Origin of the sequence: Shewanella carassii, assembly GCF_002777975.1 — a bacterium.
Classification (GTDB): domain Bacteria; phylum Pseudomonadota; class Gammaproteobacteria; order Enterobacterales; family Shewanellaceae; genus Shewanella; species Shewanella carassii.
In genome coordinates this window covers 173,015-226,391 of sequence record NZ_NGVS01000013.1, presented here as the reverse complement: position 1 = coordinate 226,391, position 53,377 = coordinate 173,015, and the positions used below count along the sequence as shown (strand labels likewise).

Here is a 53,377-nt window from a genome sequence, read left to right as displayed (position 1 = left end):
ACGTCTATGCTCGTAACTGCGCCCCGACAGTTCGTCTTCACCACACAAAAATGCCCTTCTCACGCAACGGTTAATCACGTGATAAAAAAGGCGTACTTTCAGCATCTATCAACTGGCGACGAGCTGTGGTCATAACCAACCTCGACTTAGCTTTGATGGGTATTTCAAAGCCTAGTCAAGGCTTGGTGAAACATCAAAAGATATGGCTGTCCTGTTTTTTGTCGTGCGACTTAAAGCGTCCTTCCCAGAATACGCCCTTGCAGCCATCTTCTCGATTGGCCTTGCGGGCGATATCTTCGTTTAAACAGCGCATAAACCAACTGATACTGCCAAGGCGTTTCTGCCAATCGCTAATCAGCGTATCCAACAGTATTCGCTCACCTTCTGAGAGACTATCGCCCTTGAGGAACTTTGCCGCCACAGGATTGCCGCTAAAGAGCAATGTCCAACGCTCGATGACTTCAAATGGTGACAACGATTGTTGCGCAGCAAGGTCGATTTTGAGCACCAAATGGTAGTGATTACTCATAACCGCATAAGCGCAAACGTCGATGCAGAATATTGACGACAACTGCCTGATTTTATCCACTATCCAGCCACGTCTATGCTCGTAACTGCGCCCCGACAGTTCGTCTTCACCACACAAAAATGCCCTTCGGACGCAGCGGTTAATCACGTGGTAAAAAGGCGTACTTTCAGCATCTATCAACTGGCGACGGGCTGTGGTCATAACCAACCTCGACTTAGCTTTGATGGGTATATCAAAGCCTAGTCAAGGCTTGGCGAAACATCAAAAAGATATGGCTGTCCTGTTTTCTTCAAGTGCAGATCGTCCTGGATCGGATGATGGCAATACGCGCAGGCTTAATAGAAAAATTGACCTTTTAACCTACAATGAATCTTGTGCTAACTCTTCGTCCCACTTGAAGTCAATATTAAAATCACCACTAGGTTTAAGTGAAAACAACGCCCTATTCCAAAGATTACTATTATCTTCAGTAGTTATTTCGTGTAACGCTTTAAAATCCTTGTACATTTGGTATTCAACGTCAAAATCCACTTCTTCTTCGGAGTCTGATCTCACATAAATACAATCAAATTCAGCAGTGTCATCAACGTATTCCACTTCGATTTTTACTAAATCCCAACTTTCCTGAATGGAATCTACAACAGCCTGAGCAATGCTCAAATAAATCTCATCTAAAGTCCTGTCCATTAGATATCACCCACCATGCCTATTCTCGAAAAATGTTTGTTTCTGCTTACCGTCAATCCAATATTTTACATCAAAGGCTGTTGGCCGCTTACTAGCACCTTCATATATTGGCTTAATGTCCACACTTACTTCTTTTCCAGATTTCAACGCATCAGCCCATTTGTTTTCCATTCTCTTCCACCTACCTCTATTCAAATTTGAGTTCATCGGAGAATAATTGATCTGCTCTCCCGGACCATCGAATATTGATGCCACCAAATGACCACCATCGTCCGTCTGCAAACCATCTTTGATGCCGTTAGCTTCAGCAGATTTTGTTTGTTGATGAGTATTTCGATCGCGCGTCTCTAGCTTTAGTTTTCCATGAACACGATTGACATTTCCGGCGCTGTCCGTTTGATAGGTATAGTTTCCGACTTTATAATCGGTATTTGGATCTAGCTGCTTATTGAGCGTTTTGTTCCAGCCTCCTTTTTGCCCAGGCTCTAACTCTATTACTTTCCTGTTTGGAACATCTCCACCCGCATTTTCCTGACTTTTCAAAGGAGTGTCAACATCACCCTTTGGCGTCTTGCTATTCAGTGGAGTCTGGTGTTTTCCGATATAAGTTTGAATTGCATGGTCGTTCCTAATCGCCTTTTGCGCCTTGGCGATATCTTCCAATACGCTGCTGGCCGGGCTGATAATCCGGCTGGCCCGTCTCTTGGTCACAACAAGAAACATCAGGATCATCCCAAAGATACTGCCAACCAGCGCCGCAAGCAGGACAAGAGACATCTCCAACATGCCATCCAAACTGACCCGGCTATGCATATAACCGACTATTTCGGCCAGCTTATCTTTGGGAAGGGCGTCGAGATAACGCAGTGGCAGTGATTGCAATAAGGCCCGGACATGCTCGTCTTTTAACAGCAAGATCAGCATTTCCATCGCCTCACCTGTGGCCTTCAAGCCATTTTCACTGCGGGCACGCCATTGGGCCAGTTTGGTCTCCAGAGCATCGACATCGCCTGTCATTATCGCCTCGAGCAACAAAGAAAGACTGATATCTGCTTCCTCAAGGAATGCCATCAAGCCATTGAAATCCAGCAAATCGTCCATAACACTGGCCGTACCCTGACGCAGCCCCTGCTTGTAAGCCAGGCCGGTCTGCAAGACTTGCTGCCAGATTTGCTGCTGGTTGAACTGCTCTCGCTGAGCCGTTAGCTCCGCCAGCTGTGCATCCACTTTTTGCCTGAAACTGTCACTGATTTGCTGAACATCCACCTGTGCGGCCAACTGTTCGCTTTTCTTGGCCATTTCCGCTGCCGCGGTGTCCAGCGACGCCGCCAACTGACGGTAGAGGCCGGGTAGCCTTTGCTCTGCACTTTGGCGCTCAGCCTCATCGCCGAAGATCACTGTGGCTTCCCCGTTGGGGCAATCTTCCATGCAGGCCCAGCCCTTGGCATTCAATACCCCGCTCTTTTGCGAACCATCACTGAATTCGACTCTATAGGGCACCTTACCTGCCGCCGTCTCCTCTTTGTCGTCGTAAACCAGTTCCAACTCCAACCTGCGTCTGGCTTGAGCGAACTTGGGACTGATTTTAGCCGTTGGCGCAGTGGTGGGCGCAATCTGAGTCAGGCTGGGATCCGGGCTGTAAACTGGTTCGATGGCCGGGGCCAGGCTGCCGGTGGATGTTTTAAAGTAAGCACTGCTTCCAGCCGAAGCCAAACGCGTTTGGATCTGATTAACGGCGTGAGGGGAAATACCGTCTTGAATGTTGGCGACCCAGTCGCCGGATTGATAACGAAATAGTGGCAAGATTGGTGCATCACTGAGAAGCACCCAGTTGCCATCGGTCAGTTCCCGCTTGAGCTGCTCAAGCGAGCGCCCGGACGGTGCCAAAGATACCAACTGTTCATTGCTCAAGCTTTGCCAGTTGGCCTCAATCTGCCCGGCATCACTGAGATGCAACTCAGCCATACTGACTACGCGGATCACGCCCATCTATGACTCTCCCTGTCTGCCCCAAGGTAATGAGGCTCCCTTGGTAAAACTCCTTGTTTCCTGTGGCGCTTTTTTGAGCGCGCTTGGATGGTACTGCAAGTACTGAAGAAATGCAGCTCAGTCACCTTGAAAACATTAGTTTTTCCCGATATTTTTCGGTTTGCTTGCCACAAAACAGTCCTTTTGAGGGCAACACCCCCTTCTAAACGACTATAAGCCTTTTAGGCCTGGTGTAAGCTCACAGCAAAGTGTTGCTGCTATAGCCTGAGACCGGGGTTCTGGGCTATCATCTGGCTCCATAAATTCAGCGTATTCCAAAGCAGTATTCATGATCACCATTTCCGATGCCCAGTTGATCCGTGGCACCAAGACCTTGCTTGACGAGGCCTCATTGACTATTTATCCCGGCCACAAGGTGGGATTAGTCGGCGCCAACGGTACGGGTAAGTCCTCGTTGTTGGCCCTGATTCTAGGGCAACTACACCTGGACAAAGGCGAGATCAGCGTGCCATCCCAGTGGCGCATCGCAACTGTTGCTCAGGAAACCCCGGCGCTGGACGTCTCGGCACTGGAATATGTGCTCGATGGCGATCGTGAGTTTCGCGAGCTCGAAACCCAACTGGCCAAGGCTGAAGCAGAGGATAATGGCCACAGGATAGCCGAACTGCACGGCAAGCTTGATGCCATCGGCGGCTACAGCATACGCGCCCGTGCCGGTACTCTGCTGGCAGGGCTTGGCTTTAGCGAGGCCCAGCAGAGCCATCCGGTGAAGAGCTTCTCCGGTGGCTGGCGGATGCGTCTCAATCTGGCGCAGGCACTGCTGTGTCGCTCAGAATTATTGCTGCTCGATGAGCCCACCAACCACCTAGATCTGGATACCATGTACTGGCTGGAAGGTTGGATTAAATCCTATCAAGGCACGCTGGTGCTGATCAGCCACGACCGTGACTTTATCGACGCCATAGTGGACGAAATCGTCCATGTTGAACACCAGAAACTTAACTTCTACAAGGGTAACTACAGCGCCTTTGAACACACTCGTGCCGAACGTATGGCCCAGCAACAGGTGGCCTATGAACGCCAGCAGCGAGAGCGGGCGCACATGCAGTCTTTTGTGGACCGCTTCCGTTACAAGGCCAGTAAGGCCAAACAGGCCCAAAGCCGCCTGAAGGCCCTGGAAAGGATGACTGAGTTGATGCCTTCCAAGGCCGACAGCCCTTTCTATATGGAATTTCGCGAGCCGGATGCGCTGCCCAACCCCTTGGTGAAGATGGAAGATGTGTCGGTCGGCTACGGCGACAAGGCTATTCTCAACAAGGTGCATCTCAATCTGGTACCCGGTGCCCGCATCGGTTTGTTGGGGCGCAACGGTGCCGGTAAGTCTACCCTGATTAAGTTGCTGTCTGAGCAGCTCTCGCCCATGCGCGGCCTGTACGAGCCTAATCCCGGGCTCAATATCGGCTACTTTGCCCAACATCAGATAGAGTTTCTGCAGCTGGATGATACCCCGCTGCAGCATCTGCAGCGCTTGGCACCCAATGCCCGCGAACAGGAGTTGAGAGACTTCCTCGGTGGTTTTGGGTTCCAGGGAGATATGGCACTTGCCCAAGTGCGTCCCTTCTCCGGTGGTGAAAAGGCCCGTCTGGTATTGGCGCTGCTGGTGTGGCAACGCCCCAATCTATTGCTGCTCGATGAACCCACCAACCACCTGGATTTGGAGATGCGCCACGCCTTGACCGTTGCGCTGCAGGGCTTTGAAGGCGCCATGGTGATAGTGTCCCACGACCGTCACCTGCTGAGACTCACCTGCAACGACTATTACCTGGTCGACGGCGGCGAAGTGCGGATGTTCGATGGCGATCTGGACGACTATCACCAGTGGTTGCTGGATGCCGCCAAGGCCGCAACGGCGAGTGTGTCCCAGGTTGACGAAGCCTCACCAGCCCAGGACAAGAAGCTGCAAAAGCGCCTGGAAGCTGAATTGAGACAAAAACTATCACCACTGAAGAAACGCCAGGCCAAACTGGAAGCCGAGCAGAGCCAGGCTACCGACAGATTGGCGGAGCTGGAAAATCTGCTGGCGAACACTGCTCTCTACGAGGCCGAGCAAAAGCCCAGACTGACGGAGATCCTCGCCGAGCGCACCCAACTTTCGCAGGCGCTGGAAGAAAGCGAAATGAACTGGTTGGAACTTCAGGAAGAGATAGACGCCATCGAAGCCGAATCGGGTCTTTAAACTGGATTCGGCCAAGCCGTTAAGTTAACCCAAAGGAGAACTCTGTGCCCCATACGAGTCTATTTACCCCCAATCTTTGGCAGGAGTGCGAAGCGCTATACCCCTCGCTGGAAAAGTTGCTGATAGAGCTACAGGACAAACATGGCCTGATAGTGAACCTGATCTTACTTGCACTGACACTGGACGATAAACGTGTCGCTCTCGACTGCGAGTCTTGGTCTCAATTGCATACCGATATAGCACAGTGGGAAAGCGGCATTCTGCACCCCTACCGCCGACTTAGACGGCTAGCCAAACCCAATCTGGAGCAAACAGAATACCAACAGATGCTGGATGTCGAACTCAAAATGGAACGTCGAGGTCAGCATTTAATACTGCATAAACTCAACGGTCTGCCTCGCAGCATCGCTGAAGACAAGCGACACAATCTCAGCACTTATCTGGCGCTATTCAACCTCAGCCCTCAGCAACACCCTGCACTGCTGGCTCCCGCTTGAGTCTCCGAGCCAATCGGCTGGCGTTCCGCGCCGTCAAACCATAGATGCTCAATTGAGGATTGGCCCCCAAACTGCTGGGAAATACAGAACCATCCATCACAGATAGATTGCTGTAGTAATGTGCCTGACCTTCACTGTTTACCCAGGATAATTGCCTGTCTTCGCCCATGGCGCAGCCGCCCATTACATGTGCCGAAGCCACTATGGTCTTCAGTGGCGCCAGCGGCATATTGGCTATAACCTGTTTGGCCTCTTGCCAAGAGGACAAAATTCCGGCGCCCTCATTGATAGGCATAACCTGCTCAGCACCGGCGGCAAACTGCAGCTCGGCCATGCTGGCAAAAGCCCTTCTGGCGGCGGCAAACAGGGCCGGCGTCAGAGGGTAATCCAGCGCAGTGCCTTTATCTGTCAACAGTACTTGGCCACCGGGCAATTCTGGCGAAAAGCCATCCCGGATCAGGGCTATGGTGACCTGCAGATGATTGAACCAGGACATCAGCTCGGCATGCTGTGGCCCATAGCCCAGGGTTTTGGAGGCAATAAGCACAGGATGCACCGGCGGTACCTCCAGCTTATATCCTGGTTGACCAGTAGCACCATCTTGCCAAACAAACTGATCCGAATATATCGACTGCGGTGCCCCGGAGTGGGCATTGATTGCCTCCCGAAAGCGGGCGCCACTGAGCACGGTTGGGTGTAAACAGGTCTGCTTGCCGAGGCGCTGATAGGGATCTGTCATTTGTGAACGCAGCAGTAATGCCGGAGTGTGGATTGCCCCGGCCGCCGCCACATAATGACGGGCACGGATCATCAACTTGACTCCAGTGGGCTTGTTATAGCCATCGAGCGCCTCGGCTCTGAGAGCAAAAACCCGCTCGCCATGATGCTCGAAGCGCTCGGCGCGAACATGGCTGTATAACTCAGCCCCAGCGTTCAGGGCAGCCGGTATGGTGGTGACCAGCATGGATTGCTTGGCATTCACCGGGCAGCCCATGCCGCAGTACCCCGTGTTCCAGCAGCCCAGCACATTGCGTTTGATAACTGTGTAGTCCCAGCCTAGCTCGACACAGCCATCCCTGAGAGCCTGGTTGTTGCGGTTGGGATCTATCGGCCAACGACTGATATTGAGCCTTTGCTCCATCTTGTCGAACCAGGGATCCAACTCGCTGCGGGACAAACCTTTAACCCCAAGGCTTTGCCAATAGTCCAGAGTGGCTTTTGGGGTGCGAATCGAAGTGGTCCAGTTGACTGTAGTGGAGCCGCCGACCGACTTGCCCTGGAAAATACCTATTCCCTTATCCAGGGTCTTCATCGCCGCCGCTTGCTGGTAGAGTTCTGGATAGGCGCGGCGCTCCTCCATGACAAAGTCAGAGGATGACTTGAGCGGCCCGGCCTCCAACAGCAAAACTCTGAGCCCCGCCTGAGTCAATATTTCAGCCGCCGTACCGCCGCCGGCACCTGTACCTATGATGACGACATCCGTCTCCAGTTCAAGATCCTCGGTCAAAGAGGCTCCATCTGTATGTTTCCAACCTGCGGCCAACCCGGCCAAAATGGGATCAACTATCGGCAAATGTGTCTCCTGTGGGGTATTAGAGGGCCAGTTTCGGCTTGCTGTAGTTAAGCCCGCCCCAATGCTCAGGGCAGGCGTAATAGCTCGCCATCAACAGTTCTCTGAGACCAAGATAGGCTTGTTGCAGCAGCGCCATCCAAGCGCTGCGCCAAGACTCCAGCATACCGACCAATTCATTGGGACTGCGCAACATCAGAGGCGTCATACTGCCGCTCAGCAAGAGTAAGCCAAAGCGGTTTTCCAGCATGTCGAGCAGCTGTTCCAGCTCCTGACGCTGGGCCTTAGGTAGCCATTTAAGGGTTTGATTGACCGCATCCAGAGTGCGATTGATGGCATCGACTCTATGCTTGCTAATCTCCGGCAATGCGCCTTCCAACAATACTGGGATCAAGGCGCCGAGCAGAAGGTCATGAGGCTTTTCCCGCTCACTCAAGCTGACGATCTCCTCATCTACATAGAGGCTGACGCCTAACGCCAGCGCCGTTGTTCCCCCCAAAGCCCACAGTAGAAACTGCCGTCTTTGCATGCCTGTCCTCCTGTCATTTCCCTGCACTCGGCTGTGCTGACATCTGTGTTACAATTCGGCCGATAACCAATTAACCACAGCAAAGCGCCCACGGCAATAGGCCATTTTGCATGCGAGATATCATGAGTAGCAGTTTTCGCCCGCCCTGGTGGGCCAAGAGCCCCCATTTTCAAACTATCATTCCAGTGCTGACCAAGGTGGCGGGGTTGCCGCTGCAACGTGAACGGTTGGAACTGGAAGATGGCGACTTTATCGACCTCGACTGGCTCAAAGCGCCTATCCCGGGTAAGCCCTTGTTGGTAATACTGCATGGGCTAGAGGGCAGCGCCGACTCCCACTATATCCGCCGCCTGCTGCGCGAGTGTCAGAAGCGGGGGCTGGCCGCCGTAGTGCACCATCACAGAGGCTGTTCGGGTGAAGACAATCGCCTGGCGCGCAGTTACCACAGCGGTGATACGGCCGATATCAGCCATAGCCTGCAAACCCTAAAGCAGCGCTATCCCCACTCGCCTCTGCTGGCGGTCGGTTACAGCCTCGGCGGCAATGTACTGGCCAAGTACCAGGGAGAATTTGCTGAGAAAAGCCTGCTCAGTCGCGCAGCCGTGGTATCGGCACCGCTGGCGCTGGCATCCTGCGCCAAGCGGCTGGAGAAAGGCTTCTCCAAGGTTTATCAAAGTTATCTCATCCGCCAACTGCAGCAAAAAATGCTGCTGAAACTCGAGCGGGGCAACAGCCAGTTGCCGCTGAATGGCGAAGCCATCAAACGGCTAAACACCTTTTATGATTTCGACCATCAGGTGACGGCACCACTGCACGGTTTCAACGGTGTCGATGACTATTACCAAAAGGCCAGCGCCTTGCCTTTATTGAGCAAGATAGCCAAGCCGACCCTGATTCTGCATGCCGCAGACGACCCGTTTATGACGGACGCCGTAATCCCTTCATTGGCGCATCTGCCCGCCTGCGTCGAGTATGAACTGCATGCCAATGGCGGCCATGTGGGCTTTATCGAGGGCGGCACACCATGGCGACCACGCTATTATCTGGAGCAGCGATTGCTGCGTTATCTAACGGAGTCAACTCATGCTGATACCCTATGAATCCCTGCTGCAACTGCCCAAGGACACCCTGGACAACCTGATTAAGGAATACCTGCTCTCTCAGGTAGAAGATGGCAGCTTCGATGCCTTGGGTGACGAAGCGTTGGAGCAGGCCATCGGCAAGTGCCGCCTGGCGCTCAAGAGCGGGCATTTGCTGGTCGAATTTGGTGAAGACGATGAGTCCATTGCGATCCGCTCCCGCGAGGAGATCATGCGCCGAACTCCACTTACCCATGATTGACCCGCCCCCCTGCATTCCTTTATAAGTAGTTAACCAAAGGTTAACCCACCGATCGTTAGCCCGTGGCTCAAGTTCTTTGAAATAGGTAGGAAAAATGTCTGCAAAACATCCAATTATCGCAGTGACAGGTTCATCGGGTGCCGGAACCACGACTACCACAACCGCCTTCAGTCACATCTTCAGGCAGCTGGGGATCAACGCGGCCATGGTAGAAGGGGACAGCTTTCACCACTATACCCGCGCCGAAATGGAAGTGATGATCCGCAAGGCCAAGGCCGAAAACCGCAACATCAGCTATTTTGGCCCTGAGGCCAATGATTTTGCCCGCTTGGAAAAGTGTTTTGCCGACTATGCCAGCACGGGACAAGGGGAAACCCGCTCCTACCTGCACACCTTCGATGAGGCCGTACCTTACAACCAGATGCCGGGTACCTTTACCCAATGGCGGCCGCTACCGGAAGACACGGATATGCTCTACTACGAGGGGCTGCACGGCGGTGTAGTGACCGGCGAAAGCAATGTTGCCCAACACGTGGATCTCTTGATTGGCATGGTACCCATAGTCAACCTGGAGTGGATCCAAAAGATCATCCGCGATACCTCTGAGCGCGGCCATACCCGTGAAAAAGTGATGGGCTCAATCGTGCGTTCGATGGACGACTATATCAATCACATGACGCCGCAATTCTCCCGCACTCATATCAATTTTCAGCGGGTCCCTACGGTAGATACCTCCAACCCCTTCAGTGCCAAGGATATTCCCAGTCTGGATGAAAGCTTTGTGGTGATCCGCTTTCGCGGCATCAACAATGTCGACTTCCCCTATTATTTGAAGATGATCCAGGGGGCTTTTATGTCCAGAATCAACACCCTGGTCGTACCGGGAGGCAAGATGTCACTGGCAATGGAACTCATTCTAACCCCGCTGATTAAGGATCTGATGGAGAAACGCCAAGCCCTGCTGGAGCAGGATATTGAATAGGCTGGATGCAGATAAATGTGGGCTTCATACTCGATTAAGTTTGATTTAAGTCTAAAGGGGTAAATTACAGCCATCGGGATTTCAGGCGAAATACTGATGGTTGACATACTCTTGGGGATAGATTCCCCCATCTTGATCTGTTTGTTCCCTCGAGTATGTCAACAACCTCATCGGCTTTAGACACCCCCAACTAAGATTCTATATCTCCCATTAATTGACGGTAGATTTGCCGCCGTAATTAATATAGATAAATAGCTTATTTATCTATAACTTAACCCAAAATTAGCGACTGATTGCCGTTGGCCAACCGTTCTCGCTTGTCATGCTTATCTCGTCAATAGTTCGGCGTCAGAATCTGTTAAAACCGCAGGCTCCTCGCTGAACCTACAGAGACTCAACTGGCAAGATATTGCGGCAAAATGTCAGCGGAATATGGCGTTCTAGCGACCCCTTCAACCTCTTACGACTACCCAATAAGTAAGGTAAGTTCTGAGATCGAAAACGGCTGGAAAGTAATTGTTTTATCGCAAAACAAAATACTTTCCAGCCGTTGCTATTTTCTGTTCCCGCTCATCGGTGAAGCCCTTCAAAAACCGACATCCCAGCGGTTTTATCTGGGCTTAGGATCAGGAAATGCGCTCTACCGAGCCACCAAGACCCTTGAACTTATCTTCGATATGTTCATAGCCCCGATCCAGATGATAGATACGGTCCACCACTGTGGTGCCTTCGGCCATCAGTCCGGCAATCACCAAACTGGCCGACGCCCGCAGATCGGTCGCCATCACCTGAGCACCATTGAGCCGCTCAATACCGTGAATGATACAGGTATTGCCTTCCAGCTCCATATTGGCGCCCATACGGTTCAACTCGGGCACATGCATAAAGCGGTTCTCAAAGATGGTTTCCGTGATAGTGCCTGTGCCTTCTGCCAGTGCATTGAGCACACAGAACTGCGCCTGCATATCGGTCGGGAAACCGGGATAAGGCAGAGTCTTGATATTGACTGACTTGGGACGCTTGCCCTTCATGTCCAGGGCTATCCAGTCGCTGCCGGTAAGGATTTCGGCGCCGGCATCTTCCAGCTTGGCCAGCACAGCCTCCAGCGAGCCGGGATCGGCATCCAGACAACGGATCCGGCCACGAGTCACAGCTGCAGCCACCAGGAACGAGCCTGTCTCAATTCTGTCCGGCATCACCCGATAACGGCAACCATTGAGCTTCTCCACCCCCTGGATCCGTATGGTGGCGGTTCCGGCGCCCTCAATCTTGGCCCCCATGGCGATAAGGCACTTGGCCAGGTCCACCACTTCGGGTTCACGGGCGGCGTTTTCAATCACGGTTTCACCGTCGGCCAAGGCCGCGGCCATCAGCAGATTCTCTGTGGCACCAACACTGACCATATCCATAAAGATATGCGCGCCCTTGAGGCGACCATCGACCCGTGCCTTGATATAGCCTTCATCAACTTCTATCTTGGCGCCCATCAGCTCCAGGCCATGCAGGTGCAGGTTCACCGGCCGGGCTCCTATGGCGCAGCCACCCGGCAGAGACACATCCGCCTTACCGAAACGTGCCAGCAAGGGCCCCAGGATCAGAATTGAGGCGCGCATGGTTTTCACCAGATCATAAGGGGCGCAAAACTCATTGATACCGCTGGCATCGATACGTATCTGGCCCTGCCCCAGTTCGGTGACGTCGGCGCCGAGACAGCGTAGCAGCTTACAGCTGGTGCTGACGTCCCTCAGGTTGGGCACATTGGAAACCAGAAACTCCGATTCGGCCAGCACCCCGGCCATCAGGATAGGCAGGGCAGCATTCTTGGCGCCGGAGATCACCACGTTACCGGCAAGCGCACCGCTTGCCTGAATTTTCAGTTTATCCACATTGATACTCTAGGCTGGCATGTTGAAGATTTTTTCACGCTGCCACTGGGTAGGCGTAAAAGTCTTGATACTGAGCGCGTGCATCTCACCACTGGTGATCTTGTCCATCAGGGGCGCATAGATGGCCTGCTGCTGCTTGATACGGCTCATGCCATCGAAACATTCACCCACGGCCACTATCTTGAAATGGCTGCCTTCGGCGCTGACATAGACTTCCGTCAACGAGAGTGAATCCTTTAATATTTGTTCTATCTCTTTGGTATCCATTGGAAACTTACCTAGTTTGGCCCTCTGTGGTAAAGAAGGCATCCAAATCATACAGGGCGATCAACTTACGCACCTGTGGCGAGGGAGAAGCCAGGGTCAGCTCCCCCTTTCTGAGACTGACAAGCTCCATTAGAAACGCCATGCCGGCACTGTCCGAGTATGTCAGCTCGCTGAGATCCAACCGGCGCACATCGTCCGGCAGCAGTGTCTTGCGCGTCTTCCACAAGCGGGCGACCTCTTCTTGAGTCAAACGCCCGCTCAATTTGCAGCTATCGCCCTGTGGCTCCAGCTTCATAGCGCATCCTTGCCTTTAGGGCCATTGGGATCCACGTGAACCTGAGTGCGCTCTTTAAGCATCTCAATCACGGCATCTATGCCCTTTTGGCGAATGAGTGTAGTGACTTCCGATTGCTTGGAGGCCAGCAAGCTGACACCTTCGGCAACCAGGTCGAAGGCCTTCCAGCTGTCGTCCTTCAAACGACGCGCCTTGAACTGCAGCTTGATGGGCGGACGACCCGCTTCAATGATCTGTACATTCACCTCGACTATCTTTTCCTGGCTGAAGTCGATGGCGCGGCCAAATTCCACCTTCTGATTAGTGTACTCGGTAAAAGCCTGGGCATAGGTGGAAACCAGATAGCCCTCAAACGCATCGACAAAGGCATCACGCTGCTCTCTGGTGGTCTGCTGCAAATATTGGCCCATCACCTTGTAAGCGGCGTACTTGTAATCCACATAAGGCATCAACTCCTCTTTAACGATCACCTTGAGGTGATCCGGATTGCTGTCGATGATGCTCTTGTCCTGATGAAAACGATTGAATGTCTTGTCGGCAACCTGCTCCACCATGATATAAGGGTTGCTGGTATCGATATCGGCTGCCTGTGCCACAGTTGCAGACGCCAGGCAGGCGACGGCCAACAGATTACGGATTATCCCTTTAAACATCTCAGTGCTCCTAGTTGTCCTTTGAACCCATGCTATATAAAAACTGCCCAATCAGATCCTCCAGCACCAGCGCCGAACGGGTATCGTCGATGCGATCGCCATCTTGCAAAATCGCGATATCGTCATCCATAAACCCTGGGGTCAGACCGAGGAACTGCTCACCCAGCAGGCCCGAGGTTAAGATAGCCAGGCTGCTGGTTTCGGGAAACTGGTCGTAACGCTTGTCCATGGTCAGGGTCACTACAGGCACCATCTGCTTGGGATCCAGAGTGATCTGACTCACCCGACCGACAACCACACCGCCCACTTTGACCGGCGAACGTACTTTAAGGCCGCCAATATTACTGAACTTGGCCATTAGAGTGTAAGTATTGCTAGAGGATTGCACCTCCACATTGGCCACCTTGTATACCAACAGCAAAAAAGCCACCAGTCCGGCCAACAGGAAGAGCCCCACCATAAATTCAATTTTTCGTGTCAACATAGAGTCACCAGAGTTAATCATCCATTATGCGCCGGCGCCAAAATCAGCGGGCAAACATCAGCGCCGTCAATAAGAAGTCCAGCGCCAATACCGCCAGGCTGGACTGCACCACAGTCTGGGTGGTCGCGCGGCTAATCCCTTCCGGATTAGGCACCACCTGATAACCACGATAGAGAGCTATCCAGGTCACCACTATGGCAAAAACAAAACTTTTAATCAGACAGTTAACTATGTCCTGCCGCCATTCCACCGCGGCCTGCAGAATCGACCAGAAGGCGCCATTGTCTATACCTTTCCATTCGACCCCAACCAGATAACCGCCATAGATACCTACAGTGGTAAACATCAAGGCCAACAGCGGCATGCTGATCACCCCGGCCCAGAAGCGCGGCGCAATCACCTGCCGTAGCGGATCTATCGCCATCATCTCCAAACTGGAGAGCTGCTCTGTGGATTTCATCAACCCCAGTTCAGCGGTCAGGGCCGAACCGGCGCGGCCGGCAAACAGCAAGGCGGTGACCACTGGCCCAAGCTCCCTGAGCAAACTCAGCGCCACCATGGGGCCCAGGCTCTCTTCGGTGCCAAAGTCCACCAGGATGTTGTAGCCCTGTAGCGCCAGCACCATGCCGATAAACAGTCCAGAAACCAAAATGATCACCATGGACTGCACGCCGACGACATACACCTGCTTTATCAGCAGTGGCAAGCCTTTGCGTGGCCGTGGCAGTTGCACCAGGGCACCCCAAAGCATCAATCCGGCCTTGCCGAGCCCAGTCACCAGACTCAGCGCATTGCGGCCAAGATTGGCTATCGAATCAGTCAAGCTCACCGAGCAACTCCTTCTGATAATCCTGCGCCGGATAGTGGAAAGGCACGGGGCCGTCCGGCATACCGTCGATAAACTGCCTCAGCTGTGGATTGTCGGCCTGCCGGAGTTCGACCGGTGTTCCCTGGGCAATGATGCGCTTGTCGGCGATCACATACACATAGTCGGCAATGCTCAGCACTTCGCCCACGTCATGGGAAACCACCACAGAGGTGAGATTCAAAGCATCGGACAGCTCTTTAATCAGCTTCACCAGCACTCCCATGGAGATGGGATCCTGACCGGCAAACGGCTCGTCATACAGCACCATTTCCGGCTCGAGTGCTATGGCACGGGCCAAGGCTGCCCGGCGCTGCATTCCGCCGGAGAGTTCGCTTGGCATCAACTGCGCCGCGCCGCGAAGCCCTACGGCTTCAAGCTTCATCAACACTATGCGGCGGATGATGGCTTCCGGCAGCCCAGAGTGCTCCCTAAGAGCAAAGGCCACGTTATCGAACACATTCATGTCGGTAAAAAGGGCACCGCTCTGGAACAACATGCTCATCCGCTTACGAGCTTCAAACAGCTCGTGGCGGCTCAGCTTGTTAAGATCCTGACCATCGAACAGCACCTCACCGTGATCCGGAGTCAACTGCCCGCCGATGAGCTTCAGCAGCGTGGTCTTGCCTATGCCGCTGGGCCCCATGATGGCAGTGACTTTACCCCTGGGAATCGTGAGGCTTACCTGCTCAAAAATCACCCTCGCCCCACGACTAAAGCCGAGGTTGTTGACCTCGACCAGGGGAGAAGGATTTTGCTGCTTGTTGGATTCCGGCATCAAAATGAAATGGAGACCTTGTCTAGTGGAATTCAAGTTACGGCGCGGTTATTGCGCCACGGCACATAAGGTTCGCCGTTATTAAGGCCCGATACTGCCGCAGGCTTACTGAATTGACGCTGAATGGCGCCCGGTAACCCGCATGGCCAAGCCAAATATAAGCGATAAATTGTACGCAATTGAGGATAAGCGCACAACTGAATCAATAGTATCGCGCCGTGATACTTTCAATTTGTAGCAAATACGGCGAAAATGCACGCCAGAATCCGTAGCTTTATTTACTGCATGTTATTCAATATTTTCTTGCTGCTCGCCGGCTTGTCCGTCCTGGTCTGGAGTGCCGATAAATTCGTTTATGGCGCCGGGGCTTTTGCCCGTAACCTGGGGTTACCCCCCATGTTGATAGGACTGACCATAGTCGCCATGGGCAGTTCGGCTCCAGAGATGTTCGTTGCCGCCAGCGCCTCCATGGCCGGCATGCCTGACACGGCCGTGGGTAATGTGCTGGGCTCCAATGTTGCCAATGTCAGCTTGATCCTGGGTTTAACCGCCCTTCTTGGGGCTATTGCCGTCAGCTCCAAGACTCTGAAGCGGGAGATCCCCATGATGCTGGGCGCCACAGTGCTGGCGGGCTACTTCCTACACGATCAGTATCTCAGCCGCAGCGAAGGAGTTATTTTACTGGCGCTGTTCTTCGGCCTGATGGGCTATCTTATCTGGCATGCGCTGACCAATAAGAATAAGGATCCACTCGCCGATGAAGCCGATGCCGAGATCCCCAAAGATGTGCCCACTGCCAAGGCGGTACTCTGGTTGATCATAGGCTTGGTACTCTTGCCGCTATCGGCGGATTGGATGGTGGACGGCGCAGTCGGCATCGCCAAGTCTTTTGGACTGTCGGATCTGGTTATCGGCCTGACCATTATTGCCGTAGGCACCAGCCTGCCGGAACTGGCGGCCTGTGTGGCCGGTGTACTCAAGAAAGAGGACGACTTGGCCATAGGCAATATTGTCGGCTCCAATCTGTTTAATATTTTAGCGGTACTGGCAATACCCGGCCTTATCGCCCCGGGCGTAATCGATGCCGCGGCGGCCGGACGCGACTTTTATATGGTTTTGGGCACCAGTTGTGCCCTGGCACTCCTGGTGCTGAGCACTGGCAAACAACGTGAACTCAAACGCTGGCACGGTGCCTTACTACTGATAAGCTTCATCGGCTATCAATACAGCCTGTTTCAATCCCACTAGCGATGAAGGGCAAAAAGACGAGAGACAACTATGGCAGAAGCTAAGCAACTGCGCCAATGGGGCCGCAGAGTAATAGATATCGAGAAACAAGCACTGGATAACCTGTACCAGTTTGTTGATTCCCCCGAGTTCGCCCAAGCCTGCGAACTGATCCTCAACTGCAGCGGCAAGGTGATAGTGATGGGGATGGGGAAATCGGGCCATATAGGCAACAAGATTTCTGCCACCCTCGCCAGCACGGGCACCCCGGCATTTTTCGTTCACCCGGGCGAAGCCAGCCACGGCGACCTGGGGGTATTGAGTGAAAACGATATCGTATTGGCTATCTCCAACTCGGGCGAGTCCAGCGAAATTCTGACCCTGATGCCCGTCATCAAGCGCCAGGGGATCCCTATGATCTCCATGACAGGCAAACCTGATTCCACCATGGCCAAACTGGCGCAGCTGCATCTGTGCATCAAGGTGCCGGAAGAAGCCTGCCCGCTGGGGCTGGCGCCCACCTCCAGCACCACGGCCACCCTGGTGATGGGAGATGCCCTGGCGGTCGCGCTGCTGCAGGCCAAGGGCTTTACCAAAGATGACTTTGCCCTGTCGCATCCCGGCGGCGCTTTGGGGCGCAAACTGCTACTCAAGGTCAGCGATGTGATGCACAAAGGCGAAGAGCTGCCGCTGGTCACAGAAGATATCTGTATCACCGATGCCCTGTATGAGATCTCCAAGAAAGGCCTGGGCATGACCGCCGTGGTCAATCAACAGAAGCAGCTCGTGGGTATCTTCACCGATGGTGATTTGAGACGTGTCATAGACGCTGGGGTCAACCTGCGTACCACCAAAATCAGCGATGTGATGACCCGAAATTGCATCACCAGTGGTGACAATATCCTTGCGGCGCAGGCGCTCAAGGTGATGGATGAGAATGACATTAACGGCCTTATCGTCATCAATGGCGCCAATGAGCCGATTGGAGCACTCAATATGCTGGATATGGTCAAGGCGGGGGTTATCTGATGAGTCATCAAGGTTTTTACGGCCCCATAAGCGAAGACAACTGGCAAAGAGCCGCCAAAATCAAACTGCTTATTTGTGATGTCGACGGTGTCTTCTCCGATGGCCGCATCTATATGAGCAACAGCGGCGAAGAGCTGAAGGCCTTTCACACCCGCGATGGCTATGGAGTGCGCTCACTGCTGTCCTGCGGCATTCAGGTGGCGGTGATCACCGGCCGCAAGTCCCAGATAGTCGAAAACCGTATGACGGCCCTGGGGGTAGACAAGATTTATCAAGGCATAGACAACAAGCTGGAGCCCTATGAGGCGCTGCTTAAACATTATGATCTCAAGCCTGAACAAGTGGCCTATATCGGTGACGACATTGTCGACTTGCCGGTGATGAAGCAAGTTGGACTGGCGGTTTGCGTGGCCGATGGCCATCCTTGGGTAAGGCAGCACTGCCACATGGTCACTCAGATTGCCGGTGGCCATGGCGCGCTCCGGGAACTGGCGGATCTTATCCTGCTCAGTCAGGACAAATTTGAAAAAGCCCACGGAATGAGTATATGAATAGGGTCACCCTGGCCATTATTTTGTTTTTCTCCACTGCACTTATCCTTTACTGGCAAGTGCAGAACAAGCGCAACGCTCAACAGAGCGAGGCGCCGGTGGATGTAGTACGACCGGACTTTGTCGCCGATGACCTGCGCTCGGTCAACTTTGATGAGCAGGGCAATGTCGCCAGCAGGGTCGCCGCGGCGCACATGGAACACTATGAAGCCAGTGAAAAGACCTTCTTCAACCAACCGGTTTATCTGGTCTATCCGGACAAGGGCGAAGCGCAGTGGCGCCTGTCTGCCAATGAGGGTAGGCTCAATCGCAAGACTAACCGAGTGGTACTTGAAAATAATGTTATCATCGACGCCATTAGCCCCAATGAACCAATCCAGAGCCTGAAAACCAGTTATGTGGAGCTGGATATGGACACCATGATTATGACCTCAGATCGCGAGATCCTGATCGAAGGCAGAGACTTTAATATCAAGGGATCCGGCCTGTACGCCGATCTCAATGCTCAGCAAGTAAAGCTGACCAGTCAGGTGAAAGGAACCTATGAAACCAAGTAAGTTTTTTATCGGTGCCCTCTTGTGCATCACAAGTCTGTCGGCGATAGCCATCGAAGAAGATCTGCTGCAAAAAGTAGAGATCAGCGCCGCCAATCAGTTTGCCGATATCAAGAACAAGCGCGTGGTATACGGCGGGCCAGTCACAGTCACCCAGGGCAGTTTGAAACTACTGGCCGATGAACTCACGGCTTACACAGAAGACAAGAGCGGCGAGCGGATCCTGGTGGCCAAGGGCTCACCTGCCACCTATACCCAGAAACTGGAAGATGGCCGTCTGGCCAGCGCCAAGGCCAAAGAGATCCACTACAACATAGACAGCCGCATCATGACCTTGATAGGCCAAGCCAAAGTAGAACAGGACGGCAGCGAAGTGACCGCCGAGAAGATAGTCTACGACATCAACAAGCAGCAGCTGGAAGCGGAAAGCAGCGGCAAAGGCCAAGATAGGGTAACCACTGTTATCCAGCCGGAAAACTATCAGGAACTCAACAAAAAAGAACAGCAGCAGGAGCCGCAATGACCAGCACCCTGACGGCACAGAATCTGGCAAAGAGCTACAAGAAGCGCAACGTAGTCAAAGACGTCAGCCTGTCGGTCAATACCGGCCAAATCGTCGGGCTACTGGGCCCCAACGGGGCGGGCAAGACCACCACCTTCTATATGGTGGTCGGGCTGGTACAGAGTGACAAGGGCCGTATCTTTATCGATGAAGACGAGCTGACCCTAGATCCCATGCACCTGCGTGCCCGTAAAGGCATAGGTTATCTGCCACAGGAAGCCAGTATCTTTCGCAAGTTGTCGGTACATGACAACATCATGGCCGTGCTGCAAACCCGTAAGGAGCTCAACAGCGACGAGCGCGAGGAACAGCTCGAACAGCTACTGGAAGAATTCCACATTACCCACATACGTGACAGCCTGGGGATGTCCCTCTCCGGCGGTGAACGCCGCCGAGTGGAAATCGCCCGGGCGCTGGCCGCTAATCCAAGGTTTATTCTGTTGGATGAGCCGTTCGCCGGTGTGGATCCCATCTCAGTTATCGATATCAAAAAAATCATCGAACAGCTTAAGTCCCGCGGTTTAGGGGTGTTGATCACAGACCACAATGTTCGCGAAACACTCGACGTTTGTGAGCGAGCCTACATAGTCAGCCATGGACAGTTGATTGCCGAAGGCACACCCGCTGAAATCTTGGATAACCAACAAGTACGCGCTGTGTACTTAGGCGAACAATTCAGGCTATAGTTAGGATCATGTCATCCGGAGGGAATTCCGGGTATTATAGCCTGTTATTATTGAAATTTTTCATTGAAAAATAACGAGTAGGGATTAGCGGTATAATGAAAGCGTCACTCCAGCTCAAACTGGGTCAACAGTTGACCATGACACCTCAGTTGCAACAGGCCATCCGCCTGCTGCAACTGTCGTCCCTTGAGCTGCAGCAGGAAATTCAGGAAGCCTTGGAAGCCAACCCCCTCTTGGAGATGGCCGAGGACAGCCAGGACGACCCCATTGACGCCCATAAAGAAAACGACAGCAGCGAACTAAGTCCCCAGGAAGTCGATGGCTCCACGGTAGAAACCTCAGAGGCACTGAGCAATGAATCTATGCCGGATGAGCTGCCTATGGATACCACCTGGGATGAAGTCTTTACCGCTGCCAGTGCCTCAGGGCCGGCCATGGGCCGTGAAGATGACATGCCCTTCCAGGGAGAAACCAGCGAAGGTCTCTACGAACACCTGGAGTGGCAAAAGAACCTGACTCCGTTTTCCGATACCGACGACGCCATTGCCACCGCCATCATAGATGCCATCGACGAACAGGGCTATCTGACCCAGAGCACAGAGGAGATCCTCGAAGCCATGGGCAACCCTGAGATTGAACTCGATGAAGTCGAGGCGGTACTCAAGCGGATCCAGCACTTCGATCCTGTCGGCATCGCCTCCAGAGATCTGCGCGAATGCCTGCTGATCCAGTTGCAGCAGTTCAACGCCGACACCCCACATCTGGCCAATGCCCGCTTGTTGATTGACGAACACCTGGATCTCATTGCCGCCCGTGACTTCCGCACCCTGATGCGCAAGACCAAACTCAAGGAAGATCAACTGCGTGACGCCATCAACCTGATTCAGAGTCTCAATCCCCGTCCCGGCTTGCTGGTGCAGCCGATGGACGAAGAATATGTGATCCCGGATGTTAGCGTCTGGAAGAAAAATGGCCGCTGGGTCGTGGAACTCAACCCGGACTGTATGCCCAAACTCGGGATCAACCAGCAGTATGCTGCCATGGCCCGCAGTGCCCGCAGCCAATCAGACAGCCAGTTTATTCGTGGCCATCTTCAGGAAGCCAAATGGTTTATCAAGAGCCTGGAGAGCCGCAACGACACCCTGCTCAAGGTGGCCAACTGCATAGTGCAGTTCCAGCAGGGATTTTTCGAATATGGTGAAGAGGCCATGAAACCCATGGTGCTCAACGATATCGCCGAGGCGGTCGAGATGCATGAATCGACCATCTCCAGGGTCACCACTCAAAAGTATATGCATACCCCCAGGGGAATATTTGAATTGAAGTACTTCTTCTCCAGCCATGTCGGTACCGAAGATGGCGGAGAATGCTCTTCCACGGCGATCAGGGCTTTTATCAAGAAGCTCGTGGCAGCGGAAAACCAGAAGAAGCCCTTAAGCGACAGCAAGATGGCGCAGCTTCTGGCAGAACAGGGAATCAACGTTGCAAGACGCACCATAGCCAAGTATCGCGAGGCTATGATGATACCACCGTCGAACCAGCGTAAGAGTTTATAAATCCACAGTTGGAATTTGGAGGAATATTTCTATGCAAATCAACCTGACAGGACATCACATCGAGATCACCGACTCACTACGTGACTACGTGGAAAGTAAGTTTTCGAAACTTGAACGCCATTTCGAACAGATCAATAATGTGCACGTTGTGCTCAATGTACAAAAAATGCAACAGATTGCCGAAGCCAAGATCCACCTCAATGGCGGCGAAGTCTATGCTACTTCTGAACATGCCGACATGTATGCCGCCATCGACGTTCTGATTGATAAATTGGATCGTCAGGTCATTAAACACAAAGAAAAGCTGACAAAACACTAACGATGGAACTGAGTACCATCCTGCGGCCGGAGTGCACCACCTGTGCCACTCCGGGCAGTAAGAAAAAGGTACTGGAGCTGATTAGCGATCTCGCCAGCGCCCAGTACCCCACCCTTTCCTCTCAAGCGATTTTTGAAAGCCTATTGGCCCGCGAAAAGATGGGGAGCACAGGTATAGGTAATGGTATTGCGATTCCGCATGGCCGGCTGCCTGATATCACAGAGCCGATTGCCGTGCTGGTCAAATGCGAAGAGCCTATCGCCTTCGATGCCATAGACAACCAGCCGGTGGACATACTGTTCGCCCTCCTGGTGCCCGCCGAACAATGCCAGCAACACCTGAGTACTCTATCCGCCATGGCTGAAAAGCTCAGCGACAAGGCGATACTCAAGCAGTTGCGTAAATCCAGCGATGCAACCGAACTCTACCAGGTGATCACAGGATGAAACTCGCGATAGTCTCAGGCCGCTCCGGTTCCGGAAAATCCGTTGCCCTCAGGGTACTCGAAGACCTGGGTTACTACTGTGTGGATAATCTGCCCCTGCCCATGATAGGCAGCCTGTTGGATAACCTCCGCGGCAGCAATGATCTGGTTGCCATCAGCATAGATGTGCGCAATATGCCGGATCAGGAAAAGGTGCTTGAACAGCAGTTGGCAGCCTTGCCGGAAAACACCCAACTGACCAGCTTCTTCCTCAACGCCTCCGATAAAGTGCTGCTGAAGCGCTACAGCGAAACACGCAGACTGCACCCCCTATCCAAGAGCAAAGTCTCACTACAGGACGCCATCAAGCTCGAAGGTAAGCTGCTGGAGCCTATGTCAAAACTAGTGGATCACTACATAGATACCTCAGTCATGAATATCTATGAACTCAGTGATACTGTGCGGGAAATTCTGCTTGGCAGTGTCGATAAAGAACTGGTGATCAACTTTGAATCCTTCGGCTTCAAGCACGGTATGCCTCAGGAAGCCGACTTCATGTTTGATGTGCGCTTTCTGCCCAACCCTCACTGGGAGCCGGCGCTCAGACCACTGACCGGGCTGGATGAACCTGTGCAGGAGTTTCTCAGCCGCCAGCCACTAGTAAACAAGTTCATCTGGCAGATAGAAAATCTACTGGAAACCTGGCTGCCGCACCTTGAACGCAACAACCGCAGTTACCTCACCATAGCCATAGGCTGCACCGGCGGCCAGCATAGATCTGTCTATGTTGCCGAGCAGCTCGCCAAACGTTTTGGCAATAGCAAACACAAGGTACAGGCTCGTCACCGGGAGCTGAGCAATGGCAAAGGTTGAACGGGAAATCACCATAGTCAATAAACTGGGCCTGCACGCCCGCGCTGCCACTAAACTAGCGGTACTGGCAAGTGAATTCGAAGCCGATATCACCCTGATCCAAGGTAAGAAAAAAGCCTCGGCCGCCAGTGTGCTTGGGCTCCTGATGCTGGAAACCGGCCAAGGCAAGAAGATTCGCCTCATCGCCGAAGGCCCGGATGCCGAACCCGCGATGGACGCTATCTGCGCCCTGATCAACGCCCGTTTCGACGAAGCCAGCTAAAGCCTTAGCGTCACACTCTTTGTTTCTATAACTCCCCGGTCTTGATGTAAAATACCCTCGCTTTGCATAACGGGGGGAACTGCATGCCAATAGAAGCGCTCGACCAAGAGCTGACAGAACAACGTCTTACTCAACTGAACCAAGCTCTTGGCAGTGGTATGTTTGTGCACGTGCGCGACATGCTGCAGCGGATGACGGCTTCAGATATCGCCTTTATTCTCGAATCTTCACCGCCGCGTACCCGTCAGGTACTCTGGCAACTGGTGGATCAGGAGCAGAGCGGCGAGATCCTCGAAGAGCTGGGTGAAGATATGAAAGACCAGCTGATCAGCCTGATGAGTCCTGAGCGTTTGGCGCGAGCGACCGCCGGTATGGATACCGATGACCTGGCCTATGTATTGCGAAGCCTGCCGGACACCCTCTACAAACAGGTACTGCACTCCATGAGTGCCCAGGACAGGGCCAGGGTCGAACAGGCGCTCTCCTATCCGGAAGACAGTGCCGGCAGCCTGATGAACACAGATACCGTCACTCTGAGGCCGGACGTCAATGTCGATGTGGTACTGCGTTATCTGCGTCAAAGAGGCGAGCTTCCTGAAGCCACTGATACCCTCTATGTGGTGGACAGGCGCGATATATTACTCGGTGGCGTCAAGCTCTCCAGCCTACTGACCTGCGATCCGACTGCCGGGATCCGCGACATCATGGATCCCGAGCTTGAGAGCATTCCCGTCACCATGTCAGACAATGATGTGGCTCAGTTGTTTGAACGACACGACTGGGTTTCTGCGCCAGTGGTCGATAGCGAAGGCCATCTGCTTGGACGGATCACTATCGATGATGTGGTGGATGTTATCCGTGAAGACGCCGAACACTCCATGATGGGGATGGCGGGAATGGACGATGATGAAGACACTTTCGGCCCTGTGTTCAAGAGTGCTATTCGCCGCTCTTTGTGGCTGACTTTCAACCTGTTTGCCGCCCTACTGGCCGCCTCGGTCAGTAATATGTTTGAAGGCACACTGGAAAAATTTGCCACCATAGCGATTCTGATGACCATAGTGCCCAGCATGGGCGGCGTTGCCGGTAACCAGACGCTGGCACTGGTGATCCGCGGTATCGCCCTCGGTCACATAGGTCAAAGCAACTCCCGCTGGCTTATCGGCAAGGAGTTGGCCATCGGCTTTCTCAACGGCCTGTTGTGGTCGGCGCTGGTATTCACCGCCGTGTGGATCTGGAAAGGCGATCTGGCGCTCGGCGCCCTTATTGGCGGCGCCATGTTGATCAATATGACGGTAGCCGGTCTCGCCGGGGCCAGCATCCCTTTAATACTGAAAAAACTCAATGTGGATCCTGCACTGGCCGGCGGCATGGTGCTGACCACTGTGACGGATGTGATAGGCCTGTTCGCCTTCCTGGGGTTGGCGACTCTCGTTTTAATGGGCTGAGGCTCCAGCATTGATGAGTCTGAGATCGGGTTTCAATGAACCCGACTCAGGTTTGCATGGCAAAAATGAGAGTGAATCGACTCGCTCTCTATCCGCCGAAGCGGCGACACTGACGCTGACCTCAATCGGTAAACCAAAGTATCTTGGGTTCCTCCAGCTCACAGAAGACAGAGACACACTCCCTTCGAGTCACCAGCAGATATTCTTGTAAATCAAGGTTGGTACTGGCCATAAAGCCGCTGCGACTGGTTTCTTGGCGGAACCAACCACCGTTGGAGATCTGAAACAACCAACCATTGGAGAGACTGCATTCGGTCCAGAACTCCATCAGATCGCCTTCATCGAGAACCCGAAAGCCAACAACAGAACCAAAATGTACCGTGGCCTGGCGGCCTTCAACACTCACTTCAACATCCAAGCCCTGACTGTCGTAGCCTAGACGGATCAATCCCACTTCATCGCCGAGATAATCTGTCGCTATCGGTAAGCCTTTGGTTTCGAGCATGCTTCCCCCAAGCAAGAACACAAAGCCCTACTTTAGAAGGGGAACAATTGCAGATGCAAGCATATTTGGATAAAAATCAGACAAGCATCCAAGAAAGGCACGGAGACGTCACGAGAAACATATCCGTACCTGAATGAAAGTTTGTTTAAGGTTTCAGCGGTGCTTCGAAGCCGTAAGAGGCCAGGATGGATTGCCCCTTGGGAGACAGAATATACATGGCCAGCGGCCAAGCGGCAGAGTCGGCTTTATCCAGCACCAGCATGCCATAATTGGCACCCACTGCCAGCGACTCGGGCAACGCCACTATCTTAAGCTCAGGCACTTCTTTCTTGGCCAAAACAGCGTTGGTGCAGTAGGTTAAAAATACATCCGCCCGTTTGTTGGCCATCACCCAGCCATAGGGGTTTTTGCCTTTAGGAGGTTTGGCACTGTCGGCGCCACCGGTCAATTGCAGGGCCTTGGCCGCCAATTTAGCCTGGCTACCGGGCTTGATAGCTTCGGCGCGGTCAAACACCTTGAAGGCATAGTCACCGGCGGGGTCGGCCTTGGGAGTGGAGGTGCCCAGCTTGATTTTGCTGTCCAGCAGAGTATCCAACATGTTTTCAGTCGTCAGCGGAACATTATCTTGCGCCAAGGCGCACAGGCGGTTACGGGCAAACATCACCACAGGCGCGCCCTTGCCTTCCTGCATCAGTTTCTGTGGATGCTTCATATTGGCCGACGCAAACAGGTCGACCTTCTCGCCCTCTTCAATTCGGCCTCTGAGCAAGCCTGAAGGGGCAAACTGGGCATTGACCTTAACGCCGCCATCGGCCTGATAACTGGCGATAACATCCGTCATGGCGGTCTTCAAACTTCCCGCGGCCCTGAACTCAAGATCCGCCGCCTGAGAGAAGGCAGGCAGTAACAGGGCGAGTAAGCAGACACTCTTTTTCATTTATTTTTCTCCGGTGTATAAGATACAGATGCCGCTAAACTCAACCAAAGCGCGTCACAAATCAACGCACTACGGCAAAACTTGTCATAAATTCCCCTCAAGATCACGCCACCTGACAGGGAAAACCGGAGAAAGGGACAATTTGACCCAATAAAAAGGGCCGCCTAAGCGACCCTAAGACTTAAAATCTTAGCCTAGCGGACTAAGAATAATCTCTACCCGACGGTTCTGTGCCCGTCCCTGAGGGGTGGCATTGGAAGCGATTGGGCTGGCTTCACCTCGGCCCTGAGTCAGCACTCGCTGTCCGGATACACCTTTACGGATCAAGTAATTACCTACTTCGCTTGCACGAACCTGTGACAATCTCAGGTTGTAAGACTCAGAGCCGCTGCTGTCGGTATAACCCACCACATTCAGCTGAGTCTTGTCATATTCCTTGGCCACCAGCACTACGCTGTCCAATACCCGCATGGCACCACTGCTGAGATCTGTCTTGTCGACCTGGAAAGTCACTTCATTGGGCATGTTGAGCACTATGGTATCGCCCACCCGGGTCACACTGACACCGGTAGAAGCCAGCTGCTGACGCAGCTTGGTTTCCTGTACATCCATGTAATAGCCGATACCACCGCCTAAGGCTGCACCGGATGCGGCTCCTATCAGGGCGCCCTTGCCCCTGTCACTCTTACTGGAGGAGGCCACACCTATGGCTGCGCCGGCTACGGCACCTATCAGCGCTCCGTTGGTCGCCTTGGCGGTCTGTTGTTCATTGGTATAAGGATTCACTGTAGTACAGCCAGTTGCCAGCAATGCCAGCAACAGAGGAGCTGTCAGAAAAGCGCGCTTTTTCATGTTATTTTTCCTTCGTCTGCTTGTTCCAATCTAAGCGGAACCTACCTGGCGCCAAAGTATATAGCAGCGCTTCAAGCAGACAATCCCCCGGAGGCCATAGAGACAACAAATCCGCACGGCGTTCAGCACGGATTCAGTCAAATCTGACTTTCTCCCCCCGGATTGTCAGCCAAGTGTCATGGCGCTGACATCAAATAAAGTCCCAAAATAGAGCAGACTGCACTCTATTGGGGGGCGCCAGACAGATACACCCGATCATGAAATGAATCAATTTTCTTTTATATCAACATATTAAAAGAAGATTAAAAATTGGCATGTTTCTTACATACCTATAAAGCAGTATTCCACTGTTCAGGAGTCATGATGAAAACACTGATGAAAATGCGCGACAGTTGGCATTCGCTCTGGCATGGCCTCAAGCAATTGGGCTACAGCCAATGGGATGTGGAATAGCAGAGCTGGAATAACCGCTCTGGAAAACCATTCTTGAACCATCAGGGAGGCGGTATGGAAATTAACGAGCAGAAACTGCGACAGCAAGCCATTAAAGAAGTGACCCAAAACGGCAGGCTCATGTTTGACGTTGCCCGTCAGCATGGGATCTCCACCAAACAGGTTTATCAGTGGCTGGCGCAGAATGAAGCGGCTGGCAGACCCAAACAATCCCGGCTGATGGGAGAACTGCAGCAACTGCAGCAGCGCATTCGTCAGTTGAGCCAGGAGTTTACCCTAATCCGTTAAAGTTTCGACAGGAGCGAACCTGACATACAGTTATCGCCCCCAACGATAAAAAATGTACATATAACAACGATAAAGCGCTACATTTTTAAGGTTCGTTCCTGTCATTTTATTGCCGTTACTGGCCGCTTAGACGCTTGCCAAATGAGATGGCATAAGCCGCGGATCTCAGCCGCAGCACAGGGTCATCACTGGCGGCAATCCCTTTACTGAGCACATTGGGATCAAAATTCAGCTTGTCGCAGGCCGAAGCCGCAACCGAGTCTATGCTCAGGCGCCCGAGAGTGACTCTGGGTCGGTTCTCCGGCCACTGCTGTGAAGGGTCCAGCAAGGGATCCCCCTCCTCAGCCAGGGTCAGCTTAAGCTCAAACTGAGCCGGTCCTGTTTTCAGCCTCTGCATCAACCTGTCCTGCAGAAAATCATTCGGCAACTTCGCCATTTCGGCATCCGTCAATGGTTGCTCCCCGTCCACAGGCCAAAGCTCCCAACGGCCAAAGCGCTTTTGCTGGCCTTCGTTACCAAAAATAAAGCTGTGAATGCCAAAGTAGTTGACCGAGGTATAGGCCGCCGGTGGATTGTGCTGCTTAAGCCACTGCCCCTGGCGGGCGGCATCCGGATGTTGCTGCAGATAGCGTGCAACCGCGCCGGTTTCCCCCTCACGCTGAGCCAATGACGCGCGCAGCAAGCCAAGAAAACTGTCGGGATCTTTCCCCGGAAACACAGGCGTGGTCAACCCGGCCAACTGATGCACCTGCCCGTCCGGCAGTTCGATGCGTACGCCTATCCCCCTTGGGCTGCGACTGGTATCGGCCACAAAAGGATCGCCACCCGCCATGGAAAAACGCACCTGAGCGGGCAGTGCCTGCTCTGTGGCAAACAGAGATAGTTCCTTGAGCCATGGCACCTCTGCACTTGGCCGGAAACTGCCAATGGTGCAGATTCCCTTGGCATGCCCCTTGCGCTCTCCCGGATGTTGACCGGAAAGCGCTTCAAATACCTGGATAAAATCATTTGCCTGAGCCGCCATTACCGAACTGGAGCCCAAAGCCCCCAACTGAGCTCCCAAGAGCAATAACGCAGGCCAAACCGATACTCTCATGCTTACTCCCTTTGTAAAAATCAGAATCCAGGCCTGAAACAGGCCGCCCAAACCTGACCGGGAAACCCGGCGGATTATTTCAGGAGTGGGCCAAAGGCCATGCTATGCTGAGGACGGCAACAGACGACAGGAGGCGGCAATGCAATATCGGATTGAGCAAGACACCCTGGGCGAGGTCAAGGTCGAAGCAGACAAATACTGGGGCGCCCAGACCCAGCGCAGTCTGGAAAACTTCCCCATAGGCCCGCAAGCGAGTATGCCGAGGGCTATCATCCACGCCTTCGCCCTGTTGAAGAAAGCCGCTGCCCAGACCAATGCCGAGCTTGGGCAACTGCCCAAGGACAAGGCGGCGCTCATCGCCAGAGTTTGCGATGAAATCTTGGCGGGCCAACTGGAGCAGCACTTTCCCCTGGTCATTTGGCAGACCGGTAGCGGCACCCAAACCAATATGAACCTCAATGAGGTGATAGCCAATCGTGGCATGGCGCTGGCACACAAGGCCATCCGCCTGAGCCCGAACGATGATGTCAATCGCAGCCAGAGCAGCAATGATACCTTCCCCAGCGCCATGCATATCGCCGTGGTACTCAAGACCTGCAGGCACACACTGCCCGCCATAGCTGCGCTGCGCGATAGCCTAAAACACAAGTCACAACAGTTTGCCGATATTACCAAGACCGGCCGCACTCACTTTATGGATGCCACCCCGCTGACCCTGGGACAGGAGATCAGTGCCTGGGTGACTCAGTTGGACAAAGGCATAGGCGCCATAGAGGGGGCGTTGGCAAACTGCCGTGAATTGGCTCTTGGCGGCACGGCCGTGGGGACTGGGCTCAATTCTCCCATAGGTTACGCCGAGCGCGCCGCCGAACTGATATCGTCATTCAGTGGTGAGCAGTTTGTCAGCGCGACCAACAAGTTCGAGGCACTGAGTGCCAGCGATGCCATGGTGGAACTCAGCGGCGCCTTCAAGCGCCTGGCGGTCAGCCTGATGAAAATAGCCAATGATGTTCGCATGCTCGCCAGCGGCCCCCGTTGCGGTATAGGGGAACTGCTATTGCCTGCCAACGAAGCCGGCTCCAGCATAATGCCCGGCAAGGTTAACCCGACTCAGTGCGAGGCGCTGACCATGGTGGCGGCTCAGGTGATGGGCAACGATCTCGCCGTCAGCATAGGTGCCAGCAACGGCCAGTTTCAGCTCAATGTCTTTCGGCCGCTCATCGCCGCCAATCTGCTGCAAAGCGCCGAATTGCTGGGTGATGCCTGTCTGAGCTTTGATGAGCGCTGCGCTTCGGGGCTGGAACCCAACCGCGAGATGATCGCCAAGCAGCTGCAGCGCTCCTTGATGCTGGTCACCAGCCTCAATCCTCACATAGGCTATGCCAAGGCCGCCCAAATCGCCAAGGACGCCCACCAAAGAGGCATTAGTCTAAGACAAGCCGCGTTGGAGTCGGGACTGGTAACCGAGGCCGAGTTTGATACTTGGGTCAATCCGGCGAACATGTTGGGCCCTTTCGAGGCTAAATTGTAAATTTGTATTAAAATGTATCTGTTTTGGAACTAATCGCTGTATTATGCCAACCCCTCGCCAAGGAGTTGGCTTTTTCAACTGATAAGTAGTCATTTACAGAATGAAATACCAAAACACCTTGTTGGCACTGAGCGCACTCATGCTGACTCAATGCAGCTCACTCGACCTCAATCAATGCCAAAACTCAGACTGGTTTGCCCTTGGGCTTCAGGATGGCAACAATGGCACCCATGCCAGCAGAATCAATGATTATGCCGAAGATTGTGCCGAATTCGGTATTCGGGTTGATCATGGCGGCTGGCGTGAAGGCTATCTACAGGGGCTGCAAAACTACTGTCAGCCGGAAAACGGCTACCGAGTCGGTCTGGCGGGTGAAGGCTATGCAGGGGTCTGCTCCAGCAACGCTTTCATCGAACAGTACAATGCTGGCTACCACCAATACCAGCTCAATAAACGCGCCGATGAGATCCGCAGCCGCCTGCGTCAGATCGACTACCAGCTCCGCGATCTGGATCAGAAGCTGGTGTCCATGACAGACAAGGCCAGCACCCTGGAGAAGAAAAAACAGCTGCTGAATGAAAAAAACCAGTTGGTGAATGAACTCAGGTATCTGCAAGTCCCGGATGTGCAGTTCAGATGGCAATTCTGAGGCTTGCCTTCGATATCAAGCAATCCAGTGCCCAACACTCATGAGTTTAATCTGTGCGCCTGTTTTCAGCCCCAGATAAAACTGTGACCGTCAAAATAGGTCCTAATTTCGTTCCTGTACCTGCGGTGGGCTTCCTGCCTATCTGCACCGCAGGTGATAGGTCTTAGCTTAGCTAGCAGCTAAAACCAAGTTCATTGATGGTTTGAGCTCAAAGCCATGATAGCCGCTGTGCCAGCGGCCTAAAGTCGTGGAGCAAGTGCATCCATGCACAAAGGCCAGTTCGCCATCCCTGGCTCTCGCTCGTAAGCATGTCGCTATGCGACACTCGCCGCCCCACACCCGAGGAAAGGGGGCTGTATCGACTCGCCCCCTTTCCACCCCCCCAGCGACCCGCGACGCAGCGGACAACCCCTTGTGCTTATGATGCCAATTCGCTATCGCGCCAGACGCTCAGAGTCACATCCATGTGACTCTGGCCCAGCTCAACATCCTGTTTCGCGCTCGTTAGCTCGTCGCTAGACGACACTCGCCCCTGATTAACTGGCGCTGAGTGGGCATCTGCCGGACAGGAGTCCCAATGCCATGAAGGGCAGGACGCCCGTGAACGGCCATGCCTCGCTACGCGATTGTCATCAACGCCCTGCGGCCGCTTCAAGCGGGAGTCGGTGTAATTCTGTGAAAATGGAGTAGCTGGAAGCATTTCAGAGTTCTGCAGATATACACCTAATTCCAGGCACAGGCGGAACTGTGACCTTCCGAGCCAGGGATGGCGAGGCAGAGCTTACACGGACGTACTCGAATAACGTCCCTGTTTAACGGCCAGCTCGTCATCCATGACGCGCGCTCGAAAGCATGTTGCTACGCAACTCTCACCGAGTCACAGGATCGCCTGTGCATAAGCCTGCGGCAGGCAATGAGCAACATCCGTCGCCGGAAACTCGGGCAATATTAGCTTAGATACTTTTAGCAGGAAGCCATGATAGCCGCTGTACCAGCGGCCTAAAGTCGTGGAGCAAGTGCATCCATGCACAAGGGCCAGTTCGCCATCCCTGGCTCTCGCTCGTAGCCAGTCGCTATGCGACACTCGCCGCCCCACACCCGACCAAGCGGGGATCAACAGCAATCCCCTCTTGGATCTCCCTTGCCGCCCCACACGGTGTCGAAAGCCCCTCGGCCTAATGGCGCAAATAACTACCGCTTCAGACGCTCATCCCTGATTCGACTGTCGCTGCTTCGGCATCCATGCCTCAGCCACGTTATTTGCGCCAACGGCTTTCGGCGACACCGAGGGGGAATTGGTGCAATTCTATTAGCACTGAGTAGCTGGAAGCATTTCAGAGTTCTGCAGATATACACCTAATCCCAGGCACAGGCGAAACTGTGACCTTCCGAGCCAGGGATGGCGAGGCAGAGCTTACACGGACGTACTCGAATAACGTCCCTGTTTAACGGCCAGCTCGTCATCCATGACGCGCGCTCGAAAGCATGTTGCTACGCAACTCTCACCGAGTCACAGGATCGCCTGTGCATAAGCCTGCGGCAGGCAATGAGCAACATCCGTCGCCGGAAGCTCGGGCAATACAGGCTTAGATACTTTTAGCTCAAAGCCATGATAACCGCAGCGCCAGCTGCCCCCCCCCTTTCTGGTGCCAACAGCCCTGGCACATCCCCCCATCTCTGGGTTAACTTGGCAAGTTGAACTCAAAGGAGGAAACGCGCAATGTCCGACTGCATATTGCAACCCTTTCAGCCGCAATGGGCCGGTTTGTTGCTCTCCTGGATAGAGTCGGCAGAGGCTTGTCTGCGCTGGGCAGGCCCAGGGCTGGGTTGGCCGCTGTCACCACCAAAGCTGCAGCAGCATCAAGCCCAGGCAAACCTCGCTCCTTTGGCGCTGACAAGAGTCGAAGCCAGTGACCAAGCTAGCCTGGATAGCGACTCGCTGCTGGGCTATCTGGAACTGCTGGCCAGAAAACCCGATGAGATCCGGCTATGCCGGGTGATCTGCTCCCCCAAGCATAGAGGCAAGGGGCTGGGGCGGGAGTTAATGCGTCAGGGTATAGAGCGCGCCTTTGCCGATCCCAAGGTTACGCATCTAAGCCTAGCTGTGTTCCATGACAATCTCGCGGCCCGCCGCTGTTATCAGGCACTGGGGTTTGAGATAGTGGCCCGAGGCCAGCTGGGGGCAACGGAAACGAATAATTTTCCCGCTTCTGATGCTGAGTTACTGGAAATGCAGCTCCAGCGTCATCACTGGTTTAAACAGAATGAAAAGATTTTTTAAACAGTGAGTTAATTCACTTCCCTTTTATAAAGGCCATGCCAGAATAGCCGCCATATCCGAGTATTGTGTTGTTTCGGTGAAAATCATGTCCAGCTCTCTCAAGGGAAACGCTCTGGCGGCCTTCTCTTTCGTGCTTTGGGGAATATTACCCCTCTACTATCAATTGCTGCCGGATGCGGCCATCTTTGAGTTGCTGGCCTTCAGGGTCATCTGGTCTGTGCCCTTTATGCTGCTGGTCTTTGTCCTGCTGAGACGACCGTTACCTGCCTTTGGCGCGCTGTGGCGTGATAAACGCTCATTGCTGCTGTGCTTTGCCGCCGGGCTTATCATGTGTATCTCCTGGGTCAGCTTCACCTGGGCCCTGACCCATGGTCAGGTACTGGCGGCCAGCCTGGGATTCTTTATCAACCCTCTGTTTGCCATCGCTCTGGGGGTACTGTTCCTCGGCGACAAACTAAGCAAGGCGCAACTGGCCGCGGTGGTACTGGCCATTGCCGGTATTGGCTGGCAGGTATATCAATACGGCAGCTTGCCCTGGTTGTCTCTGGTGATGGGCAGCTTTTTTGCCCTCTACGGGCTGCTGAAAAAGTTTATCCGCTTTGACTCCTTCACCTCGGTCACCCTGGAGGCACTGCTGCTGACTCCCTTTGCTTTGGGCTACCTCTGTTATCTGCTGGCCACAGAGCAAAGCGCCGCACTAATTGGCGGCAGCGAAGGCATTATGCTCTATATCGGCTCGGCGCCCGTGACACTGGCGCCGCTGATCCTATTCAGCCTAGCGCTGAGATACACGAGTCTGTCCATGGTGGGTTTGCTGCAATACATTGAGCCCAGCCTGCAATTTTTGCTGGCGGTGGTCATCTTTGGTGAGGTGTTTGATGAGGTGAAACTGGTGAGTTTCTCCCTCATCTGGGCCGGACTGCTGCTGTGCTCGTTGGAGGCCTTGCCCGGACTGCGTCGCAGCTTAAAGCGGGTCTAACTTCCAGGCGCGGGTCATCTCGCGCTTGCCAAGGGCTCCCGGGTAAGCTTTAACCTGAAAACCGGCGGCCTTGAGATCTCGCTTGAACTGGCCATTGGCGCAGTAAGACACCAATAAGCCGCCCAGCTCCAGCAACCCATAGCACTTTTTGAAGTTATCCAGCGCCCATACATCCGGCTGCTTGCTGGGGGCGAAGGCATCGTAATACACCAAGTTGAAGGGTTCGCCCTGCCACTCGAGCTGCTCCAACTTGCCCTTGACCTTACGCAGCACAAAACCCGGCATGATTTCCACATCCTGATCCCAGGGGGCGGCGTGCAAGGCATCGAACAGCGGCGCATACCAGTCGGGCAGCATGCCCTTGTAGTTCAGCCCCTCAATTAGCTCGGCGGACAAGGGATAAGGCTCTATAGTGACATAGCGCACCGGCAGCGGCGCCAAGCCACTCTGCTGACGCGCCTTTGTCAGCTCCAGCACCTTACCCAGGGTCATGAGGGCATTGAGCCCGGTGCCAAAGCCCACTTCCAGAATCGCCAGATGGTCAAAGTCCTGCAACACCTGCTCGAGCCCGGCGTGGATAAACACATAACGGGATTCGGCCAACGCCCCCTTGTGGGAGTGGTAGGTCTCATTGAGCTCGGCATTAAATAGAGTATGTGACCCGTCTTCGGTCAGCTGCAGGCTTACGTGTTTCATCTCGACTCTTAATCATCTGTGCGGGGAAAGCCGGGGCGCTCGCCCCGGCGACGGCCAATTATCCCAGAAAGGCGATAACGGCCGCAAGCCAATTACCCTTGGCGCTCCAGCACCTGCTGTACCACGGCCTTGAGGGTGGCATAGTCGATATAGCCGGGGATCACTTCATCACCTATGAGCAGTGTCGGCGTGCCGCCAAAGCCCAGTTCAGAGAAGACTCTCACATTGGTATGCATCAACTCGTCGGCGCGGCCGCTGGGCTTGAGGTATTGTTCAGTGCCCGTGGCCTTGGCGACCTGCTGCAGTGAATTCTCTGTGTGCATGCCATTTTTGGCCATCAAGAGTTCATGTACCCGGGGGAAATCCTTGCGATCCTGCCGCCAGACTTCGAGGGCAAAGCCGCCGGACGAAAGCTCAGTGCCCTGGGCCTTTATCTGCCTCAATGGCACAAACACATTGACCACCTGCAAGTTTGGGAACTCCTTTAAAAGCTTGGCAAATTCCAGCTCCATCCGCTTACAGTAGGGGCAGTTGTAGTCGGTAAACACCACCAGTTGCAACTCGGGCTTGCTGCTGCCCATGGTCGGCATCTGCGGGTTGTTGAACAGCCAGTCCTTGTGCTTGGCCAGCGCTTGCTGCTGCAACTGTCGCTGCTCCACATAAGACTCTATGCTGCCGAGCACGCCGGGAATGATCTCCGGATGCTTGAGCAAAATGCTGCGGATCTGCCCCAATTGCTGTTCCTCTTGTTGGCTCAGCTGCTGCTCGGCCGCCTGTAAACTGCCGCTGGCCGCCAGCAGCCAGGCACTCAATACTATCCAATACTTCATCTTGTTATTCCTCAAATTAAATTCATTTTTGTCAGCCAGAGTCGCAGCCAGATCCCCGGCCAACTTGTGACTCCTGTGGTGCTGCTGCGGATTTCGCCCTGATAAATAAACAAAAGCGTTGGTGTCGCCGATACGCCAAGGGAGCGCGCCAAGGCGCCGCTGGGATCATTGACTACCTCAAAGCCATAGCCCTTGTTTTGCAGGTACTGCTTGACCTGGGTGTTATTGCCCGACTGCAGCGCCACAGTCACCACCTGTTCGCGGTCACTGAAACCATCGACAGTGCCGGACACCAAGGGGCAGACGCCACACCAACTGGCCCAGTAGTACAAAATAACCGGGCGCTCCATACTCATGGCGGCGATATCCAGTTGGTTGCCGGCCAGGCTCTGAACCGTTTGCAGTGGCAAGGTTTCCGGCATCTCGCGGCTGCGAAAAGCATCGAGGGCAACACTCACCACCAGAATGAATAGCCCATAGCCAAGCAGGGTCTTGAGCCATTGAAGCCCCTTGTAGGCCGGTTTATTTTTCTGGGTCATTGTCTGCTCTCCGCTTCGGCCAAGGCCGCCAATACCCCATCGCTGCTGAGAATTACCGGTAATGGGTTACCGGCGGGGGTTCCCGGGCCATAGACCTGATTAAAAGGCACCCCAAAGCGGCCATTGGCCTTGAGGTAGGCGGTAATTTCCTCGCTGGGCTTGGTCCAGTCACCACGCATCAGCAGCACTCTGTCATCGCCAAGGGCATCATAAACAGGGTTTTGCAGCAGCACCCCCACCTTGTTGGCCTGACAAGTAATGCACCAGTCGGCCGTGACATCGACAAACACTGTCTTGCCCTCATCGACCGCCTGTTTAAGCTGCACCAAATTCAGCGGTTGCCAGTGGTGATCCGAAGGCAGCGGGCTGACCCAGGCATCCCGGGTCAGATAACCTACCCCGAGCGCCAGGCTGGCAAACAGAAAACTGCCGCCAATGGCATACACCATTACCTGAGTGCCGTAACGCTTGCCCAGCAGTCCAAGTGTCAGCAGCGACATCAAGGCGCCCAGCCCCAAGATGACAGCAACAGAGAAGAAGCTTTGCAACAGGCTCAGCAACCAGAGACAGGTTGCCAGCATCATCAGCGCGAACACAGGCTTGACCCAATTCATCCAGCGCCCGGGCTTGGGTAAACGCTGCGCCAACGCCGGCCACAACGCCAACATCAACCAGGGCAAGGCCATTCCCAGTCCCATGGCGCTAAAGAGGGCAAACAGCATGGGGTAGTCAGCGCCGAGGGCGAAAGCCACCGCAGTACCGAGAAACGGCGCGGTACATGGCGTAGCCAGCAGCGTGGCCAGCATCCCCTGCAACAAGTGGCCGAGGCGCGAATCATCACCGGCACCGGCCAGGCGGGTTTGCCAATTGGAAGGCAGGTTGATTTCAAACACCCCCAGCAGATTGAGGCCGAAGCCCCAGGTCAGCAGCACCATAAAACCGATAAACCAGGGCTGCTGGAACTGTATCCCCCAGCCCAGCGACTGACCGGACAACTTCAGCAGGCTAAGACCGGCGGCAATCAACCAGAAGGACAGCAAAATACCCAGTGCCGAAGCCATAAAATGGCCACGAACCTGACTGCGACTGCCCTGGCTGCTCATCATGACCCCGTGCACCTTCATGCCCAGCACAGGCAATACGCAAGGCATGATGTTGAGAATAAGGCCACCGGCCAGCGCCATCAGAAACAGGCTCCACAGCGGCAGGCTCGGCTGCGGCTTGGCAACATGCCCTGTGGCGATGGCGCCGCTCAGTTCGGCCGAAAGGTGTGTGTCGGCCAGATGGATCAGCAGTGGCTTGCCCTCCAGATCCGGCGTTCCCAGCCAGTGTTTGACCCCGAAAGTGGCGGTAAGCCGTTTGCCATCTGTCTGGATCTGCGGCCGGGAGAAGATCAGCTCGCTGACTGTCTCATCCTCGCCGAACAGAAACAGATCTGCCTGTTGCCAGGGGCTCGCGGCTTCTATAGCCAGTTGCAGCAACTGCTGCTTTTCATCCCAGACAATCGACTGCAATATCGCGCCGCCATTGCCCTGTGGCACCCTGGCCATCGCCTCGCCCCACTGGTGCAAAAAGCCATCATCGGCCTTAAGCCCGGCGGCCTGACCACTCAGCTCCACAGGGTAATCGGTCAACACACAGACATTGGTGCAGGAAGACAGGGTCAGGGTGCCCTTGAGCCGAAACGGCTGCCCGGGGTCCTTGAGGCGAATAGTCAGTGGAAACAGGGTATCGCCCTTGTAACCCAGGGTTTCTATGCCCTGCAACACATAGCGCTGCGGCAAGGGCCAGTGCCAGTCGACCGTGGCAATATTCTCCGAGGCGGACCAGTCCAGAGTCGGCGGGATCCCGCCTTCCCCCGGCGCGCGCCAGTAGGTTTTCCAGTCGCCGCTCAAGGCCACATCCAACAGGGCGTTGAGCTCACCGGCTTGGCTGGCATCGACATCGGCCAGCGTCAGTTGCACCTTCACCGGAGGATGATCCGGGTGCTTGAGCCAGCCACTGCTCAGCGGCTCTGCCAATGCAACTTGGCTGAGCAGCATCAGACATACCGCGAAGGCATGCCATATTCTTTTTAAATACATGAAATTAGCTCCAAAACAAAACATCAGAACCCGGTGTTAACCGGCAAAAGTTCAGGATGTTTTCATTCCAGATACACGCACAACACTGAGTGTCGCCTTCGTTTGGAGACTATGGGGTGAGAGAGATAAACACTGAAAGGCCGGGTACTGCCGAGCCAGTTGAGCAACAGCAGAAACAGCAACAGGGCAGTGAGTCCAAGTTGCAGTACCACAGGTTGCAGGTTCAGCATATGGGAAGACAGATGGCAGGGCTCTTCATTGAGCTGCGCCTTGCCCGCATCATTGGCGTGAGTCGGCGCAGTATCAACACCAAGTTGCGTCAGTTGATGCTGAGCCTTGAGTGGGCAGGAGCCAAACAGCGAAAGCTGCTGACCAAAACAGAGCAGAATCACCAGCAGACTGATGATCAATGACACCAGCGCCCTGTCTCTGAGGGAGAAGCGGTTAACACCGAGTGAAAACCCCATGCTGCACTTTGCTCTGTATGGCCCAAGAATGCCGATAGGGTTCCATGATTGACGACAAAGGTCAATCCTGAAACCGCTGCTGCAACCAATCCTTGCTTGCCATCTGCGCCATTGGCAGGATAATTCCCCCACCAAGCCCCAGTTTTCGACCCCAAGATGCAGCTTAAACCTCTTACCCAAGGCAGATACTCCCAGGAATGGCAATCAGACTACCCTCTCGTGGAGCGGGTATTGCTCAGTTGCGTCAGCGAGCAGCGCCGCTTTGCGCCGGGAGAAGCCTTGATGCAGCAGGGGCAGAAGCTGAATCAACTGGTACTGGTGCCCAGTGGCAAAATCGCCATGAGCTACAGCGCCCGCAACGGCCGCAACTTTCAACTCGGCACCCTGAAATGTGACTCGCAGCTATTCGGTGAAATGGAGTTTTTCACCCAAAACCCCTGCCAGTTGGACATTCTGGCACAAACCCCACTGACCTGCGGCATTATTCCCGCCGACAAGCTGCAGCAGGCCCTGGGTGAGCACCCCAGGCTGGCGCTGTTTTTCGCCAGTGCCATCGCCATAGATTATCAGGACACAGTAGACATTTTCACCCGACGAATGCTCTACCCCATCAGCTACAACATTGCCTACGACCTCTATCACCAGCAGCTGGATGACCTGCCGGTATCTGGGTTCAATAAGGGCTATCTGGAGGCTGAGCGTTTCGGCACTACCGCCAGAGTTTATCGCCGGGCGATACAATCGCTGGAAGATGCCGGATTGGTTCGGCGCAGCAAGGGCAAGCTGGAGATAATGGATCTCAAGGCGCTGCAGGATTTTGTCGAACAAGGGGAGCTTTAGCTCCCCTATTCGCTGAGAAGATCTTCAGGCTCAGACCGCAGCCGCCTCGGCCTGACGCTTAAAGCCCAAATTGGACACCAGCAGCATCAGCAAGATCACCCCGTAGAGCACAGGAATGGCATACATGACGGTCTGCAAGCCCACTATCTTTTCCGCCATTGAGCTAATCGCCGGGCTGAACATGGCGCCGGCACTGCCGCTGATCAGAATGAAAGACACATTGCGGCTACTGGCTTGTTTCACAAAGGAAACCCCATAGGCGATAAAGGCGTTATAGAGCGCGGCGCAGACAAAGCCGTAGCCATAGGTCAGGTACCCCAGGGTTTCCAGATCGCCACAGCTGACAATCCAGCTGGTGAGCAACAATGCCAACGAGATGATCATCAACAGGAAGTGGCGGATCTGCATCCGGGTCACTATCAGGGTTGAGATCAAGGCGCCCACCAACGCCGCCGACCAGTACTGGGTGATGATATTGCCCGCCTCTTCAAACGGGATCTCAAACTTCTGTTTCACAAACATAGGCGCCCAAGTGAGGAAGGTATAGAGCGCCAACATGCCCAGAAACAGCCCCAGACCGCCGCTGATAATACCGAAGTTCCATTCGGAACGCTGAGCGGACTGCGCCTGTTCACCCTGGCCCTGTACCCGGCTGAAAGAGGTGAAGGCCGCCAGTGCCAGGGTCAGCAAGGCCACCAGGCCTACCGCCAGATAGCTGTAACTCCAGGCCATGGAGTGCGTTAGGGCATAAGTGGTGATCAACGGAAACACCACCCCGGCCACGTTAAAGGTGGCATCCTGCACCACCAGCATGGTGGACTGGATTCGCTCCTGCCACAGGGACACCACCAGAGTACCAGCGATACACAGGCCGATGCCGCCGCACAAACCCACCAGCGTCATGGCCACCATAACCACGGTCAACGAAGAGCCAAAATGCAGCGCCAGCGCCGACAGGAAGATAACGGCATAGCTCAGCAGTGTCATCGGCTTGATACCGACCTTTTCAATCAACAAAAAGGCCACAACAGTGCCCGCTAGGGCGCCGCCGTTCAGCAGTGAGAAGATTGAAGCCACATCGTTGACATCGGCTCCGAAGCGGGTGGCTATCGGCTCTATCAACATACCGAACTGAGAGGCAAAACCCGCCATGATAAAGTTGGCCAGAAAACTGATGGCCGTCAGTGTGATTTTATTATTCATTTCTTATCATCCATCAACGTATTAGGGAAGGTGCGAATAAGTCCTCGTTGCCTTCTCTTTTGTAGAGAGTGGCTTGCACAGCAATTGGCGTTCAAGGCATCTGACTGAAGGCATGCCGGGGCCTGTCGAAGTCAGATAACGCAGAGAGCCGGTTGCTGTGAACCACGCCTTGCATCCAGGCCCGTAAGCCGACGCAGAGCACACATGGGACTTGTTTGCACCTTCCTTAGGCCACGGCCAGCGCCAGCGAGATCATCTGGTTAAACGACAGCTGGCGCTCTTCGGCACTGGTTTCTTCACCTGTGAGGCAGTGATCCGATACGGTCAGAATCGCCAAGGCCTCGATACCGAACTGCTGCGCTAGGCCATAGAGACCGGCCACTTCCATATCTATTCCCAGAATGCCGAAGCGCTCCAGCGCCGGGATCAGATCTTCATCCGGGTCATAGTAGAGATCGCCGCTGAACACATTGCCCACCCTGACATTCAGCCCTTGGGCCTTGGCTTGTTCCCAGGCCTTGAGCAGCAGCGGGAAGCTGGCCGAAGTCGGCATATGATAACCTGCGCTGCGCTTGGCGTTGGTGACTGAATCTGTCCCTGCCGCCTGAGCCAGGATCACATCACGCATCTGCACCTGACGCTGGGTCGCCCCCAGGCTACCCACCCGAATGATACGCTCAACCCCGAAGTCGTTGATCAGCTCATGACCATAAAGCACCATGGAGGGGATCCCCATGCCGTGGCCCATTACGGAAACCGGCTTACCCTGCCAACTGCCGGTATAACCCAGCATATTGCGCACCGAAGTCACCTCGCGGGCATCATCGAGAAAGTGCTCGGCAATGTATTTGGCCCGCAAAGGATCGCCGGGCATGATAACTGTCTTGGCAAAATCGCCTTTGGCGGCGTTGATATGTGCTGTCATAAGCTGTTCCTCGGATAAAAACTGGCCCGAGTCTACCGGCGACGCCAAAAAAGCCTTGAGGACAAAAGTCCGCTTGCGGGGATTTGTTTACCAAAATGCCACACTCCTCTCAGCCAACTACACGGCTATTTTAAGGCAGGCACAGAGCCGAGTTGGCACTATAAACTTTGCAAACGGCGCCAGCGCTGCTTTAGCTCCTTGTGATTACTGCGCACCAACTTCCAACGCTCGCAGGCATTGAAACGGGCATAGTCGGCAATGGCCCTGGTAAGCTCGGCCAGCAATCCATCATCCAAAGGCCGATTGGCATACTCAGGCTCCAACACCAGGTTTTGCAACAATAGGCATTGGCGCGGCCGGTCGGCCTTGACGTCGACCCGGCCGATAAACTGCTGGCGCCAGAGGATGGCCAGGCTGAAATAGCCGTAAACTCGCTTTTCCTGCGGCAGGTACACCTCCAGTTGATAGTCAAAGCCAAACCATTGCTTTAAGCGGTTACGTTGAATAACCAGGTTATCGAAGGGATTGAGCAGCCAGACCCGATCCGGGATCATGGGCGGCGCACTCAGTTCTGCCGGGCAGAAATACTGCTGACCATCGACCTTAAAGTGCTGCAGTTCACCGGCCTCCAGCCCTTGGGCCAACACCCGCTTGATAACCAGCCGCATGCCTTTACGCAGATAGGCAAACTGGGCCTCTGAGCCAAAACCGTTGGCATTGAGAAAGCGGTTCACCAGATACCGGCCAAACTCATCATCGTCGGGCACCCGGGTATCTATCCCCGGCGGGAGCACCCGCTCGGCCAAATCATAAACCTTTTGAAACCGTTCACGCCGCAGCACCATTAACTCGCCGCGCATAAACAGCTGTTCCAGCGCCTTCTTGGCCGGTTTCCAGTCCCACCAACTGCCACGCGGATCACTTGAGTGTTCAAAATCACTGGCCTTGAGCGGCCCCTCGGCGCGCACTCTGGCAAGCACTTCCCGCATCAAGGGCTCGTCCGGTTCAAACCAGTGTTTATCCCCCTGACTCAGTTGCCGTTTGCGTTGCAGGCTGTACCTGTAGTCACTCATGGGCAGGTAGGCCGCGGCGTGAGCCCAGTACTCGAACACCTCTTTATCGGCCATAGCCTGTTGCAGCTGCTCGGGGTGATAACCGGGCAACCGGCTATGCAGCACATGGTGATGAGCCCGCTCGACCACATTGATGGAATCTATCTGCACATAGCCCAGTTGATGGATCATGGCCGCCGCCGATGCCGCCGGTTGCAACAAGCCCTGGCGCTGCAGGTTGAGCCTGAGCCATTCAGCGATGGTCAATGGTCCATACAAAGGTGTACCCATGGTGCCTGGCTCCCGATAGCCTTGGTTTAGCGTGGCGCTATGATGACAGCTCAATGCCGCTGCCAATGCGAGTAATCAGTTTGCCCTTTTCATGACTTTCGATGCAAATTTGTACTCAAGCTCACAAAAAATACGCTTTTGCCAAGCTCCAGAGTTGAATGGAAAGCCGGATTATGCGCATATAGCTGCAACCTTTATTAGAATCGACAATAACCAAGGTACATTATGAGCTCACCTTCCTCTGCGCGTTGGCCGCGACAGATCCCTTTTATCATTGCCAGTGAAGCCTGCGAGCGTTTCAGTTTTTACGGTATGCGCAACATTCTGACCCCCTTCCTGATGACGGCTCTGCTGCTGTCGGTGCCGGAAGAACTGCGTCAGGGTGAGGCCAAAGATGTGTTCCACTCCTTTGTGATCGGGGTGTATTTCTTCCCTCTCTTGGGGGGCTGGTTGGCCGACCGTTTCTTCGGCAAATACCACACCATTTTATGGCTTAGCATAGTCTATGTGATTGGCCATGCCTTCCTGGCGATTTTCGAAACCAGCAAAACCGGCTTCTACTCAGGCCTGTTCCTGATAGCCTTGGGCTCGGGCGGCATCAAGCCGCTAGTGTCCTCGTTCATGGGCGATCAGTTCGATCAGAGCAATAAGTCGTTGGCGCAAAAAGCCTTCGACATGTTCTATTTCACCATCAACTTCGGCTCCTTCTTCGCCTCGCTGTCGATGCCGCTGCTGCTGAAATTCTTCGGCCCTTCGGTGGCCTTCGGTATCCCAGGGGTACTGATGTTTATCGCCACGGTATTCTTCTGGGGCGGCCGTAAACGTTATGTCCACCAGCAACCCGAGCCCAAAGATCCACACGGCTTCCTGCCGGTGCTCAAGAGCGCCATCTTCACTCCGGTACCCGGCAAGGCCAATACAGGTTTGCTGCTGAGTGCCATAGGCATAGTGCTGGCGCTGTTTTCTCTCACCCAATACGACAGCCTGGGAGTGGTGACCGCGCTCTGTCTGGCGATGGTGCTCTTGATGGGCTTTGTCGGCATAGGCGCCTCCATGCAGCTGGAGCGGGCCCGCAATCAACATCCGCTCGAGGCGGTGGACGGTGTGCGCGCCGTATTCCGCATCTTAATCCTGTTTGCCTTGGTCACTCCCTTCTGGTCACTGTTCGATCAAAAGGCTTCCACCTGGATTTTACAGGCCAACGACATGGTCAAGCCGGACTGGTTTGAACCGGCCATGATGCAAGCACTCAACCCACTGCTGGTTATGCTGCTGATCCCCTTTAATAACTTTGTGCTTTACCCCATGCTGGAGCGCAGCGGCATGCGCCTCAATGCCCTGCGTAAAATGGGTGCAGGTATCGCTTTCTCCGGCCTTTCCTGGATAGTAATAGGCAGCATTCAGCTGATGATGGATGGCGGCACCCCCATGTCTATCACCTGGCAGGTGCTACCTTACGCGCTGCTGACTTTCGGTGAAGTACTGGTTTCTGCCACCGGATTGGAGTTTGCCTACAGCCAGGCACCCAAGTCGATGAAAGGCAGCATCATGAGTTTCTGGACCCTATCGGTCACTGTGGGCAACCTCTGGGTGCTATTAGCCAACGCCAGCGTCAAGAGCGATGCCGTGACCAATCAGATTGCCGAAACCGGCCTGAGTGTCACCGCCTTCCAGATGTTCTTCTTCGCCGGCTTCGCCCTGCTGGCCGCCTTGGTGTTTGCGCTCTACGCCCGCTCTTACACCATGCAGGATCATTATCGGGCAGTGGAACCGCAACAGGGTTAAGGCGTTTGCCGCCAACCTGAGCGGCAAAACCTCATTGATTTCCCCCCTCCAAAGACCCAACGTGAGTTGGGTCTTTTTCATTGCTGATGAAAAAACCGCCGGAAACCAAGTTATTCCCTTCCCCGATAGCGGCGCCGCCAAGAACAACCTTTTGCACAGACAATCCTGTGCCTGGGTATTGGCTAAGCTGCAGCCAATACCCAGCAGTGAGGATGGGCAGGAAGCCTGAATGCCGTGAAGGACAGGACGTCCGAGAACGGCCTCTCGCACAGTCAATCCAGTGACACGGCGAGAGTTTCGCAGCAACGTGCTTTCAAATACTGCCGTTATGCATGGATGCATTTGCTCCACGACTTTAGGCCGCTGACACAGCGGCTAGCATTGCTTTCAGCTCAAAATAGCTAAATAACATAGATTAAACTTCCAGCAACGGATGTCTCCCATTGCCTGCCGCAGGCTTATGCACAGGCGATCCTGTGACTCGCTGCGAGTACATCCCTTATCTCCATGGATGGAGTGTATGCCGACATTTGTCTGGAACAAATGCGGTAGTCGCCTCGCCATCCCTGGCTAGGAAGGTCACAGTCCCGCCTGTGCCTGGAAAATAGGCGTATGTCTGCAGTTTAAAACAACTCTGTATGGGAAGAATTGCATCAAATCCCCCTTCGGAGCCGCCGCGGGCGTTGTTGCAAATTGGCGTAGCCGAGACAGGGATGTCGAGGCTCGAAGTAATATAAACAGATGCCCCCGGCATCCGGCTCAGCGAGCACCAATAATACGCATAGACTATTGAAAAAATAACATTTTCTATACTTATGATAATTTTTCGTTTTTTATAATTTTTATGTGAACAAGCACGTAAACATGCGGATGAAAAAAAAGCCTTAGGCTGATATGGTTTAGGAATAAGTCATTGACTATCAGTATCATGCAGGGAAAAAGCGAAAAATTTAAAAAGAGGGAGGAGCTTCTTCTCAATGCTGCAGATCAAATAATTAAAGAAGAGGGGTTAATATCCTTCCGATTCTCGCAACTGGCGAAAAGAGCCAACTGCAGTATGGGCACCCTCTATAGCCACTTCATCAACAAGGAAGACCTGCTGGTTACCCTGATGGCCAAGGAGACCCAACGCTTGCTGGTGATGCACACCTCTGTGCTTTGCATGAAACTGCGTCCGGCAGAAACCTGGCTGACATTAAACCTACTTCCCTTTATTTCGCCAAATCGTTTCAGCACCAGTATTTCTGTACTCGCTGAACTGCCCCAAATATCGGCCAGTGCCTCAGAAGAACGCCAGGAACAACTACGTAAACAGTTAATCCCCTTTTGTCAGGGAACCAAACGTTTTCTGCAACGCGCCAAATTGCAGGGGGAATTACTTTCCAGCGATGAACAAATCGCCCTTTGCCGCAATACAGTGCTATGCATTCAACGGGGGGCCATGGCACTGTCGACAACCTTGATCTTGGAAGAGGAACCGGCATCACTCAAGCCAATCCCTCTGTATAACATACTGTTTGAAGTCATTAATAACCTTCAGTGGCAACATCCTCTGGATAATACATCTCATACCCGAATCGAGTCGGCATTATCCCAGCTTTGATGATTTTATGCCTTTCCCTGATAACAAGAGTTTTATTCTTACTGACAAGAGCAAGCTCAACCAACATCTAATCAACTAATCTTTAATTCTTTTCAGATCATAATGCGCCGATGGTTTTCGAAAAAAAATCATAAAACACCCTATCAAACTACGCGCCAGCCACACTTATTAACACTGGAATACCCTAAGAAATAAAATAAGTGAAAGATAGTTGCGACCACTAAAAATAACGGAGTATCCCATGTTTAATTCAACCAATGCGTTTCGTTTTTTTTCAATGATGATAGTTCTGACAGTAACGACCATCGCCGCTATCGGCTGTCTGGGTAATATCACTGATTCAGAATCCAACCTACAATTTGTGCGCCACGTATTTTCCATGGACACCACCTATAACAGCCCGGATATTATGTGGCGTGCCGTCACCGCACCTTCTGTCCATATGATAGGCTTTATTTCCATCATCATTATCGAAGCTACCCTCACCTTCTGCGGCTTCCTGGGGCTGTTCAAGCTTGCCAAACACTTTAACTCTGATAGTCAAACCTTTGAACAGCAGAAGACCTTAGCCCTGATAGCCATGGGATTGGCGGTATTAGTATGGGGCTTTATTTTCCAGGCGGCAGGTGGTGAATGGTTTGCCAGCTGGCAATCTCAGCACTGGAACGGTCTGCGTGATGCCACCCGCATAGTCATGATGGCCATGTTGGGCGGTGTCTGCCTCAAGCTGGCCAAGTAGGAGAGTTCGAGTGAAACGACTATTGCTACCCTTGGCTATGCTCACCCTGCCAATTCAGGCCGCCCCTTTGGTAAACTGGCATGATTTCAGCGTAACCGGCCTCTATGGCGAAGACTTTAAACTGGCACCATCCGATCAACAGTTTACCCTGACCCTGGAATCGGCAGGAGGTTGGCGTTATGGCGATTGGTTTTTGTTTCAGGACTTTACGCATTTTCATCACTCCCTTGGCAGTGAGCGAAGCAACTACGGCGAACTGACAACCCGCTTTAGTTCGGCGAAAATATTTGACGTAAAGTACGACAACAACATAGTCAACGACTTATCTTTGGCTCTGAGTCTTGAAGAAGGCAAAGGCGATGTAGAGAGCCTGCTTTATGGTTTGGGAGTCGACTTTAATCTACCAACCGCAGACTATTTCAAGATTAATTTTTATCGGCGTCAGGGGTTGAATAGTGACAATATCAGTGATGGTTGGCAACTCTCACCCAGTTTCAAATTCAGCTGGCCGCTGGGTGATAGCCAGGTAGTATTTGATGGCTATATTGACTGGGTAGTTTCTTACGATGAAGCCATTAAGGAGGAAACATTCCATTTCAACCCCCAATTAAAATACGACTTGGGAGCCTATCTAATGGGAAAAAAGAATAAACTCATGATAGGAATAGAATACTCTCTGTGGCTCAACAAGTATGGCGTTAAAGGCGAAGACCAAAACAACTTTTCCTTTATCGTTAAATATCACCTGTAAGACGTAACAGTCATCACCGCCAAGAAGGCCGAGATGGTATATTTTAGTCACCTAAATATCGACTTTTATATACCATTATCGGCCTCTTTTTCCGGCGCAACCCATTACGAATAATCTAAGGATGGTGCGAACAAGTCCCATGCGTGCTCTGCGTCTACTTACAGGTCTGAATGCAAGCTCTCAAACCCAACCGACCGCCACTAGAATCAAGCCGAATAAGACTCACCAGGGAACCGTGAAATAGAGCCGATATAAAGTATCTTCATCCCAGGGCAAAATAGGTTGATACTCTACACTCTCCTTGGGCCATTTATCGTAATGGTCCAAGTTGTAGCGGGTATGCTCCATAGATAAGGTTAACTCAGATGCCTTGAACAACTTCGGGGTATTCACAGTCAGGCCCACCTTGTAAACCGTCTCCAGAGTTTCACTGCCATCGGCCCAATACGCTAGATGGCCCTCAAGCTTCCAACTCGGGGCCAATAACCAAAATCCCCCCAGTGCAGTAGTCCAGGCCGTGGCATCATTGCCAAACTCGCCACGTTGATAACCGCGGGACTTGGGCACATCATCGTCAATCTCAAGATAGTAGTACCCCATTCCCACCTCGGCAGTCATGCCAACGGCCTGCCGATGGTAGTCCAGTAACAACGAAGGATAGAGCTTAATCTGTTTTTCTACCGAACTGACGGTATTACGCTTTCCCCGCAGCGACAGTTGCCAATCCAGGGTTAAGTTACCCGTCAGAGTTAGCCACTGGCCCCGGGCAAAGTAGCCGGACTGAAACCAGATAGGAATATGATCGGGATCCAGCTTGTCTTTATCGTTATCGAGATAGATGTTCAGGTTGCCATGAAGGGCAATCTCTGACTCGGTGAGATAATCCAGGCTCACTGCCACATGGGCCCCCAGGGTGTCTGAACTTTCCACCTGAAAATCATGAAGCCCAAAAGCCAGCTTCCACTCAGGCTCAGCAGCAATGCACTGATAACTGCCCAGCAATGCCAGGATACTCGCTAAAAGATATTTCATATTCCCTCTGCAATCGTTCGGGCCGGAGCACTCACACGGCTCAGGCTTGGCAGTATTTCAACACATCCCGGTGCGCCTGGACGCACATTCAAAATTATAGCCATCTCCCTCGGTTAATTTGAGCAATGGGCCGCTACTACAGAATATTTGTATGCTTCAACAAGCCATTTTTTGATAAGACAACTCACCGGCCCAATCTGGCAGCCGCTCCTGCGCTCGGCCGATGCCGACACTCCTCGGTTAACAGATTCGAATTATCGAAAACGCTGCAACTTGCTCCTTACGCAGCCGGGGAGTACCCTCTTTTGCAGCCAACCGTTTAAGCAGTATCGGGAATTGATCGCCATGCCAAAGGAAATATTTATACTACGCCACGGCCAGACTGAGTTTAATGCCGCCGGTAAGCTGCAGGGACACTGTAACTCGCCGCTGACCGAACTCGGCAGGGCGCAGGCCAAAGCCTATGGTGTTGCCTTGCAACAACAGCTGCGGCAATCGGCAGGAAATCCTGAACACGAATTTCAGTTGGTTTCCAGCCCGCTGGGAAGGGCCATGGAAACGGCGACTCTGGTGGCAGAGATGCTTTGCCGGGATCCCGGCGCCATTATTGCCGAGCCTAGGGTGATTGAATGCGGTTTAGGTGAATGGGAGCAGACCCGGGTCGCCGATATCCACGCCGCCAGACCCGAGCTTGCCGGGCGCAATGACTGGTATCTGCAGGGCCCGGGCGCAGAAACACTACTCCAGGTGCAACAGCGGCTGGCACATTGGCTGACCGATCCGGCAACCCCGGAGCGGGTGATCCTTGTGTCGCACGGCCTGACAGGGATTGTCCTGCGCGCCCTGCTGCTGGGCTTGGATGACAAGGCACTTTGGCGTCAGGACAAGCCTCAGGACGCCCTCTATCACTTTCACAGTGAGGCTCAGGAGAGGCTCAAACGCATCTGTTGCTGACTCGCCAACCAGTCGAAGTGGGCCAGCAAAGCCTGCAAATAGCGCTGCTCTTCCGCCGGAAGTTGCCCCTCAGCCGCGGCTATCTGTTGTAAGTCGCTCAGCAGCTGTCTTACCAAAGGCTCGGTGCAGTAGCCCTTCCACAGTCTTAGGGCGGCTTTTTTCGGCGAATGGCAGTAGCGCCGCAGCTGAATATCGACAAACCAGTCGGCCCGCTCCCGGGCGCTGGGCATCAGTGTCATCACATACCAGTTCATCCTATCCTCCTCAGGCGGATAACTTGATCCTGTCGCGGCCATCGCTCTTGGCCCGGTACAGGGCGGTATCCGCCGCACTGAGCATGGCCTCGGCCGTGCGGTACTGGCCATTGATCTCAGTGGCAATCCCCTGGCTGACACTGACACAAACCTCACGGCTCAGCCCCAATTTGACGAAGTCCAGGCTACGAATGGCCTCGGCTATTTGCTCGGCCACCACCCAGGCCATGGCGCTGTTGAATCCGGGCAACACCAGGGCAAACTCCTCACCGCCAAAACGCGCCGCCAGACACTGGGGCGATGGCAACGCCGTGGCTATGGTCTTGGCCATCAATTTCAGGCATTCGTCCCCCATCAGGTGACCATGCTGATCGTTGAACTGTTTGAAATGGTCGGCATCTATGATCAAGGTGCTGATGGGCTTGTGCTTATCGACGCACTGCTGCCACTGGCGTTCCAGTGTCTCGGTAAAGGTGCGGCGATTGGCCAGTCCGGTCAAATAGTCGGTCGCCGCCAGGGTGGACAGGCGTTTAATCTCATCCCTGTGGCCGCTGAGATCATGCAAACCAATCACAAACAGCGGCAGCAAACCCTGAATAAAGGAAAGCGACAGATTCACCGGCAGCTCGACCCCATCGACACGTCTGAGCAATACTTCCCAGGGGCCATGTTGCAGCGGTACCTGGCGGCCATATTGGCTGCTGAACATGCTGGCGTAGCGGCTACGATAAGGCGCCGCCAACCAGGTATGCCAGAATTCACCGGCAAAGGTTTCGCTCTGATCGCCCAGCAGCTCGGCCGCCGGAGAGTTCACCGCCAACACTTTGCCCTCACCATCGGCCAGCACCATAGGTTGCTGCATGCACTCAATCAGGGTCGCCAAAGCCTCGCTGTCACACTCACACTGACTAAAACCAGCTTCATTGCTGTAGGGGCTTGCCATGCTGTTCTCCCTCCCGACCTGCGGGTTGTTCAATATTCGACAGGGATAACTCTAGCGCGTACGTACAAGGCAAACCTTCTGATAAGCTTACGATGTAATTAATTGAAAAATATCGTTAATAATTCCAACCTTCTGTAGGCAGGAAAGGCGTCCAACCACAGAAATACGGCAATGATTGGCAACCAAAGGAGCTTTTCGGGCGGGAAAGAATCCCCGAACGGCACGGATCGGAGGGAATAATTACTTTATATCCTTAGTGACAGCTTTAAGATTAGAGCCCCCACACTGAAACGAGAACAAGCAGAATATCTCTAATGAGTGGCATCTGAGACAGACACCACTCCGACTAATGCAATCAAGCCGGATTTAAAGTTTGGGTCGATTAATAACCTCCGGATCCGGGCTGGCCAGCAAGAGTGGCGATTCCTCACTGCTGAACAGGAATTGATACTTGCCTGTGCCTGTATTGCGCATAGGGTCATGCAGCTGCAGCGTCAGGCCATCGGCGCTGACCTCGATCCGATCGATATGACCATCGAAGGGATTGGTGAAGGCGGCACCGACAAATTTCAGCCCGGCCGGAGAATTATCCAGGTTCAACAGTTGGTAGGTGATCACCGCTGGTTCACTGACCACCACATCACCACTGCACTCCACGCCCTGCTGTGAATAGTGAAAGCTCGCCTGCCGGGCGCTATCCAGAGTGACACTCAGCACCACGGGCTCACTGACATCACAGTAAGGTAAACGCGGCCTCAACAATAGGTTGTCGGTTTGGCTCAGCTGCGCCGCCTGGTCAAACTCGGCCATCCGTGACTGCCAGCCAAACAGCGCCAGGATCCGATAGACTTCCGAAGCACTCAGTGGTTGTTGCAACAGCCGGCGATCCAGCTTTACCAGGCCCTGCTTATCAAACACCAAACTATTGATAAAGGCGGGTAAAGACTGCCCCAAGGGCTCCAACGGCGAAGGCTCGGCCAGCAAGAGTTGCAACTCGGCGTCACTCTTTACCGGTGCCATCGCCAGATCGATCTCGGCCTGAGTAGCGGCACTCAGTGCCAGGGGAAAGCTTGCCAGCAGCACGCTGACCATCAAAGCAATACGCATAACGACTCCATGTCAATTCGCTCCACATGCCTTATGTGGAGATGAAAAACTGATTGGGTGGTTTCAGGACTGAAGCCACCCAGGTTAATGTAATTAAGCTTGGATTAAACACCCTTTCAGCAACATAAGCTTACTCAGTCGTTTCCGGTATTCACGACTTCGGGATCTTGGCTTGAAACCAGCAGAGTGTTGCTGCTGTTACTGAGGATCAGTCTAAAGCCTGTCTTGCCCACCACAGAGTTGGTATCCATTAGTATCAACATATCCGGGGCCTCGGTCTTGACCGCATCGATAATGCCGTCGAAGGGGGTATCGAAGGAGGCGCCGACAAAGGCCAGATCCATATCAGTCTTGTCCTGCAGCTTATAGATAATATGAGTATTGGGCTTATCTACCACTACTGGGCCGTCCGGCTCATAGGCAAACTGAGGCACGCGGTTATCATCCAGAGTAATGGTTACAATGATATTTTTTACGGGTACAGACATAGCTTCATCCTTGTTTCTGGTTAGTTTTTGAGGGGGTATTTAAATTGACTAAAACGATAACCAAGAGGCTCATATTTAGCCTTCATTTTCAACAGTTCCTGTTGGTCATCCATGCAATCCAAAGCCATAGCATAAGGCGCGAGT

At 53.7% G+C, this 53,377-nt stretch carries 58 protein-coding genes and 2 pseudogenes (1 of these 60 only partly in view); 29 read left to right on the top strand and 31 right to left on the bottom strand.

Going from position 1 to position 53,377, the window contains the following annotated elements:
- The 4 genes and pseudogenes from CBE72_RS08580 to CBE72_RS20315 form a co-directional block, all read right to left on the bottom strand.
- Positions 1 to 133 (bottom strand): annotated as a pseudogene (locus CBE72_RS08580) (alpha-amylase family glycosyl hydrolase); the annotation flags it as partial.
- A gap of 93 nt (positions 134 to 226) precedes the next feature.
- Positions 227 to 730: pseudogene (locus CBE72_RS08575) on the bottom strand (transposase); the annotation flags it as partial.
- A 159-nt stretch (positions 731 to 889) separates the two neighbouring features.
- On the bottom strand, positions 890 to 1,216 hold the full coding sequence (locus CBE72_RS08570; RefSeq protein WP_100143170.1) for an immunity protein YezG family protein: 327 nt from the start codon (positions 1,214 to 1,216) through the stop codon (positions 890 to 892).
- 6 nt (positions 1,217 to 1,222) lie between these two features.
- Positions 1,223 to 3,127 carry a DNA/RNA non-specific endonuclease gene (locus CBE72_RS20315; RefSeq protein WP_206191792.1) on the bottom strand — a complete coding sequence of 635 codons (1,905 nt, stop codon included), beginning with the start codon at positions 3,125 to 3,127 and terminating at the stop codon, positions 1,223 to 1,225.
- A 406-nt stretch (positions 3,128 to 3,533) separates the two neighbouring features.
- Between CBE72_RS20315 and CBE72_RS08560 the strand changes: the two genes are divergently transcribed.
- Together CBE72_RS08560 and CBE72_RS08555 are read left to right on the top strand one after the other, a co-directional pair.
- The gene (locus CBE72_RS08560) at positions 3,534 to 5,441 is read left to right on the top strand and encodes an ABC transporter ATP-binding protein (RefSeq protein ID WP_100143169.1); all 1,908 of its coding nucleotides are present in this window, start codon (positions 3,534 to 3,536) and stop codon (positions 5,439 to 5,441) included.
- Between the two features lie 44 nt (positions 5,442 to 5,485).
- On the top strand, positions 5,486 to 5,938 hold the full coding sequence (locus CBE72_RS08555) for a TIGR02444 family protein (RefSeq protein WP_100143168.1): 453 nt from the start codon (positions 5,486 to 5,488) through the stop codon (positions 5,936 to 5,938).
- Here CBE72_RS08555 and CBE72_RS08550 read toward each other — a convergent pair.
- Complete coding sequence (locus CBE72_RS08550; protein ID WP_100143167.1) at positions 5,898 to 7,511, bottom strand: GMC family oxidoreductase; 1,614 nt, start codon at positions 7,509 to 7,511, stop codon at positions 5,898 to 5,900. The two genes, CBE72_RS08555 and CBE72_RS08550, sit on opposite strands and share 41 nt — an antisense overlap.
- A 19-nt stretch (positions 7,512 to 7,530) precedes the next feature.
- Positions 7,531 to 8,037, bottom strand: a complete 507-nt coding sequence (locus tag CBE72_RS08545) for a TAT leader-containing periplasmic protein (protein WP_100143166.1) — start codon at positions 8,035 to 8,037, stop codon at positions 7,531 to 7,533.
- 122 nt (positions 8,038 to 8,159) lie between these two features.
- Between CBE72_RS08545 and CBE72_RS08540 the strand changes: the two genes are divergently transcribed.
- From CBE72_RS08540 to CBE72_RS08530, 3 genes are all read left to right on the top strand, one after another.
- Positions 8,160 to 9,137: a hydrolase gene (locus CBE72_RS08540; protein ID WP_100143181.1), complete on the top strand. Its 978-nt coding sequence runs from the start codon at positions 8,160 to 8,162 to the stop codon at positions 9,135 to 9,137.
- Entirely contained in the window at positions 9,121 to 9,378 is a 258-nt protein-coding gene (locus tag CBE72_RS08535; protein WP_100143165.1) for a YheU family protein, read from the top strand. Before CBE72_RS08540 ends, CBE72_RS08535 begins: the two co-directional genes overlap by 17 nt.
- Positions 9,379 to 9,472: 94 nt before the next feature.
- Entirely contained in the window at positions 9,473 to 10,360 is an 888-nt protein-coding gene (locus tag CBE72_RS08530; protein WP_100143164.1) for a phosphoribulokinase, read from the top strand.
- Between the two features lie 626 nt (positions 10,361 to 10,986).
- Here CBE72_RS08530 and murA read toward each other — a convergent pair.
- From murA to mlaF, 7 genes are read right to left on the bottom strand one after another with little or no spacing between them, the layout of a single operon-like run.
- The gene (murA, locus tag CBE72_RS08525) at positions 10,987 to 12,246 is read right to left on the bottom strand and encodes a UDP-N-acetylglucosamine 1-carboxyvinyltransferase (RefSeq protein WP_100143163.1); all 1,260 of its coding nucleotides are present in this window, start codon (positions 12,244 to 12,246) and stop codon (positions 10,987 to 10,989) included.
- 9 nt (positions 12,247 to 12,255) lie between these two features.
- On the bottom strand, positions 12,256 to 12,513 hold the full coding sequence (locus CBE72_RS08520) for a BolA family protein (protein ID WP_025012084.1): 258 nt from the start codon (positions 12,511 to 12,513) through the stop codon (positions 12,256 to 12,258).
- Positions 12,514 to 12,520: 7 nt separating this feature from the next.
- Complete coding sequence (locus tag CBE72_RS08515; RefSeq protein ID WP_062793920.1) at positions 12,521 to 12,808, bottom strand: STAS domain-containing protein; 288 nt, start codon at positions 12,806 to 12,808, stop codon at positions 12,521 to 12,523.
- Entirely contained in the window at positions 12,805 to 13,461 is a 657-nt protein-coding gene (locus CBE72_RS08510; protein ID WP_100143162.1) for an MlaC/ttg2D family ABC transporter substrate-binding protein, read from the bottom strand. Before CBE72_RS08510 ends, CBE72_RS08515 begins: the two co-directional genes overlap by 4 nt.
- A gap of 10 nt (positions 13,462 to 13,471) precedes the next feature.
- Positions 13,472 to 13,945 carry an outer membrane lipid asymmetry maintenance protein MlaD gene (gene mlaD, locus CBE72_RS08505; protein WP_100143180.1) on the bottom strand — a complete coding sequence of 158 codons (474 nt, stop codon included), beginning with the start codon at positions 13,943 to 13,945 and terminating at the stop codon, positions 13,472 to 13,474.
- A 43-nt stretch (positions 13,946 to 13,988) separates the two neighbouring features.
- The gene (mlaE, locus tag CBE72_RS08500; protein WP_100143161.1) at positions 13,989 to 14,774 is read right to left on the bottom strand and encodes a lipid asymmetry maintenance ABC transporter permease subunit MlaE; all 786 of its coding nucleotides are present in this window, start codon (positions 14,772 to 14,774) and stop codon (positions 13,989 to 13,991) included.
- Positions 14,761 to 15,588 (bottom strand): phospholipid ABC transporter ATP-binding protein MlaF, encoded by an 828-nt coding sequence (mlaF, locus tag CBE72_RS08495; RefSeq protein WP_100143160.1) that lies wholly within the window; start codon positions 15,586 to 15,588, stop codon positions 14,761 to 14,763. Before mlaF ends, mlaE begins: the two co-directional genes overlap by 14 nt.
- Before the next feature lie 285 nt (positions 15,589 to 15,873).
- On the opposite strand from mlaF, the gene CBE72_RS20310 reads away from it, so the two are divergent.
- The 12 genes from CBE72_RS20310 to mgtE all read left to right on the top strand — a co-directional run bounded on the left by CBE72_RS20310 (position 15,874) and on the right by mgtE (position 25,079).
- Positions 15,874 to 16,836 (top strand): calcium/sodium antiporter, encoded by a 963-nt coding sequence (locus CBE72_RS20310; RefSeq protein WP_188726022.1) that lies wholly within the window; start codon positions 15,874 to 15,876, stop codon positions 16,834 to 16,836.
- Positions 16,837 to 16,866: 30 nt separating this feature from the next.
- Entirely contained in the window at positions 16,867 to 17,844 is a 978-nt protein-coding gene (locus CBE72_RS20305; protein WP_188726021.1) for a KpsF/GutQ family sugar-phosphate isomerase, read from the top strand.
- Positions 17,844 to 18,395 carry a 3-deoxy-manno-octulosonate-8-phosphatase KdsC gene (kdsC, locus tag CBE72_RS08485; RefSeq protein WP_100143159.1) on the top strand — a complete coding sequence of 184 codons (552 nt, stop codon included), beginning with the start codon at positions 17,844 to 17,846 and terminating at the stop codon, positions 18,393 to 18,395. The genes CBE72_RS20305 and kdsC overlap by 1 nt, the downstream gene beginning before the upstream one ends.
- Complete coding sequence (gene lptC, locus CBE72_RS08480; protein ID WP_100143158.1) at positions 18,392 to 18,952, top strand: LPS export ABC transporter periplasmic protein LptC; 561 nt, start codon at positions 18,392 to 18,394, stop codon at positions 18,950 to 18,952. The genes kdsC and lptC overlap by 4 nt, the downstream gene beginning before the upstream one ends.
- Positions 18,939 to 19,472 carry a lipopolysaccharide transport periplasmic protein LptA gene (gene lptA / locus CBE72_RS08475; RefSeq protein WP_100143157.1) on the top strand — a complete coding sequence of 178 codons (534 nt, stop codon included), beginning with the start codon at positions 18,939 to 18,941 and terminating at the stop codon, positions 19,470 to 19,472. Before lptC ends, lptA begins: the two co-directional genes overlap by 14 nt.
- Complete coding sequence (gene lptB / locus CBE72_RS08470; protein WP_100143156.1) at positions 19,469 to 20,197, top strand: LPS export ABC transporter ATP-binding protein; 729 nt, start codon at positions 19,469 to 19,471, stop codon at positions 20,195 to 20,197. Before lptA ends, lptB begins: the two co-directional genes overlap by 4 nt.
- Positions 20,198 to 20,292: 95 nt before the next feature.
- Complete coding sequence (locus tag CBE72_RS08465) at positions 20,293 to 21,753, top strand: RNA polymerase factor sigma-54 (protein WP_100143155.1); 1,461 nt, start codon at positions 20,293 to 20,295, stop codon at positions 21,751 to 21,753.
- A 31-nt stretch (positions 21,754 to 21,784) separates the two neighbouring features.
- Positions 21,785 to 22,072 (top strand): ribosome hibernation promoting factor, encoded by a 288-nt coding sequence (gene hpf / locus CBE72_RS08460; protein ID WP_100143154.1) that lies wholly within the window; start codon positions 21,785 to 21,787, stop codon positions 22,070 to 22,072.
- A gap of 2 nt (positions 22,073 to 22,074) precedes the next feature.
- Positions 22,075 to 22,518 carry a PTS IIA-like nitrogen regulatory protein PtsN gene (gene ptsN / locus CBE72_RS08455; protein WP_100143153.1) on the top strand — a complete coding sequence of 148 codons (444 nt, stop codon included), beginning with the start codon at positions 22,075 to 22,077 and terminating at the stop codon, positions 22,516 to 22,518.
- On the top strand, positions 22,515 to 23,369 hold the full coding sequence (gene rapZ, locus CBE72_RS08450) for an RNase adapter RapZ (RefSeq protein WP_100143152.1): 855 nt from the start codon (positions 22,515 to 22,517) through the stop codon (positions 23,367 to 23,369). The genes ptsN and rapZ overlap by 4 nt, the downstream gene beginning before the upstream one ends.
- Positions 23,356 to 23,631, top strand: coding sequence for an HPr family phosphocarrier protein (locus tag CBE72_RS08445; protein WP_100143151.1), 276 nt, complete (start codon positions 23,356 to 23,358; stop codon positions 23,629 to 23,631). The genes rapZ and CBE72_RS08445 overlap by 14 nt, the downstream gene beginning before the upstream one ends.
- 83 nt (positions 23,632 to 23,714) lie before the next feature.
- Positions 23,715 to 25,079 (top strand): magnesium transporter, encoded by a 1,365-nt coding sequence (mgtE, locus tag CBE72_RS08440; protein WP_100143150.1) that lies wholly within the window; start codon positions 23,715 to 23,717, stop codon positions 25,077 to 25,079.
- A 121-nt stretch (positions 25,080 to 25,200) separates the two neighbouring features.
- Here the strand turns inward: mgtE and CBE72_RS08435 are convergent, their stop codons facing one another.
- The 3 genes from CBE72_RS08435 to CBE72_RS08425 form a co-directional block, all read right to left on the bottom strand.
- Positions 25,201 to 25,584 (bottom strand): hypothetical protein, encoded by a 384-nt coding sequence (locus CBE72_RS08435; RefSeq protein WP_100143149.1) that lies wholly within the window; start codon positions 25,582 to 25,584, stop codon positions 25,201 to 25,203.
- 145 nt (positions 25,585 to 25,729) lie between these two features.
- Complete coding sequence (locus CBE72_RS08430) at positions 25,730 to 26,521, bottom strand: molybdate ABC transporter substrate-binding protein (protein WP_100143148.1); 792 nt, start codon at positions 26,519 to 26,521, stop codon at positions 25,730 to 25,732.
- A gap of 189 nt (positions 26,522 to 26,710) precedes the next feature.
- Positions 26,711 to 27,373: a YiaD family glycine zipper/OmpA-like lipoprotein gene (locus tag CBE72_RS08425; protein WP_100143147.1), complete on the bottom strand. Its 663-nt coding sequence runs from the start codon at positions 27,371 to 27,373 to the stop codon at positions 26,711 to 26,713.
- Positions 27,374 to 27,880: 507 nt separating this feature from the next.
- Here CBE72_RS08425 and CBE72_RS08420 point away from each other — a divergent pair.
- Positions 27,881 to 28,114 (top strand): transposase, encoded by a 234-nt coding sequence (locus tag CBE72_RS08420; protein WP_100143146.1) that lies wholly within the window; start codon positions 27,881 to 27,883, stop codon positions 28,112 to 28,114.
- Between the two features lie 115 nt (positions 28,115 to 28,229).
- On the opposite strand, the gene CBE72_RS08415 is transcribed toward CBE72_RS08420, so the two are convergent.
- Entirely contained in the window at positions 28,230 to 29,210 is a 981-nt protein-coding gene (locus CBE72_RS08415; RefSeq protein WP_100143145.1) for a catalase family peroxidase, read from the bottom strand.
- A 139-nt stretch (positions 29,211 to 29,349) separates the two neighbouring features.
- On the opposite strand from CBE72_RS08415, the gene fumC reads away from it, so the two are divergent.
- The 4 genes from fumC (at position 29,350) to rarD (ending at position 34,650) form a co-directional block, all read left to right on the top strand.
- Positions 29,350 to 30,741 (top strand): class II fumarate hydratase, encoded by a 1,392-nt coding sequence (fumC, locus tag CBE72_RS08410; RefSeq protein ID WP_100143144.1) that lies wholly within the window; start codon positions 29,350 to 29,352, stop codon positions 30,739 to 30,741.
- Between the two features lie 100 nt (positions 30,742 to 30,841).
- A complete protein-coding gene (locus CBE72_RS08405) occupies positions 30,842 to 31,390 on the top strand; it encodes a DUF2799 domain-containing protein (protein ID WP_100143143.1) in 549 nt (182 codons plus the stop codon).
- Between the two features lie 1,720 nt (positions 31,391 to 33,110).
- Complete coding sequence (locus CBE72_RS08400; protein ID WP_100143142.1) at positions 33,111 to 33,671, top strand: GNAT family N-acetyltransferase; 561 nt, start codon at positions 33,111 to 33,113, stop codon at positions 33,669 to 33,671.
- 85 nt (positions 33,672 to 33,756) lie between these two features.
- On the top strand, positions 33,757 to 34,650 hold the full coding sequence (gene rarD / locus CBE72_RS08395; RefSeq protein WP_100143179.1) for an EamA family transporter RarD: 894 nt from the start codon (positions 33,757 to 33,759) through the stop codon (positions 34,648 to 34,650).
- Here rarD and mnmC2 read toward each other — a convergent pair.
- The 5 genes from mnmC2 to CBE72_RS08370 all read right to left on the bottom strand — a co-directional run bounded on the left by mnmC2 (position 34,636) and on the right by CBE72_RS08370 (position 39,266).
- Complete coding sequence (gene mnmC2 / locus CBE72_RS08390; RefSeq protein WP_100143141.1) at positions 34,636 to 35,346, bottom strand: tRNA (5-methylaminomethyl-2-thiouridine)(34)-methyltransferase MnmC2; 711 nt, start codon at positions 35,344 to 35,346, stop codon at positions 34,636 to 34,638. The genes rarD and mnmC2 overlap by 15 nt on opposite strands.
- Before the next feature lie 92 nt (positions 35,347 to 35,438).
- Complete coding sequence (locus tag CBE72_RS08385) at positions 35,439 to 36,176, bottom strand: DsbA family protein (RefSeq protein WP_100143140.1); 738 nt, start codon at positions 36,174 to 36,176, stop codon at positions 35,439 to 35,441.
- 11 nt (positions 36,177 to 36,187) lie between these two features.
- On the bottom strand, positions 36,188 to 36,715 hold the full coding sequence (locus CBE72_RS08380; protein WP_100143139.1) for a protein disulfide oxidoreductase: 528 nt from the start codon (positions 36,713 to 36,715) through the stop codon (positions 36,188 to 36,190).
- Entirely contained in the window at positions 36,712 to 38,799 is a 2,088-nt protein-coding gene (locus CBE72_RS08375) for a protein-disulfide reductase DsbD family protein (RefSeq protein WP_100143138.1), read from the bottom strand. The genes CBE72_RS08380 and CBE72_RS08375 overlap by 4 nt, the downstream gene beginning before the upstream one ends.
- Before the next feature lie 62 nt (positions 38,800 to 38,861).
- Positions 38,862 to 39,266 carry a hypothetical protein gene (locus CBE72_RS08370; RefSeq protein WP_071476745.1) on the bottom strand — a complete coding sequence of 135 codons (405 nt, stop codon included), beginning with the start codon at positions 39,264 to 39,266 and terminating at the stop codon, positions 38,862 to 38,864.
- 156 nt (positions 39,267 to 39,422) lie between these two features.
- Between CBE72_RS08370 and CBE72_RS08365 the strand changes: the two genes are divergently transcribed.
- Positions 39,423 to 40,106, top strand: coding sequence for a Crp/Fnr family transcriptional regulator (locus CBE72_RS08365; RefSeq protein ID WP_100143137.1), 684 nt, complete (start codon positions 39,423 to 39,425; stop codon positions 40,104 to 40,106).
- 30 nt (positions 40,107 to 40,136) lie between these two features.
- Here CBE72_RS08365 and tsgA read toward each other — a convergent pair whose 3' ends face one another.
- The 3 genes from tsgA to CBE72_RS08350 form a co-directional block, all read right to left on the bottom strand.
- Entirely contained in the window at positions 40,137 to 41,309 is a 1,173-nt protein-coding gene (gene tsgA / locus CBE72_RS08360; RefSeq protein WP_100143136.1) for an MFS transporter TsgA, read from the bottom strand.
- Between the two features lie 226 nt (positions 41,310 to 41,535).
- Entirely contained in the window at positions 41,536 to 42,234 is a 699-nt protein-coding gene (gene deoD, locus CBE72_RS08355; RefSeq protein ID WP_100143135.1) for a purine-nucleoside phosphorylase, read from the bottom strand.
- 158 nt (positions 42,235 to 42,392) lie between these two features.
- Positions 42,393 to 43,565, bottom strand: a complete 1,173-nt coding sequence (locus CBE72_RS08350) for a winged helix-turn-helix domain-containing protein (RefSeq protein WP_373289238.1) — start codon at positions 43,563 to 43,565, stop codon at positions 42,393 to 42,395.
- A 237-nt stretch (positions 43,566 to 43,802) separates the two neighbouring features.
- Here CBE72_RS08350 and CBE72_RS08345 point away from each other — a divergent pair, with 237 nt between their 5' ends.
- The 5 genes from CBE72_RS08345 (at position 43,803) to CBE72_RS08330 (ending at position 48,455) form a co-directional block, all read left to right on the top strand.
- Entirely contained in the window at positions 43,803 to 45,362 is a 1,560-nt protein-coding gene (locus CBE72_RS08345; protein WP_071237389.1) for a POT-type proton-dependent oligopeptide transporter, read from the top strand.
- A 61-nt stretch (positions 45,363 to 45,423) separates the two neighbouring features.
- Positions 45,424 to 45,591 (top strand): hypothetical protein, encoded by a 168-nt coding sequence (locus CBE72_RS20080; RefSeq protein ID WP_157929051.1) that lies wholly within the window; start codon positions 45,424 to 45,426, stop codon positions 45,589 to 45,591.
- 699 nt (positions 45,592 to 46,290) lie between these two features.
- Positions 46,291 to 46,965: a TetR/AcrR family transcriptional regulator gene (locus tag CBE72_RS08340; protein ID WP_268239842.1), complete on the top strand. Its 675-nt coding sequence runs from the start codon at positions 46,291 to 46,293 to the stop codon at positions 46,963 to 46,965.
- 241 nt (positions 46,966 to 47,206) lie between these two features.
- Positions 47,207 to 47,704, top strand: coding sequence for a DUF2165 domain-containing protein (locus CBE72_RS08335; protein WP_071237391.1), 498 nt, complete (start codon positions 47,207 to 47,209; stop codon positions 47,702 to 47,704).
- A gap of 10 nt (positions 47,705 to 47,714) precedes the next feature.
- Entirely contained in the window at positions 47,715 to 48,455 is a 741-nt protein-coding gene (locus CBE72_RS08330) for an ion channel protein Tsx (RefSeq protein WP_100143132.1), read from the top strand.
- 222 nt (positions 48,456 to 48,677) lie between these two features.
- On the opposite strand, the gene CBE72_RS08325 is transcribed toward CBE72_RS08330, so the two are convergent.
- Positions 48,678 to 49,487 (bottom strand): hypothetical protein, encoded by an 810-nt coding sequence (locus CBE72_RS08325; RefSeq protein ID WP_100143131.1) that lies wholly within the window; start codon positions 49,485 to 49,487, stop codon positions 48,678 to 48,680.
- Between the two features lie 345 nt (positions 49,488 to 49,832).
- Here CBE72_RS08325 and CBE72_RS08320 point away from each other — a divergent pair, with 345 nt between their 5' ends.
- Complete coding sequence (locus CBE72_RS08320; RefSeq protein ID WP_100143178.1) at positions 49,833 to 50,441, top strand: histidine phosphatase family protein; 609 nt, start codon at positions 49,833 to 49,835, stop codon at positions 50,439 to 50,441.
- Here the strand turns inward: CBE72_RS08320 and CBE72_RS08315 are convergent.
- The 5 genes from CBE72_RS08315 to CBE72_RS08295 all read right to left on the bottom strand — a co-directional run.
- Positions 50,411 to 50,695, bottom strand: a complete 285-nt coding sequence (locus CBE72_RS08315) for a hypothetical protein (protein ID WP_045283464.1) — start codon at positions 50,693 to 50,695, stop codon at positions 50,411 to 50,413. The two genes, CBE72_RS08320 and CBE72_RS08315, sit on opposite strands and share 31 nt — an antisense overlap.
- A gap of 10 nt (positions 50,696 to 50,705) precedes the next feature.
- Positions 50,706 to 51,638, bottom strand: coding sequence for a sensor domain-containing diguanylate cyclase (locus CBE72_RS08310; protein WP_093982655.1), 933 nt, complete (start codon positions 51,636 to 51,638; stop codon positions 50,706 to 50,708).
- Between the two features lie 366 nt (positions 51,639 to 52,004).
- Positions 52,005 to 52,745: a DP-EP family protein gene (locus tag CBE72_RS08305; RefSeq protein WP_100143130.1), complete on the bottom strand. Its 741-nt coding sequence runs from the start codon at positions 52,743 to 52,745 to the stop codon at positions 52,005 to 52,007.
- Between the two features lie 134 nt (positions 52,746 to 52,879).
- Positions 52,880 to 53,233 (bottom strand): DP-EP family protein, encoded by a 354-nt coding sequence (locus CBE72_RS08300; RefSeq protein WP_071476765.1) that lies wholly within the window; start codon positions 53,231 to 53,233, stop codon positions 52,880 to 52,882.
- Between the two features lie 20 nt (positions 53,234 to 53,253).
- Positions 53,254 to 53,377, bottom strand: partial view of an nSTAND1 domain-containing NTPase gene (locus CBE72_RS08295; protein ID WP_100143129.1) — the 3' portion only. The gene runs 3,131 nt beyond the window's last position; only the last 124 of its 3,255 coding nucleotides appear in the window; the start codon falls outside the window, past its right edge; the stop codon is at positions 53,254 to 53,256.

Bases quoted from the DNA above. Each gene is read 5' to 3' on its own strand.
- CBE72_RS08345 (WP_071237389.1), top strand. From the start codon at position 43,803: ATGAGCTCACCTTCCTCTGCGCGTTGGCCGCGACAGATCCCTTTTATC.
- CBE72_RS08415 (WP_100143145.1), bottom strand. From the start codon at position 29,210: ATGAGAGTATCGGTTTGGCCTGCGTTATTGCTCTTGGGAGCTCAGTTG.
- mnmC2 (WP_100143141.1), bottom strand. From the start codon at position 35,346: ATGAAACACGTAAGCCTGCAGCTGACCGAAGACGGGTCACATACTCTA.
- rarD (WP_100143179.1), top strand. From the start codon at position 33,757: ATGTCCAGCTCTCTCAAGGGAAACGCTCTGGCGGCCTTCTCTTTCGTG.
- CBE72_RS08530 (WP_100143164.1), top strand. From the start codon at position 9,473: ATGTCTGCAAAACATCCAATTATCGCAGTGACAGGTTCATCGGGTGCC.
- CBE72_RS08535 (WP_100143165.1), top strand. From the start codon at position 9,121: ATGCTGATACCCTATGAATCCCTGCTGCAACTGCCCAAGGACACCCTG.
- kdsC (WP_100143159.1), top strand. From the start codon at position 17,844: ATGAGTCATCAAGGTTTTTACGGCCCCATAAGCGAAGACAACTGGCAA.
- CBE72_RS08545 (WP_100143166.1), bottom strand. From the start codon at position 8,037: ATGCAAAGACGGCAGTTTCTACTGTGGGCTTTGGGGGGAACAACGGCG.
- hpf (WP_100143154.1), top strand. From the start codon at position 21,785: ATGCAAATCAACCTGACAGGACATCACATCGAGATCACCGACTCACTA.
- CBE72_RS08340 (WP_268239842.1), top strand. From the start codon at position 46,291: ATGCAGGGAAAAAGCGAAAAATTTAAAAAGAGGGAGGAGCTTCTTCTC.
- rapZ (WP_100143152.1), top strand. From the start codon at position 22,515: ATGAAACTCGCGATAGTCTCAGGCCGCTCCGGTTCCGGAAAATCCGTT.
- CBE72_RS08370 (WP_071476745.1), bottom strand. From the start codon at position 39,266: ATGGGGTTTTCACTCGGTGTTAACCGCTTCTCCCTCAGAGACAGGGCG.
- lptC (WP_100143158.1), top strand. From the start codon at position 18,392: ATGAATAGGGTCACCCTGGCCATTATTTTGTTTTTCTCCACTGCACTT.
- CBE72_RS08425 (WP_100143147.1), bottom strand. From the start codon at position 27,373: ATGAAAAAGCGCGCTTTTCTGACAGCTCCTCTGTTGCTGGCATTGCTG.
- lptA (WP_100143157.1), top strand. From the start codon at position 18,939: ATGAAACCAAGTAAGTTTTTTATCGGTGCCCTCTTGTGCATCACAAGT.
- CBE72_RS08300 (WP_071476765.1), bottom strand. From the start codon at position 53,233: ATGTCTGTACCCGTAAAAAATATCATTGTAACCATTACTCTGGATGAT.
- mgtE (WP_100143150.1), top strand. From the start codon at position 23,715: ATGCCAATAGAAGCGCTCGACCAAGAGCTGACAGAACAACGTCTTACT.
- CBE72_RS08420 (WP_100143146.1), top strand. From the start codon at position 27,881: ATGGAAATTAACGAGCAGAAACTGCGACAGCAAGCCATTAAAGAAGTG.
- CBE72_RS08445 (WP_100143151.1), top strand. From the start codon at position 23,356: ATGGCAAAGGTTGAACGGGAAATCACCATAGTCAATAAACTGGGCCTG.
- CBE72_RS08305 (WP_100143130.1), bottom strand. From the start codon at position 52,745: ATGCGTATTGCTTTGATGGTCAGCGTGCTGCTGGCAAGCTTTCCCCTG.
- CBE72_RS08320 (WP_100143178.1), top strand. From the start codon at position 49,833: ATGCCAAAGGAAATATTTATACTACGCCACGGCCAGACTGAGTTTAAT.
- CBE72_RS08520 (WP_025012084.1), bottom strand. From the start codon at position 12,513: ATGGATACCAAAGAGATAGAACAAATATTAAAGGATTCACTCTCGTTG.
- CBE72_RS08380 (WP_100143139.1), bottom strand. From the start codon at position 36,715: ATGACCCAGAAAAATAAACCGGCCTACAAGGGGCTTCAATGGCTCAAG.
- CBE72_RS08435 (WP_100143149.1), bottom strand. From the start codon at position 25,584: ATGCTCGAAACCAAAGGCTTACCGATAGCGACAGATTATCTCGGCGAT.
- lptB (WP_100143156.1), top strand. From the start codon at position 19,469: ATGACCAGCACCCTGACGGCACAGAATCTGGCAAAGAGCTACAAGAAG.
- fumC (WP_100143144.1), top strand. From the start codon at position 29,350: ATGCAATATCGGATTGAGCAAGACACCCTGGGCGAGGTCAAGGTCGAA.
- CBE72_RS08510 (WP_100143162.1), bottom strand. From the start codon at position 13,461: ATGTTTAAAGGGATAATCCGTAATCTGTTGGCCGTCGCCTGCCTGGCG.
- CBE72_RS08385 (WP_100143140.1), bottom strand. From the start codon at position 36,176: ATGAAGTATTGGATAGTATTGAGTGCCTGGCTGCTGGCGGCCAGCGGC.
- CBE72_RS08315 (WP_045283464.1), bottom strand. From the start codon at position 50,695: ATGAACTGGTATGTGATGACACTGATGCCCAGCGCCCGGGAGCGGGCC.
- CBE72_RS08570 (WP_100143170.1), bottom strand. From the start codon at position 1,216: ATGGACAGGACTTTAGATGAGATTTATTTGAGCATTGCTCAGGCTGTT.
- CBE72_RS20310 (WP_188726022.1), top strand. From the start codon at position 15,874: ATGTTATTCAATATTTTCTTGCTGCTCGCCGGCTTGTCCGTCCTGGTC.
- CBE72_RS08465 (WP_100143155.1), top strand. From the start codon at position 20,293: ATGAAAGCGTCACTCCAGCTCAAACTGGGTCAACAGTTGACCATGACA.
- ptsN (WP_100143153.1), top strand. From the start codon at position 22,075: ATGGAACTGAGTACCATCCTGCGGCCGGAGTGCACCACCTGTGCCACT.
- CBE72_RS08365 (WP_100143137.1), top strand. From the start codon at position 39,423: ATGCAGCTTAAACCTCTTACCCAAGGCAGATACTCCCAGGAATGGCAA.
- CBE72_RS08400 (WP_100143142.1), top strand. From the start codon at position 33,111: ATGTCCGACTGCATATTGCAACCCTTTCAGCCGCAATGGGCCGGTTTG.
- tsgA (WP_100143136.1), bottom strand. From the start codon at position 41,309: ATGAATAATAAAATCACACTGACGGCCATCAGTTTTCTGGCCAACTTT.
- CBE72_RS08430 (WP_100143148.1), bottom strand. From the start codon at position 26,521: ATGAAAAAGAGTGTCTGCTTACTCGCCCTGTTACTGCCTGCCTTCTCT.
- CBE72_RS08325 (WP_100143131.1), bottom strand. From the start codon at position 49,487: ATGAAATATCTTTTAGCGAGTATCCTGGCATTGCTGGGCAGTTATCAG.
- deoD (WP_100143135.1), bottom strand. From the start codon at position 42,234: ATGACAGCACATATCAACGCCGCCAAAGGCGATTTTGCCAAGACAGTT.
- CBE72_RS08335 (WP_071237391.1), top strand. From the start codon at position 47,207: ATGTTTAATTCAACCAATGCGTTTCGTTTTTTTTCAATGATGATAGTT.
- CBE72_RS08375 (WP_100143138.1), bottom strand. From the start codon at position 38,799: ATGTATTTAAAAAGAATATGGCATGCCTTCGCGGTATGTCTGATGCTG.
- CBE72_RS20305 (WP_188726021.1), top strand. From the start codon at position 16,867: ATGGCAGAAGCTAAGCAACTGCGCCAATGGGGCCGCAGAGTAATAGAT.
- CBE72_RS08405 (WP_100143143.1), top strand. From the start codon at position 30,842: ATGAAATACCAAAACACCTTGTTGGCACTGAGCGCACTCATGCTGACT.
- CBE72_RS08515 (WP_062793920.1), bottom strand. From the start codon at position 12,808: ATGAAGCTGGAGCCACAGGGCGATAGCTGCAAATTGAGCGGGCGTTTG.
- CBE72_RS08540 (WP_100143181.1), top strand. From the start codon at position 8,160: ATGAGTAGCAGTTTTCGCCCGCCCTGGTGGGCCAAGAGCCCCCATTTT.
- CBE72_RS08560 (WP_100143169.1), top strand. From the start codon at position 3,534: ATGATCACCATTTCCGATGCCCAGTTGATCCGTGGCACCAAGACCTTG.
- mlaF (WP_100143160.1), bottom strand. From the start codon at position 15,588: ATGCCGGAATCCAACAAGCAGCAAAATCCTTCTCCCCTGGTCGAGGTC.
- CBE72_RS08310 (WP_093982655.1), bottom strand. From the start codon at position 51,638: ATGGCAAGCCCCTACAGCAATGAAGCTGGTTTTAGTCAGTGTGAGTGT.
- mlaD (WP_100143180.1), bottom strand. From the start codon at position 13,945: ATGTTGACACGAAAAATTGAATTTATGGTGGGGCTCTTCCTGTTGGCC.